Here is a 56,724-nt window from a genome sequence, read left to right as displayed (position 1 = left end):
AACTTCGCTCTTCTCCACTTCGGTGCCGCCGGCAGTGATCGCGTCAGCAATGTCGCGCACACCGATGGAACCGAACAGCTTGCCTTCCTCACCGGCCTTGGAGCTGATGGTGAAGGACGCACCTTCCAGGGCCTCGGCACGGGCCTGGGCAGCCGCCAGCTTCTCGGCAGCCGCTTTTTCAAGCTCGGCACGACGCTCTTCGAACGCCTTCAGGTTTGCTTCGGTGGCAGGCACAGCCTTGCCGTAGGGAAGCAGGAAATTACGACCGTAACCGGCCTTTACCTTTACCTTGTCACCCAGGGAGCCAAGGTTTGCAACTTTCTCGAGCAGAATAACTTCCATCTCGTTAACCTCTTCGTGCTTTATTCAGCCGGCCCGGCAGGTTTGATACGCCCCCGGATATCCAGCCAGCTATCCACAAAAGCCATAACCACTAACAGAATCATCAGGCTTGGGCCCAGCAGCAACAGCGCGATGTAGAACATCGCCAGCCAGTTACCACTCAGCTGTTTACGACCCACAACACCGTGAACCAGGGCGATACTCGCCAGGAACAGAGGCGTGCCTGCGGCCCAGACCAGTAACATCGAGTTCAGGCCCAGGAGGGGACCAACCAGCATGGTCACCGCACACAACACCGCCACCACAGGCGACAGCCGCAGGGCATGGAATTCCTTCCGGAAGCCACCGGGATTATAAAGCCCGGCCTGCCATGCCCTGGCCAGCATCGTCATACCTACGGCAGTTGCCAGGTAGGTACCCGCCATGCTCGCGTTCATCGTGTCCCGGATCACCTTCTCGAGATCGCCCCCGAGGGTGCGGGCCACTTCGGCATTGTACTGCTCGTAAAATTCCACCCCGGCCTGAACGAGATCGTCCAGCAGACCGGGATAGAGCACGGGCAACATCAGCCCCGTGACAATCGCCAGAAAACTCCCCCCGAGGAGGGATTTTTCCCAGGACAGCGTGGTTCTGAGGATATACGCCATCAGCATTGTCTGCAGCAATACCGCCAGAGCCGTGGGATCCTGCCCGAACCAGCTCCAGCCAAGCGCCGGAAGCAATGCCCAGAGGCCGATATTCAGCCCCTGCCCGATACCCAGCCTGAGAATCACCAGGCCGACCACCGCTGCGCCTATCCAGAACAACAGAGGTATCGCAGTCGTGACTGCTGCAACCCCGCCGGCCTGCAGGGGACCGCGCATTACAAACTGTGCGAGTGCACGCATGGCCCCAAATCCTGTTTATCTGTTCTTAGTGATCGTGGCTGTCCGTATACGGCAGCAGTGCCAGGTAGCGGGCACGCTTGATAGCGGTAGCCAGCTGACGCTGATAACGTGCTTTGGTGCCGGTGATGCGGCTGGGCACGATCTTGCCGGTTTCAGTGATGTAGCCTTTCAGGGTGTCCAGATCCTTGTAATCGATCTCTTTAACACCTTCTGCCGTGAAGCGGCAGAACTTACGACGTCTGAAAAAACGAGCCATAACTTAACTCCTCAACTCCGGTTAATTACTCTTCTTCGTCCTGGGACTCGGCCTTCTGACGGCTGTCAGAATCGGCAGAACGACGCGGACGGTCCTCACCGCCGGAACGACGGTCCTCACGGGACTCGGCGGCTTTCATCGGAGACATATCGGTCACGGCTTCATCGCGACGCAGGATCAGGTCACGGATGATGGCATCGTTGAACCGGAAGTTGTGAGTCAGCTCGTCCATAGCGGCCTGGGAACACTCGACGTTCATCAGGACGTAGTGAGCCTTGTGGATCTTGTTGATCGGGTAAGCCAGGTGACGACGGCCCCAATCTTCCAGGCGATGTACCTTGCCGCCATCTTCGGTGATGACGCCGGTATAACGCTCGATCATTGCGGGCACCTGCTCGCTCTGATCAGGGTGTACCATGAATACGATTTCGTAGTGACGCATGAGTTCTCCCTACGGTTTAAACAGCTTCCTTTTTCAACCGCGCGGCTGCTGGCCGCCCCGTTGAGCATGAAAGCAAGGAGGTGACAGCCTCGGGCTGCCGGTTTCTTTTGCTTTATCAATAAGGCTTTACAACGAAAGGCTTGATCAAAAGCGTGGCCTTATCGCCCGTTTGTTCAGGCAATAAAAAGCCACCCCTTAAAAAAGGGGTGACGTATTCTAGGCGTACAGCGCCATCTGTGCAAGGGTTAACCAAGACGCTGGCGCAGCGCCTCATAGAGGCAGACACCGGTGGCAACAGAAACGTTCAGACTGTCCACGTGCCCCAGCATGGGAATATTGATCAGCTGGTCACAGTGCTCTTTGGTCAGCCGCCGCATGCCCTTGCCTTCGGCCCCCATCACCAGGGCAACCGGGCCCTTGAAATCCGCCTGATAGAGCGTGGCCGTGGCCTCACCGGCGGTACCGATCAGCCAGACACCCTGCTCCTGGAGGGATCTGAGGAAACGCGCCAGGTTGGTCACGCGCACGAACGGGACGGTTTCGGCGGCACCACAGGCAACCTTGCGGGCGACCGGAGTCAGCGACGCGGACTTGTCCTTGGGGACAATGACGGCCTGGACACCCACCGCATCTGCCGTACGCATGCAGGCCCCCAGATTATGGGGATCGGTCACGCCATCAAGCACCAGCAGAAATGGCGACTTGTCGCTCTTTTCCAGCTCGGCCAACAAGTCGCCTTCGGTCCATTCACGACTCTCGGACACGGCCGCGACGACGCCCTGATGCACACCGGATACCCGCTCATCAAGCTCCCGGCGATGAACCACCTGCCAACGCACACCGAGACCATCCAGCGCATCGGTGATGGTTTTGACGCGTTTATCCTGGCGCCCGGTCTGGATCCAGACCTGCTGCAATCTTTCCGGCTCGCGCTTGAGGACAGCCTCAACCGCATGCCACCCGAATACATATTCCTGGGACACTGACTCTTGATCCTGTTTGCGGGTTACTGTTCAGAACCTACTTACGGGTTCTGCGCCGGGGCTTTTTGCCGGAACCGGCTTGTCCGGACTTGCCCTTGGCCTTGCCGGATTTTTTCTCTGCTTCGCGGGCGGCTTCGGCAACCAGCTTCTGCTTGGCACTGCCGGGCTTACCCTTGGCAGGCGCGGTCGACTCGGGCTTGGCCTTGCGGCCGCGCGCGGTCTTCTTGCGTCCCGCACCGCGGTCCTTGCCCTTGCCTTTACCGCGCTCCTCGCGACGGGAGACATCCAGCGCTTCCCTGTCAGCCTTGCGACGCCTGGGCTGGCTGACCAGCTCCAGATCGATCTTGCGATCTTCCAGATCCACCCGGGCAACACGAACCCGAACATCGTCACCGAGCCGGAAGCTCACGGCCGTGCGCTCACCGATCAGGCGATGCTTCGCGGAATCGTGATGGAAATAGTCACCGCTGAGCGTGGAAACATGAACCAGCCCCTCGATATAGATGTCCTCCAGGGCGACAAAAAAGCCGAAGGGCACCACTGCGGAAATCACGCCGTTGTACTCCTCGCCCACGTGATCCCGCAGGAATTCACACTTGAGCCAGGCCATGACATCCCGGGTCGCATCATCAGCGCGCCGCTCGGTCATGGAGGTATGCTCGCCCAGCTGTTCCAGGCGGGCATAATCGTAAGGATATTCCGCCAGTTCCGGATCGGTGACCGGTGGCGTAACCACGTCCTTTTCGACCTCTGGATTGTGGATCCGGGATTTGATGGCCCGGTGCACGACCAGATCCGGATAACGCCGGATCGGCGAGGTGAAATGGGCGTAGCTGGCAAAACCAAGGCCGAAGTGACCACTCTCCTCGGGACTGTATACGGCCTGACTGAGGGAGCGCAACATTACGGTCTGGATCACGTCGGCGTCCGGGCGATCGGCAATCTGGGACAACAGCTCCTGATAGTCCGCAGAGGTCGGCTTGTCGCCGCCACGCAGCTGCAACCCAAGTTCGCCCAGGAACAGCCTGAGTGCTGCCAGTCGCTCTTCCGACGGGCCTTCATGCACCCGGTACAGGGCGGGCGTCTTGTGCTTTTTCAGAAAACGCGCCGTCGCCACATTGGCGCACAGCATACATTCTTCGACAATCTTGTGGGCGTCGTTGCGGTGAACCGGAACGATCTCCTCGATCTTGCGGTTGGGATCGAAGATGATTCGGGTCTCGGTGGTCTCGAAATCGATAGCACCGCGTTCTGTCCGCGCCCAACGCAACAGCTTGTAGAGCTCGTAGAGATTATAGAGCTGCGGCAACACTTCAGAGTATTGCTGGCTCAAGCGGTAGCCCGGCTCGGAATCCGGGCGCTCCAGAATGTCACTGACCTTGTTGTAGGTCAGCCGGGCGTGGCTGTGCATCACCGCCTGGTAAAAGCTGTAACCACTGATGCGACCGTTGGCGCTGAGGGTCATGTCGGCGACCATGCACAGACGGTCGACGCCCGGATTCAGGGAACACAGGCCATTGGAGAGTTTCTCCGGCAGCATCGGAACCACGTGATCCGGGAAATAGACCGAGTTACCCCGGTTCAGCGCCTCTTCATCCAGTGGCGTGCCGGGACGGACATAGTGGGACACATCGGCAATCGCCACCAGCAGGCGGAAGCCCCCGCGCGGGCGTGGCTCGCAATAGATGGCATCATCAAAGTCCCGGGCATCCTCACCATCAATGGTGACCAGTGGCAAATGCCGGATATCCACCCGGTTCTGCTTGTCCTTCTCTTCGACTTCTGCAGAAATGGCGGCGGCCTGCTCACCCACGGCGGGCGGCCAGCTGTGGGGAATCTCATAGGAGCGGATGGCGACATCGATTTCCATGCCCGGCGCCATGTGCTCACCCAGGATTTCAATCACCTTGCCCATGGGCTGGGTGCGGACGGTGGGGTGACGCAGGATCTCCACCACGACATACTGGCCCTGGTAGGCCTCACCCACGTGCTCTTCCGGCACCAGAATCTCGTGATTGATGCGGGCATTCTCCGGTACCACGAAACTGATGCCGCTCTCCCGGAAAAACCGGCCAACAATCTGGCTGGTGTTGCGCTCAAGCACTTCGACGATCTTGCCCTCACGGCGGCCGCGGTCATCGACTCGATCCACGCGAGCCGCAACCCGATCGCCATGGAACACCTGGCGCATCTGCCGGGCCGTGAGGAACAGGTCGGAGCCGCCATCATCGGGAATCAGGAAACCGAAGCCATCCTTGTGGCCGGTCACCTTTCCGGTGACCAGGTCGGCCTCCTCGATGGGCAAATAGGCACCACGACGGTTACAGATCAGCTGCCCGTCCCGGCACATGGCAATCAGCCTGCGGCGTAAAGCCTCAATACCTTCCGGCGAGGTTTGCCCCAGCTCCTGACACAGGGTCTCGTGGGTGGCTGGCGCCCCCCGGTCTTTCAGGTGCTTGAGTATGAATTCCCGACTCTGGATAGGGTTTTCGTATTTCTGGGCCTCACGGTCGGCGTGAGGATCACCTTTGTCTTTCTTCCTGGAAACCATTCGGATCCTTGTTTTAAAGCCGCATCGGCGCGGCAGAATTAGTGTTTCGTTGCAGTATAACGTTGGTACGCCAATGCTGCCTAACAAGGGGGCATATGATAGGCACAAATACCACCGAAACTTTTTGGAAAAAAATGTTTGACAGCCTCTGAGGGAATCATTAAAGTACGCGCCATCGGTTGAGGGGCACACCTCAGCCAGCAACGAAAAGCTTGAATTCGGAAATGAATTCAGTAAGATAGCAAACGTTGCAAGTCATCTGCCGAGGTGGCGAAATTGGTAGACGCGCTAGCTTCAGGTGCTAGTGGGGGCAACCCCGTGGAGGTTCAAGTCCTCTCCTCGGCACCATTTCCTTCCCCAGGAAATGGCATAGAAATCCCCGAGACTTAGTAATCACAGCCAGACAGCATAACTTTTTTGTGCCTGGATTTTGTGTTTTGCGCACGGACCTGTCTGCGCTCCGGCTCACACAAGCCCGACGTCCATCCCTCTCAATCAAGCAGCCCCAGCAAGTATTCCGACAACACCTGATAGCTGTACTCCACTTTCGCGTAGGCGGAAGAAGGCGTCTCCTCGAATTCCCTTTTGCATTCCCGAGCACCGCTATAGCTGGTGAGGTAGGCCTCCCGGATCAGGTTCGGATTGGCCGGATCAAATGTGGTGGGGTAATACATCGCCCACTGAAAACCGGTCCCTGCATCCACATTGGCCAGACCGGAGAGATCCGGATCAAGGAATCCATAACGCAGCAATCGGCTGACCGGAGCCCCCGCTCCGTCGCCATCCAGATCCCGGGTATCATACTCCAGCGCCAGATTCACAAAATTCGCGGGCTGCGGATCGTAGCCGGTAAACGCATAGCCATATTGATCGGTAACAACGTGATCCAGGGCGGCGACCTCCGCTTCAGCTGCCAGCAGCTCGTCGCATGCAGCCTCCGTTCCGCCAAGCTCCAGTGAAGCAATCTGTGAACCATTCTCGACTAAAGTAAAGCCACCGAAGTCATCGGGGGCGACCTCAGGCTCAGGCTGCGGCTCCAGCCTCCGAATCAGGATCGAGCCATCCGACTGGGGAATCTCTGCCACCAGCTCCGCCACTGCGTCACCAACCTTCTGCCAGCGAAAGATCACCTCCGGATTCCCCGAAAGCTCCGTGGAACCCGCCAAAATACCTTCATGTTCATGGCAAGTTGTGGAAGTCTCGAAATAGATCCGCTGACCATTCCAATCGAAGATCAGGCGCTCGTCCACACCTTCCACTTCGTAGGCAATCCGACTCTGGGGCGACAGCGAGACCGATGGCCGCCACTGGCTGCCAAGCCGGTACATCAGACCGTTCACATTGATCAGCCGGACCAGTTCCGGCATGGATGGCGCGAGGCACCCTTCAGCGGATACCGACAACAATTGGCCTGCCTCGGAAAAATCAAAGAAAAGCTCGGCGGACGCCAACAGGCTCGAGGTACTGGCCGGCAGGTTCTGGTCGTTTTCGGGCTGGGCCAGAATACGCTGATGGGTGAGCAGAACCGGATCAGACAGCTCCAGCGGCACCACCGGCAAGGTCAGGGCGTCCGGGTCGACATTGGCATAGTCACCGCCGGCGGCCTCATCCACCAGGGCGATCACCGAGGGGGCGTTCTGTACCAGGGAGAGACCAAACAGGTAGGCAGCCTGCTCAGGATTCCGCAAAGAGCGCTCGGTGCCATCACTGTCAGGTCGACTCAAGGCCTCGTTGTAATCATCCGGAATCTGGCTGGCCATGAACCTGGCCAGGGCCCGGGCATAGGCATGGGCCCGCTCGTCGCCCGATAACACATAATCCGCCACCAGGTTGAGACCAGCCAGACTGCCGGAGAGATCTTCCGGAGTATCCAGATAGGAACCCAGACCAAACAGTCTGCGGTATCGGGCCAGCGTGGTAAGCGGAGTGATGTTCCGGACGCCGGGTGCTGCAGACATCAGGAATGCCCGGGCCACCGGTACGTCGCCTCGCCAGGTCTGTTCCAGGGTTTTACCCGGCAACGCTACCGCGTAGAAAGGGTAATTCCTCGGATCCAGGTCGGGCCCGATCGCCGGCGAAAGAGCCAGCTCTCCCACGTCAAGGGAAAACTCACCGCCTTGCCCGCTCATCGCGGTAGGCTCCCCGGATTCGAGCACCGCCACGTTGCCGTTCTCCAGCTCGATCTCCAGCGGGCCAGGGGTGTACTGGCTGTCGCCATCCATATCCAGCCACACCCGCGCATTTACCAGATAGCCATCGATCACCTTTCCGGTATAGGGGGCCGGTTCCGCATACGACACACCGTCGAAATCCCGCCCATCCAACGGCAGGGTATCGGACTCCTGACCACAACCGGCGAGAAAAAGGGTCAGCAGTGCAACGGGTATGTATTCCAGGCGTGTCATCGCGGCAACCGTTTATTGTTATCAGAGGTGTGCCGCTACTTTAGGGGATGTTGCCGGAGGAGACCTTGACAGGCTTGGCAATTTGTAAAGATTGGTAACTGAAGGCCTCGCCAGCCAAGGGCCAGCGAGGCCAGCGGCCATCAGAACGAGCGGGCGACGATTTCCTTCATGATCTCGTTGGTGCCGGCATAGATGCGCTGCACGCGGGAATCGGCCCAGGCACGGGCAATGGGATACTCCCACATATAACCATAGCCACCGTGCAGCTGGACACATTCATCCATAACCTTGCACTGCAGATCCGTGGTGTGCTGCTTGAGCATGGCCGCGGTGGGGATATCCAGTTTCTTCTCCAGGTGCAACTCCAGGCAGCGGTCGGTAAACACCCGGGCCGCGGTGATCTCGGCTTTCAGCTCCGCCAGCTTGAAGCGGGTGTTCTGGAAGGCAATCACCGGCTTGCCGAAGGCCTTGCGCTCTTTGACATAGTCCAGGGTCCACTGCCAGGCCGCCTCGGCAGCCGCGACCGCAGCCAGGGCCACTTGCAGGCGTTCGGCCGGCAACTCCTGCATCAACTGGAAGAAGCCCTGGCCCTCCATGGATCCGAGCAGATTACCGGCCGGCACCTTCACATCCTGGAAGAACAGCTCCGAGGTATCCTGGGCCTTCATGCCCACCTTGTTCAGGTTCTGCCCCTTCTCGAAACCTTCCCACGCGGTTTCCACCAGCAGCAGGCTGGTGCCCTTGGCGCCTTCCTTCGGATCGGTCTTGGCCACCACAACCACCAGATCCGCCAGTTGGCCGTTGGTGATAAAGGTCTTGGAGCCGTTCAGGAGATAGGTGTCACCATCCCGAATGGCCGTGGTTTTGACCCCCTGGAGATCGGAGCCAGCCCCCGGTTCGGTCATCGCAATGGCACCGATCATCTCACCGGAAACCAGCTTGGGCAGATACTTCTGCTTCTGTTCCTCTGAGCCGTAATTGAGGATATAGGGAGCGACGATGTCCGAGTGCAGCCCCCAGCCGATGCCGGACAGGCCGGCCCGGGAAATTTCCTCGATAACCACAGCACTGTAGCGGAAATCGGCCCCCACACCACCGTACTCCTCCGGCATGGTCGGGCACAGGAATCCCAGTTCCCCGGCCTTTCGCCAGAGTTCACGGCTGACCTGGCCGTCCTTTTCCCACTGGTCGTGATAGGGCGCTGCCTCCTGCTCCAGGAACTTGCGAACGGAGTCGCGGAAGCCTTCCAGGTCGGCATCGAAAACGGTACGTGGAATCATGGGAAACCTCGGTGAATGACGTGTGTTGTGATTGTCGTTCACCAAGTCTCGGCCGGCGGCCGGTTTCGCTCAATGATGAAAACCATCAATCGCGCTGACCAAAACCATCGGGTGCGCCAGGCTTCAGCGAGGCTGTTTCGCGTCTACCCGGGCTTCACCCCAGCGTGGCATCAGTTCTTGAGGCAGGTTCAGGTGGTCCAGCAGTCGGGCAACCACAAAGTCCACCAGATCTTCGATGGACTGGGGCTTGTGATAGAAGCCCGGGCTGGCCGGCATGACCACCGCACCCATGCGGGTCAGGCGCAGCATGTTCTCCAGATGCACTTCCGAGTACGGTGCCTCCCGGGGCACCAGAATGAGCTGGCGACGCTCCTTGAGGGCGACGTCCCCGGCCCGCTCGATCAGGTTGTTACTGGCCCCCGTGGCCAGCGCCGACAAGGTTCCGGTGCTGCAGGGACAAATCACCAGGGGGGCCTTTTCGCCGGAACCGGAGGCCGGCGGCGCAAACCATTCCTCCCGGCCAAATACCAGGACCTGTCCGGGCTTGGCGCTGGAAAACTCCGTCAGGCATTCCTGCATGGCCGAAGGCGACCCCGGCAGTTTCAGATCCGTCTCGGTGGCGATCACCACCTGGGCGGCCCGGCTGACCATCACATGCACACGGCAGCCGGCCGCCACCAGGCATTGCAGCAGCCGCAAGGCATATTGGGCGCCGGATGCGCCGGTAATCGCCAGGTTTACGGTTCGCTGTGCCGGTGCGGGCAAGGTCATTTGCGGTATTCCCCAGAGGTTTCAGTTCAGAATCATCAGCCCCGGATACGTTCGAGCTCTGCCACCAGTTTGCCGTGGATCCCGCCAAAACCGCCATTGCTCATGATGACAATGTGGCAGGGGCTTGGCAGATCGTCCAGCACACGCTCGATAAGGCCCTCAACGGATGACTCAACCCGGTGCAGGTCAGTATCCCCGTTATCCGCCTGCCAGGCACCGACCAGCTCCTGCAGCCAGTCCATGTCATTCAGGTTGGCCCACAGCACCCGATCAGCCTGGGCCGCACTGGCCAGCAGATTGTCACGGTGCACGCCTTGTTTCATGGTGTTGGAGCGGGGCTCAATCAGCGCCAGGATCGGCTCATCACCCACCTGGTTGCGCAAGCCCTCCAGGGTGGTGGCAATGGCAGTTGGGTGATGGGCAAAATCATCGTATACCCGCACACCTCCAACATCTGCCAGCAGCTCCATCCGGCGCTTGACCCCGGAGAACCGGCACAGTGCCGCCACGGCATGATCCGGGGTGATGCCCACGTGTCGGGCGGCGGCGATTGCGGCCAGTGCGTTACGCACATTATGCATACCGGTCTGGCCCCATTTGAGGGTCGCCACCGGCTGCTCGTGATGAATCACCATGAACCGGCTGCCGTCCTCTGACAGCAACTCTGCGCGCCAGTCCGCCGTGCGGGTAACCTCGCTGCCGATGGCGGTGTCCTGAACCGGGCTCCAGCAACCCATGGCCAGGGCGTTGTCCAGATGCGGATCCAACGCGGGGCGGACGATCAGGCCCTGGGAGGGCACGGTGCGCACCAGGTGATGGAACTGGCGTTCGATGGCCTCGACGTTCTCGAAGATATCGGCGTGGTCGAATTCCAGGTTATTAAGGATCAGGGTGTGTGGCCGGTAATGGATGAACTTCGAGCGTTTGTCGAAAAAGGCGCTGTCATATTCATCAGCCTCGATCACGAAAAAGTCGCTGCTCCCGAGCCGGGCGGAGACCGGAAAGTCCAGGGGAACACCTCCCACGAGATATCCGGGGTTGAAACCGGCCTGCTCGAGGATCCACAGCAGCATCGAGGTCGTGGTGGTCTTTCCGTGGGTTCCTGCAACCGCCATGACCCAGCGGTGACGCAGCACCTCGCGGGCCAGCCACTCGGGCCCGGACATATAATCAATGTTGAGGTTGAGCACCGCCTCGACCTCGGGATTGCCCCTCGACATGGCATTACCGATCAGCACCAGATCCGGCCTGGGCTCCAGGTGCCCGGCACTGTAGCCCTCCATCAGGCCGATACCCTGGCTTTCCAGCTGGGTGCTCATGGGCGGGTAGACGCCCTGATCCGAGCCGGTCACCGTGTGACCCAGTTCCCGCGCCAACACAGCCAGACTGCCCATGAAAGTGCCACAGATTCCTAGGATGTGGATATGCATTCGGTGTTCGACCTCTCCGTTGAAACCTGCCAAGCCTCCCCTATACGCCGCAGGGCGTCAAGGCCCGCGCTATCCGCAATCGTGCTCATGAAAATCCGGGGCATTTGGCGTATCATCTGCGCCATTGTCGAACCAGCAGGAGGCTTCAGCCCGAGATGGCTATCAAGAATGCTTTTTACGCCCAATCCGGCGGCGTCACCGCCGTCATTAATGCCAGCGCCTGTGGCGTCATCCAGACTGCCCGCAAGCACCCGGACAAGATCGGCAAGGTGTTTGCCGGTCGCAACGGCATTATCGGGGCGCTGAGGGAAGAACTGATTGATACCAGCCTCGAGAGTGACGAGGCGATCCAGGCCCTGATCCACACCCCGGGCGGCGCCTTTGGTTCCTGCCGTCACAAGCTCAAGAACATTTCCGAAAACCGGGCCGAGTACGAGCGGCTTATCGAAGTGTTCCGCGCCCACGACATCGGCTACTTTTTCTACAACGGCGGCGGGGACTCCCAGGATACTGCCTACAAGGTGTCCCAGATCGCCGACAAGATGGGCTACCCCATCACCTGCATCGGCGTGCCCAAGACCGTGGATAACGACCTGCCCTTTACCGACTGCTGCCCGGGCTTTGGCTCAGTCGCCAAATACATCGCCACGTCAACGCTGGAAGCGAGCCTCGACATCAAGTCCATGTGTGAAAGCTCCACCAAGGTGTTCATCCTTGAAGTAATGGGCCGCCATGCCGGCTGGATTGCCGCCGCGGGAGGCCTGGCCGGCCAGGGCGAGGGCGAGCCGCCGCACATCATCCTGTTCCCGGAGATTCCCTTCGATCGGGAAGCCTTCCTGGCACGCGTGGATCAGTGCGTGAAGGATTATGGCTATTGCGTCGTGGTTGCCTCCGAGGGTGCCCAGTACGAAGACGGCCGTTTCCTCGCCGACGCCGGCGCCAAGGATGCCTTTGGCCACACCCAGCTCGGCGGCGTGGCGCCGGCACTCGCCAATATGGTGAAGCAGGCCCTGGGCCACAAATACCACTGGGCGGTTGCGGACTACCTTCAGCGTAGCGCACGGCACATTGCCTCAGCCACGGACGTGGAACAGGCCTACGCGGTGGGCAAGGCTGCAGTGGAAATGGCGGTGGCCGGCAAACAGGCCCTCATGCCGACCATTGTTCGCGAACAGGCCCGCCCCTACCGCTGGAAGATTGGCGAAGCCAACCTGAGCGAAGTGGCCAACCAGGAAAAGAAAATGCCGATCCATTACATCACTGATGACGGTTTCGGCATTACCCAGGACTGCCGGGACTACCTTGAGCCCCTGATTGACGGGGAAAGCTTCCCGCCGTTTGAAAACGGCCTGCCCAGGGTTGCAAAGCTGAAGAACCAGCTGGTGGATAAGAAACTCAAGACCGAGTTCGATATCTGACCTGCGCCCGGAACCGAAAAAAGCCGCCCCGGCCTTTACCGGGGCGGCTTTTTTTGGCCGAAATGCTCTTTCAGCGGCTGGTTGCAGCCTCGTGTTCACGCACATAGGCGTAAAACTCGTCAAACCCGCCAATGTGCTGCTGTCCGACGAAAATCTGTGGCACAGTGTGTACCGGCTTGCCAATTTTGTCGGCAATATCAGCCTTGGAGATACCCTTTTCGATCATATCGATCCAGGTATAGGGCAGCTGCATGGATTCACACAGGCCTTTTGCCCGAACGCAAAATCCACAACTCGAACGGCCATAAATCGTGACCTGCTCCATAAAACCTCCTGCAACGGTGTCAGAAACTGGTGTATGAAAACCTGACGAAAGGATACTGGCAAGGCAACAGCGAGTAAAAATTAATGGTTTGCATGGCAACCATAGTACGTGACCATACCGACAGGACCGACAACCGGCGTTGAATTTAGTCAAGACGGGGAAACGATTTGGTCTACCTTACCCTTTTTTTGACGGCCTTTGCGGCAGCCACACTGTTACCGGCCTACTCCGAGGTGCTGCTGGGCACTCTGGTGGCCCAGGGTTACTCCCTGTGGTGGCTCTGGTTCTGGGCCACCGCGGGTAACACCCTCGGTTCCGTGGTCAACGGCGTCATCGGGCGCCAGGTGGATCGTTTCAGGCACAAACGCTGGTTTCCGATCAGCGAACTGCAGCTGCACAAGGCCCGAAACCGGTTCAACCGGTACGGCCAGTGGTCGCTGTTGCTGGGCTGGCTGCCCCTGGGGGGCGACGCACTGACGCTGGTAGGCGGGATCATGCGGGTACCCTGGCTGAACTTCGTGGTCCTGGTGGCAATCGGCAAGGGCGCCCGCTATGCCTTCGTGCTGTGGCTGGTGGCCGAGGCATCCGGGGTCCCTTCCCCCTCCCCTTCACCATAAAGGTACTTGCGCAACAGGGGTTCACCATTGAACTCCGAATGCAACACGGCAATAAACGTGTAAACGCCGATCAACTTACGGTTCAGGAACACAAATTCCTTGGGCGGCACCCGGAAATAGCGGCTGATCGCAGAACGCGCTGCCTGCCGGGCAACCCGGGATGGCAGGTCGCTCTGTTTCCAGCGATACTGGCCGTGCCTGTTGACTGCATACTCCGGCCACTCGAATTGATCCTTCGCGAGGGGCTCAAGTACGGACATGCAGATCCTGCCGAACTTCTCCAGCACTTCCCGGGGCCATTCCAGACTCATGAAGCGCAGTTTAACGCCACCATCAATCACTGCTTCCAGATCCTGCTCGTAGGACGCCCGGATCATCTGGATGACCGGAGCCAGGAATTCGTCCGAATAGGACTGTACCGCACCGAAGTCCAGCAGAACGATGCGGTCATAGCCCGGATCCTCGCCTTCCTCACCGGCAATACGGATTCGGTAATTGCCGAAATTGGGGTCGGTCTGGATCTCCCCCCAGACGAACAGTTCCCTGAAAAACAGCTCCAGCGCAGCCTCACCAAGAGCGCTGCGACGCTCAAGCGATAGCTCTCGAACCTCCCTGGAACCTACCGAATGGCCATGTTCGTAGGTAGAGGCAATCACATGGGCCGTGGAGAATTCCGGCAACACCCTTGGCACTATGAAGCGCGGATCGGACGCCAGCATGGAGCGGAATTTCTCGGTAGTCCGGGCTTCCAGGCGGTAATCCACCTCCCGGTGCATCATGTCCCTGACTTCCTCGAGCCAGTCATTGAATTCCGGCCCGAAACTGACCAGCCGCGCCACTTTCAGCAACTGCGCCACCGCATTCAGATCGCTGTCCACTGCGTCTGCAACGCCCGGGTACTGCACCTTCAGCACCAACTCCAGCCCGTCACTGCGCCGGACTGCCCGGTGCACCTGGCCCAGCGAGGCTGCGCCTATGGGCTCGGCGTCAACCTGCAGCTCCGCCAGTCGGTCACTCCCGAGCTCGTCCTTGAGTACCTTCTCGATCGCCGGCCATTCCAGCGAGGTGGTCTGATCCTCAAGGGTGTGCAGGGCCTCGGTAACCTCTTCCGGCAGGAAATGCTCGCCATACAGCGCCATCACCTGACCAATCTTCACCACGCTGCCCTTGAGACGCCCCAGTTCGTCAACCAGAAACCGGGCCTGATTGGACAACATGGCACGGTGCCGTTCTTCCCGCTTGTCCCGACTGCTGAACCAGTTGGTGGCCATGTGGGAGGCCATCCGGGTACCTGCGGTCAGCCCGGCCCGGGTCAGGCTCAGCCTGCGCTCGAAACTGCCGGTCTTGATACGGGAAACCTTTGCTCCTGGACGCTTGGAAGACATGGACAACCTGCGGGTTTCGGGAAATTTGAGCTGTAGGTCAGCGGTTCATTCCATTATACGGATACAGTGGAATCCTATCCTCACCGATTCGACTCCGTTTTCCCGGCCTGTCGGCCAATGCCGGACCGAGGATTCCGATTTCACTGCGCCTGCGGTCCCTGTTTACGTTTTTCTACAGTCCTGACCGTGAATACGGTCTAGTATGTCAGGCAGCATCAGGCTCAGTAAAACACAAGAACAAGACTCAAATGACGCAAACGGCTGCCAAGACCCCGGATACCGAGCTGTCCCAGTTTCGCGTGCAAGGTGAGATTCCGGTTCCGCTCCTGATCAACTGGCTCACCGCTGCTGCGGTACCCATCCTGCTGTTCTTTGCCGGAAGAGCCGCCAGCACGGCGGAGAATCCCCTCACCGCACCGCTTCTGGTGACCTTCGCAGCGCTATTGGGACTGAATTCCCTGGTCTATCTCGGAATCCGGCACCAGACCCTTCACCGCCGCGGCTTTATCAGCCTGATTACCGCATTGTTTACCTTTCTGGTGATCCAGGCAGTCGAGGATGGCTCGGCAATCATCTGGCTATTCGCCTATCCACCCGTGATTTTCTATATCAGCCAGGCCCGGGTGGGCATCATCGCCTGCGCCGGCGGTCTGGCCGCGCTCATCCTCCTTTTCAGCCCCGTAGGTGATCTGATCTTCGAGCCGCCCTACAGTGCAAGTTTCCGGATCTCGATGGTCATCGTACTCGGCTTTGAAATGGTTACCTGTTACATCCTTGACCAGAGCCGGCGTCGCAGCAAACTTCGCCTGCTCAAACTGGCGTCAGAGTTCGAATTCGCCGCCAAGCACGATGCGTTGACCGGTCTTGCCAACCGGCGGGAGGCGCTGGAGCAACTGGATGCCGAGTACCAGCGTTTCCTGCGCACGGGACGGCCATTCTCGGTGATGTTGATGGATATCGATCTGTTCAAGGCTATCAATGACCACTACGGTCACCATGCGGGCGATGAACTGATCAGAATGGTCGCCCGCATCCTGCGGGACCAATGCCGGAAAGTCGATACAGCGGCGAGGTGGGGCGGCGAGGAGTATCTTGTACTCTTACCCGAGACGGGGGCGGAAGAAGCCCTGAAGACCGCCCGGCGCATTCGTGCGGCTGTCGAGGCAGGCTCGGTCGACGTGGATAGACGACAACTCAGGGCAACGATCAGCATCGGTGCGGCCACCATTGCCGGCGCAGAATCTATTGACCGACTGTTGCAGCGCGCCGACGAGGCCCTCTATGCCGCAAAGAGTTCGGGCCGTAACCAGGCCTGTGCCGCGACGACCTGACGTCGGTCACCAGCCCTGGTGGTGATGTACCCGAGGGTAATCGAGGCCGGCAACAAGATGATCAACCAGGCGCTGCTGGATGTCGGCCACCGTGGCACCGGACACAAAATCCCCCACCTGGCACATGGGCATGCCGGCATATCCGCAGGGGTTGATACGGCTGAAAGGCTCCATGTCCATATCAACATTCAGGGCAAGGCCATGGAACGAGCACCCGCGCCGCACCCGGAGGCCCAGCGAGGCGATCTTGGCATCTCCGACGTACACGCCCGGCGCATCGGGGCGTGGTGCCGCTTCAACACCCAGATCTGCCAGGGTACGGACGATGCCCTGCTCGATCTGATCCACGAGGCCCCGGACACCCAGTTTTTTGCGCGGCAGATCAATCAGAAGGTAAATCACCAACTGGCCGGGCCCGTGATAGGTTACCTGGCCACCCCGGTCCACCTGTATGACCGGAATATCACCGGGCAAAAGGATATGCTCGGCCTTCCCCGCCTGCCCCTGGGTAAACACCCTGGGGTGCTCCAGGCACCACAGTTCATCCACAGTCGTCTCATCCCGATCCGCCGTGAAACGTTTCATGGCTTCCCAGGTTTCGAGGTAGGGCTGCTCCCCAAGGGAACGGACGATCAATTCGGCCATGGACGTCAGAGCACCATGTGAACCCGGCCGCTGGCCTTCAGTTCCTCGAACAACGCCTTGAGTTGTTCCTCACCGGTCGCCACTATTTTCAGCTGGACCGAGGAAAAACGACCTTTGCTGCTCTCGGTGACGGAAATGTCCGCCTCGGTGATCCCGGGCGCGTGGCACTCCACCACTTCCACGACGAAATCGGTGAAATCCGGTGCGGCGTTACCGATGACCTTGATCACGTAATCGCAGGGGAATTCGATTTTTGGTGCTTTCGGCTCACTCATGCCGCATTACTCCCGGGTACTGTCATCACCCTTACTGAAACAATTGGACGAAAAAGAGCTTGATCGCATCCCAGAGGCGCTTGAACAATCCACCCTCGGGCACCTCGTTCAGCGCCAGTACCGGCTCATCCACCAGCACTGTCCCGTTCAGACTGACCTTGACCCGACCCAGCTCGTCGCCAACATTAATGGGTGCTTTGATTACAGAATCAAGGTCTACGGTGGATTCCAGCTGGTTGCGTGATCCCCGTGGGATGGTCACGAACACATCTTCGGTCAGCCCGACCGAGACCTGATCGGCCTGCCCACCCCAGATACGGGCTTCCATGAGTTCCTGGCCGGTGCGGAACAACCGCTCGCTCTCATAGTAACGGAAGCCATAATTCAGCATCTTCTGAACTTCCTGGGCTCTGGCCTCGGCGCTCCTCGTTCCCATCACAACAGCAATAAACCGGGTGTCATCGCGCTTGGCGGAGGCAACGAGACAATAGCCGGCCTCTTCGGTATGGCCTGTTTTAAGGCCGTCGACACTGTCATCGCGCCACAGCAGGCTGTTTCGGTTCGGCTGCCGGATGTTGTTGTAGGTAAAATGCTTTTCGGCATACAGGGGATAGTTCTCGGGGTAATCATTGATGATCGCCCGCGCCAACAGCGCCAGGTCATACGCGGTGGAGTAATGGTCCTCCGCCGGCAGCCCGGTGGCATTGGCAAAGTTGGTATCCTTCATGCCGAGCAGCTGAGCTTGCTGATTCATGATATCCACGAACGCATCTTCGCTGCCGGCGATGAACTCGGCCAGCGCCACAGAGGCATCGTTGCCGGACTGGATGATCACGCCCTTGAGCAGGGTTTCGACGGAGACCGAGGTCCCCTCGCGCACGAAGGTGCGCGACCCTTCTGTTTTCCAGGCCTTCACACTGATGGGCACCATGTCGGACATGGAAAGCCTGCCCTCGTCGAGCTCACGCTCCACGATGTAGGCCGTCATCATCTTCGTCAGGCTGGCCGGCGGCAGGCGCTCGTGACTGTTCTCATCCATGATGATGCTCCCGCTCTTCGGGTCCATCAGCACATAGGAAGTGCCCGCAATCTGCGGCGGCGAGGGTATCAGCACCGACTGGGCCATTGCCTTTCCGGCCAGGGCCAGGGCAAGGACAAGGATGACAGCAAGGGAACGTAAAGCGGTTGTTATGGCCATGGGTCCATTCATTCGTCAGATGTGTTTCTGGTTTTGAAAATGCTCAGTGTGAATCGGTCAGCAGGACCGACTGCGAAAAGCCCCGCGCCTCCAACAGGCTCTGGGTACGCCGGGCGGTGGCCTCGTCCCGGAAAGGTCCGACCTGTACCCGGTGAAAGCGCCCCGACTGGGTATCAATAGCGCGAACCCGCATGGGGTTCTCCAGCACCGATCGGGCCCGGTTCAGCAGGGCCTCCGCCGGATCCCGGCTGCTGAAAGACCCCAACTGGACGAAGAGGCCACGGGCGCCGCTGCCAACGTCGGTATCCGCCGCCACGCCCGAAGCTACCAGGGTGCCCCGGTCACCAGGGACAAACGGCTCGCCGGCCAGGGTCATGGAGCCATCCGGTCTGACCGTAATCGCCGCCACCTCAACCCTTGCCGTGCCTCTGGCCTGATATCCAAGTTTCTTGGCGGCCGCGTAGGACAGATCGATGAGACGGTCGCCATGGAAAGGCCCACGATCATTCACCCGGACAATGACCGACCGGCCGTTGTCGAGATTCGTGACCCGGGCATAGCCGGGAATCCTCAGGGATTTGTGAGCCGCAGACATTTCGTACATGTCGAAGGTTTCACCATTGGAAGTCTTGTGGCCGTGAAACTTCTCGCCATACCAACTGGCGGTGCCGGTGGCGACATAACCTTCATTGCTTCCCAGAACCCGGTAGCTCTTGCCCCAGACCGTATAGGGCGATTTGTTGCCGGCGGCTCTGGGTGCTTCATACCGGGGCTGCGCATCTTCGAGCCCGGAGACATCAAAATCGCCGGCCGGGGCCCGGTCCTGACTCAGGGTATAGCGGGAAGAATGATCGGTCTCGGGTGACGAGGCACAGCCAGCCAGGATCAGCATGGCGGAGGCAGTGAGCCACCATGTAAACATAAACCTCGTCTTCACGGTCCAGACATCCTCTTTTCTTTACCCGCCCTGTTCAAACCCGACGGCTCTCAGTCATTGTAGCGGGTTATCCTGCGGATTCACCATTACCCGCTCTCAATGGTTGATCATGCACTGATCATCCTGCGGTGGGTGTGGATCGACATCAACACCCCGAACGCGGCCATCAGCGTTACGCTCGAGGTACCACCGTAACTGATCAGGGGCAGAGGCACACCCACCACCGGCAACAATCCGCTGACCATACCCACATTCACAAAAATGTAGATGAAGAAGGTCATGGTCAAGGCTCCTGCCAGCAGGCGGCTAAACGAATCCTGTGCCGTCGCAGCAATGTACAGGCAGCGCAAGATGATCAGAAAGTAGACCATCAACAGAACCAGCATTCCGACAAAGCCGAACTCCTCGGCCAGTACTGCCACGATAAAGTCGGTGTGGCTCTCCGGCAGGAATTCCAGGTGTGACTGGGTCCCCTGAAGCCACCCCTTGCCGTCGATGCCCCCTGAGCCGATGGCGGTCTTGGACTGGATGATGTTCCAGCCGGCCCCGAGAGGATCACTCTGCGGATCCAGCAAGGTAAGCACCCTTTGCTTCTGGTACTCCCGCATCACAAAAAACCACATCAGGGGCGCCGAAACGGAGGCCATGGCCACAAAGGCGGCGATCAACTTCCAGCTCATTCCGGCAAAGAAGACCACGAACAGGCCTGCCATCCCCACCAGAAGGGACGTCCCCAGATCCGGCTGCTGGATGATCATCACCATGGGAACCAGCACGATGGCCAGCCCCACGGCGACCTGAGACAGACGAGGCGGCAAAAAGTGCCGGGAAAGATACCAGGCAGCCATCATGGGGACGACCAGTTTCATGATTTCCGAGGGCTGAAACCTCGGCAGACCGGGCAGTGCCAGCCAGCGTTGGGCCCCTTTGGCACCGACCCCCACAACCAGAACCGCGGCCAGACCAACCAGCCCCACGGCATAGAGCCAGGGTGCCCAGCGGCGGAATACGGCAGGATCCAGCTGGGCGAAGACAAACATCACCACGAAGGCGACTCCCAGGCGGATACCCTGGGCCTTGACCACCTCAATGTTGCGGTCGGCACCGCTGTACAATACGAACAGACCGCCGGACACCAGAAGCAACAGCAACAAAAGAAGGACCGGGTCCAGGTGCAGGGCAGACCAGACGCCCCGGGAACGCGCGAACGGACCTGACGCAGCCGGGTCCACCAGATCCTTCAGGGCCATTACTCCACTCCTCCTGCAGACGACTGGCTTACCAGATCTCCTTCACGGCCGCCGGAAAACTCCAGCAACCAGGCATCGAAAAGCGCACGAGCGACCGGTGCCGCTGTGCCACTGCCGCTACCGCCATTCTCGACGATGACAGAAACCACGATCTTCGGATCTTCAACCGGCGCAAAACCGACGAACAATGCATGGTCCCTGAGACGCTCCCGGATTTCTTCGGCGTCGTACTCCTCGTCCTCCGCCAGACTGAATACCTGCGCAGTGCCGGTCTTGCCCGCCATCCGGTAGGGGGCGTTGCTGCCTGCCCGCCGGGCCGTTCCCTTTGCACCGTGCATGACTTCCGCCATGCTCTCGACCACGTACTCCCAATCAGAGGGGTTCTTCAGTTTGAGCGGCTCGTGGGTCTCTTCGGGGAGGACATCGTCAACCCTGTCATCACCGATCACGTCCCTCAGCAGGCGCGGCTCAACCCAGGTGCCCCGGTTGGCAATGAGGGCAGTGGCCGTGGCCAGTTGCAGAGGCGTTGCCAGCATGAACCCCTGACCGATGCCAAGGTTAACCGAGTCACCCGGATACCACGGCTGGTTGTGAATGCCACGCTTCCACTCCCTGGAGGGCAGCAATCCACTCAGTGCGCCGGACACGTCGAGAGCGGCGTCCTCGCCAAAACCGAAACTGGAAAGGTAGCTCGACATGGTGTCGACCCCCATCTCAACGGCCATCTCGTAGAAATAGATGTCGCAGGACTCGGCAACGGCGTCCTTGAGATCGACCCAACCATGGCCGGACCGTTTCCAGTCGCGCCACAACCGGCCACCTTCATTCAAGCGAAAATAGCCCGGATCCCAGATCGTGTAATCGCGGGTTGTAGCACCGCTGTCCAGCGCTGCTATGGCCAGCATCGGCTTGAGGGTGGAACCCGGCGGGTACTGTCCACGCAGGGCCCGGTTGAACAGGGGTTTGTCCTTGCTCTGGCTCAGGGCACGATAATCGTCCACGCTGATGCCGGTCACAAACTTGTTGGTATCGAAACCCGGCACACTGGCAAGGGCCAGGATACCCCCGCTTTTGGGCTCAATGGCGATCACTGCGCCCCGCCGGCCATCCAGCAGTTCGTGCGCCCGCTGCTGCAGCCGAAGATCCAGGTGCAATTTCAGGTCTTCTCCCGGTACCGGATTTTCACGCTCAAGCACGCGCAGTGTCCGGCCACGGGCATTGGTTTCCACATGTTGATAACCAACGGCGCCGTGCAGGGTTTCCTCATAGAAGCGCTCGACCCCGGACTTGCCGATATAGTTGGTTCCGGCGTAGTTGACCGGATCGATCCGCTGCAACTCCTCCCGGTTGATACGTCCGACGTAGCCAAGCACGTGGGCGGTGAGTTCACTATGCGGGTAGTAACGGACCAGTTCCGCCTTGACTTCAACACCGGGCAACTCATGGCGATGGACTGCCAGCCGGGCAATTTCCTGCTCGGTCAGATCGTACCGCAGCGGAATCTCCTGGAAAGGACGCCGGGGTTCTTGCAGGCGGCGGTGAAAACGTTCGAGATCCTGCTCGGAGATATCCAGGATGCCGCCCAGCTGGATGAGGGTCTCATCCATCCCGTCCACGCGCTCGGGGACCAGGGTGACACTGAACACCGGGCGGTTTTCGGCAAGCAGTTCGCCATTGCGGTCATAGATCAGCCCGCGGGGTGGCGGCACCGACTGCACCTGCACCCGGTTCTTGTCGGAGATCGTGGTGTAGGTCTCATGCTCGACCACCTGCAGCTGATACATACGGCCCAGCAGGCCCCCCAGCATCACGATGACGAACACCAGCATCACCACGGTGCGGCGCTGGAACAACCGACGTTCGGCGGCGGTATCCTTGAATTCACCCCACGGCATGACAGCCCCCTAGGCTCGGTGATACGGGTGGTTGCGGGTGATCGACCAGGCCCGGTAGAGCTGTTCCGCCAGCACAATTCGCACCAGCGGATGAGGAAGCGTCAGTGGCGACAGCGACCATTGCTGGTCCGCCCGCTGGCGACAGGCGTCCGCCAGGCCGTCCGGACCACCAACGAGGAAACTGACGTCACGACCGTCCTGCTGCCAGTTTTCAAGCTGGCTGGCAAGCTTCTCGGTAGACCAGGGCCGGCCGCCGACTTCCAGGGCAACAACACGATCCCTGGGGCCGGTCGCCGCCAGAATGGCGTCGCTTTCCTTCTGCATCAGCCGGGGAATATCGGGATTCTTGCCCCGGTGTGCCATGGGGATCTCGACCAGTTCCAGGGGAAGTTCCGGGGGCATCCGACGGGCATAGTCGCTGTAACCGGCACTGACCCAGTCGGGCATTTTTTGCCCCACACAGATCAGACGTAACCGCATGGTTATTCGCTGCCCGCGACACCCAGATTCGGTGCGTCGCGCCAGAATCGCTCCAGATCATAGAACTCGCGGGTAGCGGGCATCATGACATGAACCACAACATCGCCGAGGTCTACCAGTATCCAGTCACTGGCAGTGGCGCCCTCGACATTACTGGCGCGCACTCCCTGTTCCTTGGCTTCGATCACCACGGAATCAGCGAGGGACTTTACATGACGGTTTGATGTACCGGAGGCCAGTACCATGAAATCCGTAACGCTGGTACGGTCGCGCACGTCGATCACACTGACATCCTGTGCTTTTACCTCTTCAAGTGCTTTGACAACCAGATCTTTCAGTTCTTCAGCCTGCATAATTACCCTGTTGTACGGGCTTCAGCCGGATTGGCGGCCCGAATAGTCATACTCAGACGCGATTGTAGCACTAAAAGTTCCCGTCAGGGCAGGCACCATAAAGCCCCTGACGGCGTATTTCGTCCCAGACCGAATCGGGAATCAGGTAACGGGGGGATCGACCGTCGGCAATCCGGTCCCGGATTCCGGTGGCGGAGATATCCAGCAGCGGCGGATCCAGCTCCAGCACGCACCCGGCGGGCGAATGCCGCAGACTCGCGGCCTCCTCCACCCCCCTGCTCGCCAGCAGCATGGCGGGAGCGCTCCCGGGATCCAGTGCGGGGCCCGGACGGCGCACCACCACGATGTGGCCCAGTTCAGGTATGCGCTCCCACTCCCGCCAGCGATCGAAGCCGGCGAAGGCGTCGGTACCCACCACCATCACCAGGGGATGATCCGGCCCCAGCTCTTCCCGCAGCTGACGGAGAGTATCGGCGGTGTAGGAAGCCCCGGCACGACGCAGTTCCCGGTCGTCAATATGCAACCGGGGCTCGCCCCGCACTGCCAGCTCCATCAGCTTCAGCCGCTGTGACGCGCTGGCGCCTGTATCCCCCCGATGCGGGGGGATATGGCACGGCACCAGACTGACCCGAGCGACCTCAAGGCGATCGCACAACTCGACCGCCAGGCGCAGGTGGCCGTGATGGATGGGGTCGAAAGTGCCCCCGTAGATCACATGCATCGGCATCAGGTCCGGATGTGACCGTCGCCAAACACAACGTACTTCTGGGAGGTCAGCCCCTCCAGCCCCACCGGACCGCGGGCATGGATCTTGTCGGTGGAAATCCCGATCTCCGCACCGAGTCCGTACTCAAAACCGTCGGCAAAACGGGTGGATGCGTTCACCATCACCGAACTGGAGTCCACCTCGGTGATGAACCGGCGGGCCCGGGTATAGTTTTCCGTGATGATGCTGTCGGTATGCTGAGAGCTGTAGCGATTGATGTGCTCAATGGCCCCGTCGAGCCCTTCCACCACACGAACCGCCAGGATCGGCGCCAGGTACTCTTCCCCCCAGTCCGCTTCGGTAGCTTCACCCGCGCCGGGAACGATCTCGCGGGTTTCGGGACAGCCGCGCAGCTCCACACCCTTTTCCTCGAACGCAGACGCCAGCAGAGGCAGAATATCGGACGCCACCTCCCGGTCCACCAGCAGGGTTTCCATGGTGTTGCAGGTGCCGTAGCGCTGAGTCTTGGCGTTGACTGCCACTTTCAGCGCTTTTTCCGGGTCGGCATGGCTGTCGATGTAGACATGGCATACGCCGTCCAGATGCTTGATAACCGGTACCCGTGCATCCCGGCTGATGCGTTCGATCAGGCCCTTGCCACCCCGGGGCACGATCACGTCGACATAGCGGGGCATGGTGATCAACTCACCGACCGCCGCACGATCTGTGGTCCTGACTACCTGCACAGCGGCTTCAGGCAGGCCGGCAGCCGCCAGGCCCTGAGCCAGGCAGGCGGCAATAGCCTGATTGGAGTGAATCGCCTCGGAACCACCCCGAAGGATGGTGGCATTGCCCGATTTCAGGCAAAGGCTGGCTGCTTCCACGGTCACGTTGGGACGGGACTCGTAGATGATGCCAATAACGCCAAGCGGGACCCGCATCTTGCCAACCTGAATTCCGGACGGGCGATAGGTCATCCCGGTGATCTCACCGATCGGGTCCGGCAACGAAGCCACCTGCTTCAATCCCTCGATCATGGTATCGATTCGCTGGGGTGTCAGCTCCAGCCGGTCCAGCATGGCGGCATCCAGACCGTTCTCACGCCCTTTTTCCAGATCCTTGCTGTTGGCAACCGCCAGTTCATTGCGAGCGGCATCAAGGGCCTCCGCAGTGGCCAGCAAAGCCTGGTTGCGCGTGGCCGTGGTTGACCGGGCTACCTGCGTGGCAGCCGCTCGCGCCTGCTGGCCGACCTCGGCCATGTATGCTGCTATATCCATCCCGTTTCCTTGCACCTTGTCAGTCATTTTCAGGAATAAGGGCCTAACTTTACCTTTCCCGTTTCAAGTACGCATCCCAAACCGATATTATACCGCTGCGCTATGATTCATACTTAAGACGCCTCTGATTAATGGATGCCCGGGAGAGGAAGGACACACCATGGCCCAGACGGCCGATAGATTCCTGCTGACCAAACTGTCGCGAGCCGGGTTTGTGGCTTTTATTGCCATTACCCTGCTGGGCGCCCTGCTCGGGCAGCCCCTGTTAACGGCAGTTGCCGCTGCCGCCGCCGGCGTTGTGATCAGCGGCCGGACGTTCCACACGAACCGCGCCAGGCAACCCTGGCCCCTGATTCAGCGACTGTTTTTCCTTGCCCTTGTAATGCTGCTGCTCAGCGGCTTCGTATTGGGCCCGTGGGCCCTCACCCACTGGCTCTATGCCGTCCCGCTGGCCGCTTTCTCCCTTTTTCCGCCTGCAGCAGCCATGGCACTGGTGCTGGTTGTGACTGTTCTCGCCATGGCCGGTGTCTGGTGGGCAACAGGCCTGCCCGACCGGCACCAGATGATCAGTGCATTTTTGCTGACGCTGTTGCTGTCCGCACTGCTGGTATTTCTCCGTGAGTACAAGAGCCGCCAGCTTGCGCCCTTGCGACGCACGGATGAGCTGACCCAGGCCGCCAGTCGGGAATACCTTTCCGCCGATCTGCACAAGGAGATACAACGCAGCGAACGGGAAGGCACGGATATGTCCGTCATCATGATCGGACTGGACACTCACCTGAGTGACAACGAACGGGACGAGGATATCCGCTCGATCCTGCCCCGCATTGGCCGGTACCTGCATTCCCAGTTACGTGACTTCGACACCTATTACCGGGTGGCAGACCTGCAGTTTCTGGTCATCCTGCCCGGCATCGGCACCAATAATGCGCTTGGCCGGGCCGAAACCATCCGCACCGGCCTGCAAACCCTGCTCGAATCCCACGGAATGGGCCTGACCGTCAGCACCGGCATTGCCGGACTCAACATCGGAGACGACGCGGACAGCCTGCAGCAAAGTGCTGCGCACGCCCTGCGCAGGGCCCAACAGCAGGGCGGCAACCGAACCCAGGTCTATAGCGCCTGGTCACAGCAGGGCCAGGGCATGACCGGGCAGGAGCGTCCAGCGTCATGACCGAGACCCGCCTGAGGACCTGGACCCACAGTGCCGGCTATGTGCTGGCCACCGTGTTCATTACCAGCCTGGCAGGACAGAACCTGCGCTATGGTTTCTATGATCTGTTTTACCTGGCCGCCGGTATGGCCATTCTCACCACCACGGGGCTGGTCTACACGATCATCAATCGCAGACATCAGCTCTCTGCACCCGGCCACCTGATCATCCTGTCCGGGCTGAACAGCGGTCTGGTTGCGGCGCTGATTACAATGGAAGGGCCGGGCATCAGCCACTGGGCCATGCCGTTACTTGTCCTCAACCTGCTCATCCTGCCCCTCCGCCAGGGCATCGGGTTGTCACTGTTACTGCTGGTGCCACTCGGGATAACCCTGTTCCTGAAGCATCCGGCCAGTGAAGCCGTGACCATTACCACAGGGCTGCTGATCCTGCTTGCCGTTACCGCGCTCTACACCTGGCACTACGGCCATATGGCCCAGTCCGCAGAGGACCTGGCAATAACGGATCCCATTACCGGCGCCCACAATGCCCGCTTCCTGGACGAGACCCTGCAAAAGGAAATCAGCCGGGCAATCGCCACCGGCCACCCGCTGTCGGTTATCCATCTCGGACTCGACTACGTGGATGAGGCCAGGGACCTCCATGGCGAGGACGCGATCCAGACCGTATTCCGCGACATGACCCAGCATCTGTTTGGCGTCATCCGGGCCGGCGACACCCTTTATACACTTGATAATGCAGAGTTTTTCCTGGTACTTCCGTTCACGCCGGAGGAAGGTGTCCGGGTCATCGCGGAGCGCATCCGGAGGAATATTGCCGAGCACCACTGGCCGGTGGTCGGCAAGGCAACGGTCAGCCTTGGCTGCACTAACCGCGGCAACGGCGACACCCGAACCGACACGTTGCGCAAACGTGCCCGACAGGCCCTCGAAGAGGCGCGTAAACGGGGCGCCGATTCGGCGTGGTTCAGCCCGGGAGAGACCATCGAGGCATGAGTAGCGCCTGGCTAACGGAGCTGACGGCATGGCTATCAGCCAATCCCGGGCTGTTGGCCGCGGCACTGTTTCTGACCGCATTCATCGAATCCCTCGCGATCGCCGGCATCATTGTCCCCGGCGTTGCCATCCTGTTTGCCGTTGCCGCGCTGGCGGGCAAATCCGGCATGCCCCTGACCGAAGCCCTGGTCTGGGCGGGACTGGGAGCCGTGGCCGGTGACAGTGTCAGCTTTGCCCTTGGCCGCCAACTGCAGGGCCGGCTCACATCAGTATGGCCCCTGAGCCGATACCCGGTGCTGATTAACAAGGGAGAAGCCTTTTTCCACCGGCACGGCGGCAAGAGCGTTGTCATCGGGCGCTTTATCGGCCCTATCCGTCCTATCATTCCAATGATCGCCGGCGCCCTGTTGATGCCCTGGCGACGGTTCCTGGGTTTCAATATTGCCTCGGCCATCGGCTGGGCACCCGCCTATATTCTGCCGGGCTTTCTGGTCGGTAGCGCCCTGCAAAGTGAAATCCGGCCTCCTGCACACTTTTATGCAGTCACGGGAGTCAGCCTGGCGGCATTGTTCGTGGTCTATCTCATCATGGTTCGCTTCCAGATGGGATTGGGCGAGGGCAGCCGGACTTACCGATGGTTCGAACGCCGGATGCGGCAATACGAGCTCTCACATCGGTTCTGGCGCCTGTACACCAACGACCGACCCGCCAGGGAAGGCGAGTTTCCGCTTGCCTCCATGCTTATGGCTGTTGCCGCCTCCGGACTTCTGCTGATCTGGGGGCAACTGACCGTTCACGGTGTGCTGGAGCCCTTCAACCAGTTGACCCTCGAGTGGTTCCGCCAGCTTCGACAGCCCTTGCTCGATGGCCCGGCCACGGTCTTTACCCTGATCGGGGACCCCTGGGTATTGTTTACCGCTGCGCTCCTGGCGGTCCTCGCTCTCGCGTTCCGGGGCTACTACGCCGCGGCAATGCACATAGTGCTCGCTGCAGGCCTGACCCTGATCCTTGTCTGGCTACTGAAATCGACTCTTGCCATTCCGCGCCCGGATCAGGTCTTCCGGCCGCCTTCCTCCGGCGCCTTCCCCAGCGGCCACAGCGCGGGCATAACCGTGTTTGTCACCATGCTGGCCAGTTTCGTTGCTGGCGAAACCCGCCATCGAAAACGCTGGCAGGCCTATGTGCTGTTTTCACTGCCCCTGGTGCCGGTAGCGGTCAGCCGTCTTTACCTGGGAGTGCATTGGTTTACGGATATAATCGGGGGCATCCTGTTGGGATTGGCGATTACCGGCCTGGTGCGGGCCAGCTACAGCCGATACGACCGGGTCCCGATCCATACCGATGGCTTTACCCTGGCGGCCCTGCTGCTCTGGGCCCTGATTACGATCGGCTACCTATACGAACGCCTGCCCGGGGCCCTGGAGGCCTATGCCAGGGAGCCTGCGGCCACGGAACAGAAACAACCTAGCCTTCTTCCAGTGCCTCCAGCAGTCCCTGCAGTCGATTGAGCCGCTCCAGAGGATCCTGAAGCTCAACCAGTCGCTGTTTTTCCTGTTTATCCAGTGGCAGGAGTTCCGTCAACCGCCAGCCCACTTCGCGGGCGTCGCCGTAATCGACCTCCATCGCCAGGTCGCGGATGACAGGGTGCCTGAACAAAGCCTGCAGAACCGATGACAGCTCACCGTAACGATCCGGCAACTCGCTCCGGGCCTCCTCGAGCAGACACTCCACATCCCCCACATTCAACCCGTCATCCTGTTGCCAGCTACGAACCACGGACACTTTGGCTTCACCCTCAACAGTAATACCCAGCAGCCCGTTCTGGAGCTGCTGGAAATCGATGATCCGAACATAAGTACCGATATCGTAAAAACGCGCGACCGGGCTGGTTTCTTCGCCATCTCTCAGCAGCACCACAACAAAACCACGGTCCTCCTTGAGACAACGGGTGAGCATATCGATGTAGCGGGGCTCAAACAGCTGGAGCGGGATGCGTCCCCGGGGCAGGACAATGGAGTTGAGAGGGAAAAGGGGGACATGCATGATTGGATCGATCATCGAGTCGAGAGCAATTGTTCTGTTTGCCCTACCCTGGCCCTGGCTTCGGCAAGAAGCTCCTGGCTCCGGGAGGCACCGGGCTCCGGCCCACCCAGTCGCCACACAGCAGGCACCTGGTTCGGGGCGGAAAGCTCGCCATTCTGGCTTGAGCTGATCATTGAATGCAACCGGGCAGTGATCACCACATCCACCAGCTGCGGGCCTGTCTCGGGGCTCTCATAATGCCAGTCCCCGGCATGGCTCACAGCCTCGAGCAGATCTCGCGGACACGCCCAGCTTTCCAGCAGTGCGGCCCCGAACTCCGGCCGCAATGACCCGGCAACAGACCGGAGACTGGCTTCACTGGACCACAGGCCCGGGTGGTGCTCGGCCAGAACCAGTAAGGGCACAACTCCGATATTGTGCAGCAACCCGGCCAGCTCCGCCTCGTCAGGATCCACGCCACCGATCTGGCTGGCGATCAGCCAGGACAACGCCGCCACTTCCCGGGATTGCTGACAGGCTTTTACCATCTCTCTCTGCAAGCTCATCTGCCGGCTTCTGAACACCTCCCTGAGCGCAAACTCTGACACCAGTTGCCGTGTGGTGCCCGGTCCGAGCCGGTCGACCGCTTCATGGACACTACGAACGGCTCCCGGTTCGCGGTACAGAGGGCTGCTGCAGGCCCGCAGCAGCTTGCCAACCATCGCCGGGTCAGCGGTTATCGCCCGGGCCAATTTCTTTCCCGATAGCCCTTCCCTCGCGGCTGTGCGTCGAACTTTCCAGGCCATATCCGGCACGCTGGGCAACCGGATATGGTTGGACCGGAGCTCCGAATTGAACTCCATCCGGAGTCGGTGCTCGACGCTGTCCGAAGCCACCCACTCTCCCGACGGGTCCATTTCGACCTGACTGACCGGCGCCGAATTCAGAAAGTCGTTGAGTATGTCCTGTTCGACCACCAGGAATTCACTGGGCCTGACAGCAACCACCTCGTACATGCGCGGCTGCAGTCGCGCAATGGGATTCCTGGCCTGCTCCGTCTCAGCCTCTATGACGGACTTCCGGCCGTCCTTGGCGTGGAGCTCCACAGCGCCGCTGACCAGAAAAAAATCCAGACCATCCCGTGCCCCCTGTTCAATCACGGTTTGGCCCGGACTGTGGCAACGACGCTCAGCTCGGTTGACCAGCAGAACCAGCTGGTCCGCCGTCAGGCGGTTCAGGGGATCGAAGCTTCTCAGACGACGCAGAGGCAGGCGTTCCCGGCCAGCCATAGACGAACTCCTTCTCCGCTCAGCAGAACGCAACAAACTTCCGGTCCATGCCTTTCTTATAGTCATCGGGAGTGGCAAAAACAACCATGCGCCCCGGGCCTAATCTGGTATCCTCTGTTTTTTACCGAATTTGTCAGGCAACAAGAGAGAGATCAGAACACATGCCTCAGTATCGTTCGCGGACCTCCACAGCCGGCCGTAATATGGCCGGTGCCCGCGCCCTCTGGCGCGCTACCGGTATGAAAAACGAGGATTTCGGCAAACCCATCATCGCGGTGGCCAACTCCTTCACCCAGTTCGTACCCGGCCATGTGCACCTGAAAGATCTGGGGCAGCTGGTTTGCCGCGAGATCGAGGCGGCCGGCGGTGTCGCCAAGGAGTTCAACACGATTGCCGTGGACGACGGCATCGCCATGGGGCATGACGGCATGCTCTACTCCCTGCCTTCCCGGGAGATCATCGCCGATTCGGTGGAGTACATGGTCAATGCCCACTGCGCCGACGCCCTGGTGTGCATTTCCAACTGCGACAAGATCACCCCGGGCATGCTGATGGCCGCCATGCGTCTCAACATCCCGGCCATTTTTGTTTCCGGCGGGCCCATGGAGGCCGGCAAGACCAAGCTTTCCGAGCACAAGCTGGACCTGGTGGATGCCATGGTCATCGCCGCGGACCCGAACGCCAGCGACGAGCAGGTGGAAGAGTATGAGCGCAGTGCCTGTCCGACCTGCGGCTCCTGCTCCGGCATGTTCACCGCCAACTCCATGAACTGCCTGACCGAGGCCATCGGCCTGGCCCTGCCGGGCAACGGCTCACTGTTGGCCACCCATGCTGACCGCGAACAGCTGTTCCTGAAGGCCGGACGCCAGATCGTGGAAAATGCCCGGCGCTACTACGAGGACAACGACGCCAGCGTGCTGCCCCGCAGCATCGGCTCCCAGGCGGCCTTCGAGAATGCCATGACCATGGACATCGCCATGGGCGGGTCCACCAACACCATTCTGCACCTGCTGGCTGCAGCCCAGGAAGGCGGCGTGAATTTCACCATGGCCGACATCGACCGGCTGTCGCGTCACGTCCCCCAGCTGTGCAAGGTGGCGCCGAACTCACCTAAATACCATATGGAAGACGTCCACCGTGCCGGCGGCATCATGGGTATTCTCGGTGAGCTGGCACGGGGCAACCTGATCAACACCGAACTCCCCACTGTTCACAGCAAGACCATGAAAGAAGCCCTGGAAACCTGGGACATCATGCGCTCACCGACGCCGGAAGTGGTGGAGTTCTACAAGGCTGGTCCGGCTGGCATTCCCACCCAGACAGCCTTCAGCCAGAGCACCCGCTGGCCAAGCCTGGACGGCGACCGCGAGTCCGGTTGCATCCGCTCGGTCGCCAGCGCCTATTCTACCGAAGGCGGGCTGGCCGTACTCTACGGCAACATCGCCCGCGACGGCTGCGTGGTAAAGACCGCCGGGGTGGACGAGAGTATCTACGTGTTCGAAGGCAAGGCGCGAGTGTTCGAGAGTCAGGACTCCGCAGTGGCAGGCATCCTCGGTGACGAGGTCAAACCCGGTGAGGTCGTCATCATTCGTTACGAAGGTCCCCGGGGCGGACCGGGCATGCAGGAAATGCTCTACCCCACCAGTTACCTGAAGTCCAAAGGTCTGGGCAAGGACTGTGCCCTGCTGACGGACGGCCGTTTTTCCGGCGGTACGTCGGGCCTCTCGATCGGGCACGCCTCCCCGGAAGCGGCAGCCGGTGGCGAGATCGGCCTGATCGAGAATGGCGATACCATCCTGATCGACATTCCCAACCGCTCTATCAACGTCCAGCTGGACCAGCAGGAGCTTGACCGGCGCCGGGAAGCCCGTGATGCCAAGGGCTGGAAACCGGATCTGCCGCGTGACCGAAAGGTGTCGGCAGCGCTCAAGGCCTACGCCCTGCTGGCTACCAGTGCCGACAAGGGCGCGGTCCGGGATCTGGAAAAACTCGACTGACCTCTTCCGCCCAGAAACAGAAAAGCCCGTCAGGCATCAATCCGGCGGGCTTTTTTGTGGAACGGTGAAGCGGTAGCGCTACCAGAGTGACCAGCCGCCGTCGTCATCTTCCTCGATAGCGTCCTTGTCAGCGGACTCCCCGGCAGACTGGGTTGAAGCACCATTCTCCGGGGCTTCAGTCGTAGCCGGCGCCCCGCCCTGAGCAGGCGCCGCGGCGGCTGCCTGAACGGTTATCATGCCGAGTGCCTTTTTGGTTTCTTCATTCAGAGCACCGGTGGCCTGGAGACCATGATCTTTCTGGAACTTGGTCAATGCGGCGCGGGTCTCGTCGTCCATACCCGGTCTCACATTAGTGATGTTATATCCGGCACCGTACAGGGCGTTTTTCACTGCCACGGTTTCATCTGCGTGGGCCACCGGCGCAAGGCCCAGCGTAGCCGCCACACCGGCTGCAGCCAGAAGGCGACCAAGAGAACGGGTCGTTTTCTTCATGGTACTCACCTGCCATACTCCTGATGCCTTTGCGGCATCGGTCTTTTCTTGTTATGTGGTGCCAATCTCCACAGGCTGGGGCAAACACTGAATACCGTATCACAGTTTGCTTTCGGGGCGGTTGCCGCGGTTCTCATCTTCCGATTCCGGCCCGGTTCCCGGATGCCGGACTGTTTGCGCCTCGTGCCCGAATTCCCGGATAAAAATGCCCCAGAAGGCCATGAACAGGGCCGCGACCAGGGGCCCCATCACAAATCCGTTGATACCAAACATGACAATGCCGCCCAGGGTTGAAAGCAACACCACGTAATCCGGCAACTTGGTATCCCGACCGACCAGAAGTGGCCTCAACAGGTTATCGGCAAGACCAATCACCACTACGCCGAACACGGTCAGGACAATGGCCGGGACCACATCCCCGACTGCGGCCAGGTATATGGCCGCCGGTACCCATACGAGAGCAGCCCCCACCGCCGGCAGCAGGGACACAATTGCCATGACCACGCCCCACAGGAGCGCACCGGAAATCCCGAGAATCCAGAAGATCAACCCGCCGAGGGCACCCTGGATAATGGCAATCAGCAGGTTCCCCTTGACCGTTGCGCGGGTGACCTCGGCAAACTTGGCAAACAGCAGGCGCTCGCGTTCATCGCCCAACGGCAGCGCCCGGATAATCAGCTCAACCAGGGAGTGACCATCCCGGAGCAGGAAAAACGCCAGGTACACCATCAGCGCGAGGCCCATGAAGAACTGGAAGGTATTCTGGCCGATTCCCAGAGCTTGTTTGGCCAGGAACTGACTGCCACCGACGAACAGGCTGACGGCACGGTCCCGCAATTCGGTAAAGCTGATGTCAAACTGGGCGAGGAAGGCCTGAATCGCCGGAAACGACTTGTTGACCTGATCGATATATTCGCCCGGCCGGATCTCCCCGCGCTGGATCTGCTGGTAGAGATCCACGCCCTGGGCAACCAGAGACGTCACCAGTACCAGCACCGGAATGACCACGATCACCATGCAGAACACCAGAGTGATCAGGGCATTGGTGTTTGGTCGCTCTCCCAGCCAGCGGACCAGCAGGTTCTGGACCGGATGGAAGATGAGCGCGATCGCCACGGCCCAGAAAATGGGACCGAAGAAAGGCTTCATCAGAAACACGAACGCGAGGGAAACGCCAACCAGCAAGGCCAGAAAAGTCCGTGTTTCAAGTTTTGCGTACATAGGTCAGGTCTTCCCAAAGCTGTGAACGGTGACCGGGTGTCTGTCCGGCCACTCCGGCCCGATAGCCTACCACGATGACATGGCCACTGTAGCCTGCTTCAGGTTATAGTGATCGGTTATGGCTTAACCGACAAACGAGTCACATTATTGGAACTGGAAACCTTTACCACCGAAACGGCGCTTGAAGCTGCGACGGAACTCCAGCGTGTGCTGGCGACAAGGACTCATCGCCGTAAGGTGATGGGGCAGGAGGTGTTGGTACCCGGCCAGCTCGGGGAGGCTCTGCAGCTCCCGAAGATCATCAACCGACTGCAGAGCAAACAGCAGAAGCAGCGGGAACAGGGCCTGGACGACTTCCAGGAGCTTTGGCCCACGCTCTCCCCGCGTACCCGCCAGAAAGTACTCAATGCCATCGGCTGGTACGATCCGAAGGAGCTTGACTGGGAAGACAAGCGCTCCAATCGCCGGCCGGTGGTCGATCCGGATAAAGGATCCGTATAGAGACGGAAACCTCAGCGAAAGGCCGACGCTGTATTGTCACACTGCGGCCCTAGTCTGAACCTATCAGGAGGATATTTATGACTGAACAGACCCATTACAACGCCATTCTCGCCGTTGGCAGCGCTGTACCGACCCTGCTTTGCGGCCATTGTCGATCCATTCTTTCCCGTGCCCGGATGTTCCGCAACGAAGGCGAGAACCAGCAGGACATCCAGTGTCAGGTTCTGGCCTTGTGTCCGGCGGACGATTGCGGTGCCGTGAACTGCTGTGACGACGCCATGACAGAGATCGAAAACCCCGACCTCTTGCTGGACCTGGCCTGCTGAAGCAAACGGGATACGCACTGTTACGCAACTCAAACACATGAAACAGCCATCTGATTTATCCTGATTTGCGAGGATTGTCATAACGGCAATTACGCAACCTATCAGTCAGGACAGTCGATGGCATGCGTATTCTGAGAACCGACGAAGCCCGCTTTCAGGGTCTGCCGGATTACCCTTTTGCCCCCAATTACCTCGACGTAGAGCCCAACCTGAGAATGCACTACGTCGATGAAGGCCCCCGCGGCGCTTCACCGGTACTGATGCTGCACGGAGAGCCATCCTGGTCCTATCTGTACCGTCACATGATCCCGCCGATCGCCGCTGCCGGCCACCGGGCACTGGCCCCGGATCTTATCGGGTTTGGTAAATCGGACAAGCCGGCAGACATGGCGGACTACAGCTACGACCGGCACATGGCGTGGCTGACGGAATGGATCGAACAGCTGGACCTCAAGGACATCACCTTGGTGTGCCAGAACTGGGGGTCTTTGCTGGGACTCCGCCTGGCGGCCGAGCATTCCCATCGGATCCGCTGCATCATTGTCGGTAACGGCATGTTGCCGACCGGAAACACCCGTGCACCGGCCATGTTCTCCCTCTGGAAAACCTTTGTCACCCACAGCCCCTGGCTTCCTGTCGGGCGCATTGTACAGCTGGGCACGGAACGAACCCTGAGCAGAGCCGAACAAGCGGCCTACGAGGCACCTTTTCCCTCGACGAAGTACAAGGCCGGTGCCCGCGCGTTCCCCAGGCTGGTTCCGGTATCCCGGGATGACCCGGCCGGACTGGCCAACCGGGCGACCTGGAAAGTTCTGAAGAAATGGCGCAAACCGTTTATAACCTGCTTCAGCAGCGGAGACCCCATTACCCGCGGCGAGGACCGTTACATGCAGCGCAGGATCCCCGGCGCTCACGGCCAACCGCACATTACCCTGCGGGGCGGGCATTTCCTGCAGGAAGATTCCCCGGAGGATTTCGCACGCATCATTATTGATGCCCTGAAATCGGAAATGGCGGCCTGAGCCGCCATTTCGTTGCCTTACTCCGAAGCCCCCGGAGGCTCAGGGGTCAGGACTGGTGTTTCGGCTGGTACTGGCCGGCGTCTACCCGCGGACGGTCGGGCTCCCCCTCTTCCAGGGGCTGACATTCCACCAGACTGTCGAGTGAGCGGCGCGTCAGGCGCTGATACTCTTCGGTGCCCTTCTTCTTCCAGGCCACTTCCTTGTCGCTCAGGGTTCGCAGTACCTTCGCCGGCGATCCGACGATCAGGGATGCCGGCTCGCACTGGAATTTGGCCTTGACCAGGGCGCCGGCGCCGACAATCGAACGGGGCGCAATATGCGCCTCGTCCATGACCACCGCATTCATTCCAACCATCGCGTCTTCACCCACAATGCACCCGTGCAGGATCGCACCGTGCCCCACGTGGCCGTTCTTTTCGATCACCGTGTCCATGCCCGGGAAGGCGTGCATCACGCAGGTGTCCTGAATGTTGGAACCTTCCTTGAGGACAACACGGCCAAAATCCCCCCGCAGACAGGCCGCCGGCCCCACATAGCAATCCGGTCCGATCCAGACGTCACCAATCAGAACGGCGCTCGGGTGAACATAAGCGGTCGGGTGGACAACCGGGACAACACCTTCAATGCTGTATACGGGCATAACTTTCTCCTGTTGGCAGGGGGTTGCGGCACGAAGCCTTATGGAACCCAAAACGATTATTGTGATTCATTTTCCGTATCACATTATCCGTTTTTGTGTGGAATTTCATGTCCCCGGGAGGCTTAACAACGATCAATTGCCTTCTGAACGGCTATAAAAAACTCAATACTCGAATTTATTTTTCTTTATTTTCATCAAGATAAACAGGCAACAAACCCCCAGAATGCCAAAGTGATACAGAAGTCGATACCATGGATCCTTGACGGGTATCAATTCTGAGATATACTCATTCACGCATTCGACCCTGACAGACCAGAAAGACCAGGGTATGCAGCGCCCGGAATCTGATCGGCCAAGCCGGCAAATGATGAGACAAAAACAAAGTCGCACCGGATTGCTTATGCCAAACAACCTGCACATCACATCCGCAGGGGCGGTACCGGAAAACATCCATACCACCCCTGCCAATTTCCGCCCGGACACCCCTCGCGTGCTCCGGGGGCTATTCGCCATTCCTGTAACGGGACGCTGAGCGTCCCGAACCATTTCTTGCTACCAACAACGGGACAACACCATGACCCAGCCGAGCATCCTTCTTGAAATCGATCAGGGCGTCGCCCTGCTTACCCTGAACCGACCGGATAACCTCAATAGCTTCAATGTCGAAATGCATGAGCGCATGCGCGATGCCATCGACACCGTCCGCAAGGACGAAACGGTGCGGGTGCTGGTCATCACCGGTTCCGGCCGGGGATTCTGTGCCGGTCAGGACCTTTCGGATCGCAGCGTTTCCCCGGGCCAGGAAATGCCGGATCTGGGTGCCTCCCTGGAGAACTACTACAACCCGATGATGCGCAGCCTTCGCGACCTGCCCATGCCGGTGCTGTGCGCCGTGAACGGAGTAGCCGCCGGTGCCGGTGCCAACATCGCCCTGGCCTGCGACATTACTCTGGCCGCCCGCTCCGCCAGCTTCGTCCAGGCTTTCTGCAAGCTGGGCCTGGTGCCGGATTCCGGTGGTACCTGGACCCTGCCCCGGGTGGCAGGCATGGCCCGCGCCAAGGGCATGGCCCTGCTGGGCGGCAAGATTGGCGCGGAAAAGGCGGAAGACTGGGGCATGATCTGGCAGTGCGTGGACGACGACCAGCTGATGGAAGAAACCATGAAACTGGCCCGCCACTTCGCCACCCAGCCCACCAAGGGCCTGGCACTCATCAAGCAGGCCCTGCACGCCAGCGTCAACAACACCTTTGAAGAGCAGATCAACCTCGAACGGGATCTGCAGCGGGAAGCCGGTCGCACTGAAGACTACCGCGAGGGCGTGGCCGCCTTCATGGAAAAACGCACACCGTCTTTCAAGGGGAAATAAACCATGCCGGCACTGGATACCCAAACCAAAGTTGCAGTCATCGGCGCCGGCGCCATGGGCGCTGGCATCGCCCAGGTAGCGGCCCAGGCAGAGCACCACGTCTTCCTGCATGACCAGCGCGAAGGGGCCGCCGAGGCGGGGCGCGACGGCATTGCCAAGGTGCTGCAACGCCGTGTGGACAAGGGCAAGATGGAGCAGCAGGACCTGGACGCCCTCCTCGACCGCATCCAGCCGGTGGCCGATCTCTCGGAAGTAGCCGAAAGCGGGCTGGTGATCGAGGCGATCGTGGAGAACCTCGACATCAAACGCGGCCTGCTGGCTGACCTCGAGGCGCTGTGCCGCGAGGACGCCATCCTCGCCACCAACACCTCCTCCATTTCCGTCACCTCCCTGGGTGCCGGCATGAAGCATCCCGGTCGCCTGGTGGGCATGCACTTCTTCAACCCCGCTCCGCTGATGGCGCTGGTGGAAGTGGTGCTGGGCCTGGCCACCGACAAGGCCGTTGCCGAGACGGTGTACGACACCGCCGCCAACTGGGGCAAGAAACCCGTCTATGCGACGTCGACTCCCGGCTTCATCGTCAACCGGGTTGCACGACCGTTCTATGCCGAGAGCCTGCGCCTCGTCCAGGAACAGGCCGCGGACCCGGCTACCCTTGACGCCCTGATGCGCGAGGCCGGCAATTTCCGCATGGGCGCCTTCGAGCTCACCGACCTGATCGGCCATGACGTCAACTACGCGGTGACCAACTCGGTGTTCAACGCCTACTACCAGGACACCCGTTTCCTGCCCTCACTGGTTCAGCAGGAGCTGGTCTCCGCAGGCCATCTCGGTCGCAAGAGCGGCCAGGGCTTCTATAGTTACCAGGAGGGGGCAGAGCGCCCCGAGCCGCAGACCGAAGCTCCGCGCCAGAGCAATGAATCTGTAGTTATCGTCGAAGGCAGCCTGGGCCCTGCGTCGGCCCTGGTGGATCGTCTCCGCGATGCGGGTCTGAAGATCATCGAGCGGGCCGGCAACGGCCAACTGCGCTTTGGCCAGGCAGTGCTGGCATTGACCGACGGCCGTCTGGCCACCGAACGGGCCGCCGCGCAAGGCTGCGCCAACCTGGTGCTGTTCGACCTTGCCTTCGACTACGCCCAGGCCTCCCGTCTGGCGATTGCGGCGGCGGACCAGGCCTCCGGGCAGGCCATCGACGACGCCTGCGCCCTGCTGCAGACGGCCGGCCTTGCGGTCAGCCGCATTGCCGATCGCCCGGGCCTGGTGGTCATGCGCACCGTCGCCATGCTGGCGAACGAGGGTGCCGATGCCCACCTGCACGGAGTCGCCACGGTTGCCGATATCGATCTGGCCATGAAAGCCGGCCTGAATTACCCGGAAGGGCCTCTGAGCTGGAGTGACCGCCTCGGGGCCGGCCGCACCTTCACCGTGCTGACCAACATCCAGAACAGCTACGGCGAAGATCGCTACCGGCCGTCGCTGCTGCTGAGAAAGAACTGTTTTGCCAACAAGGGGTTTTACGCATGAGCGCTATCGATCCACAGAAACTGGCAGAAGAATGCGCCGAGTCCATGTTCGCCAGGGACCGTGCCAGCCAGAAACTGGGCATGAAAATCGAATCCGTAGCCCCCGGCAAGGCCATCCTGACCATGACCGTAGGCCCCGACATGATCCAGGGCCACGGCTCCTGCCATGGCGGCTACCTGTTCACCCTGGCCGATTCCGCCTTTGCCTTTGCCTGCAACAGCTATGACCGGGCCACCGTGGCTTCCGGCTGCAGCATTGACTACATGTCCGGCGCCAGAGAGGGCGACCTGCTGACCGCCACCGCGGAAGAACGTTCCCGGGGCGGCCGTACCGGCATTTACGACATTACCCTGACCAACCAGGACGGCCGCACCGTGGCACTGTTCCGCGGCCGCTCCTATGAAGTTCGCGGCACCGTCCGCAATTCGGAGGACAATTCATGAGCACTGACAACCGCCTGCTGGACGCTTACATCGTCGACGCCATCCGCACCCCCATCGGTCGCTACGGCGGCGCGCTTTCCCCGGTCCGGGCTGACGACCTCGGTGCGATTCCGATCAAGGCCCTGGTCGAGCGGCACCCGGACCTGGACTGGTCCAGGGTGGACGACGTGCTCTACGGCTGCGCCAACCAGGCCGGCGAGGACAACCGGGATGTAGCCCGCATGTCCCTGCTGCTGGCCGGTCTGCCGGTAGACGTTCCGGGCAGCACCATCAACCGGCTGTGCGGCTCCGGCATGGATGCGGTGGGCAGCGCCGCCCGCGCCATCCGCACCGGTGAAACCAGCCTGATGATTGCCGGCGGTGTCGAATCCATGTCCCGTGCACCTTTTGTCATGGGCAAGGCCGATAGCCCCTTCAGCCGCAAGGCGGAGATCTTTGATACCACCATCGGCTGGCGCTTCGTCAACCCGGTGCTGAAAAAGCAGTACGGCATCGATTCCATGCCGGAAACCGCCGAGAACGTGGCGGAGCAGTTCAATATCTCCCGGGAAGACCAGGATGCCTTCGCCCTGCGCAGCCAGCAGCGCACTGCTGCCGCCCAGGCCGCTGGCGTTTTTGCCGACGAGATCACGCCGGTCACCATCCCCCGCCGCAAGCAGGACCCGCTGGTGGTGGATACCGACGAGCATCCCCGGGAAACCAGCCTGGAGAAACTCGCCAAGCTACCCACCCCGTTCCGAGAGAACGGTACGGTCACGGCCGGCAACGCCTCCGGCGTCAATGACGGTGCCTGCGCCCTGCTGATGGCCGGCGCGGCTGCCCTGAAAGAATATGGCTTGAAGCCGCGGGCCCGGATCGTTGCCATGGCCACCGCCGGCGTTGAACCCCGGATCATGGGCTTCGGCCCGGCACCGGCCACGCGCAAGGTTCTCAAGACCGCCGGGCTGGAACTGGCGGACATGGACGTGATCGAGCTGAACGAAGCCTTTGCCGCCCAGGCCCTGGCGGTCACCCGCGATCTGGGACTGCCGGACGACGCCGAGCACGTGAACCCGAATGGCGGCGCCATCGCCCTGGGTCATCCGCTGGGCATGAGTGGCGCACGGCTGGTAACTACTGCCCTGAACGAACTGGAGCGTCGCCACAAGGCCGGCAAGAAAGCCCGTTACGCCCTGTGCACCATGTGCATCGGCGTCGGCCAGGGCATCGCATTGATCATCGAGCGCACCGACAGCGCCGAGTAATACCATCATCAACAATGACACGCTGACTCAAGGCACAAGAACAAGCAGGATTCGATTATGAGCTTACCTCTGCAGAAAATCGGGAAACTCGACCGCATGGAAACCGCCAGCATTGACGAACTTCGTCACGAGCAGCTCCAGCGCCTGCGCTGGAGTGTGGTCCATGCCTACACCAATGTTCCGTTCTACCGGAAGGCGTTTGATGACATCGGCCTGAAACCGATGGACATCAACTCCCTGGAAGACCTGGCCAAGATCCCGTTTACCACCAAGGCGAACCTGCGCGAGAACTACCCGTTCGGCATGTTCGCCACGCCGATGTCCGATGTGGTCCGGGTACACGCTTCCAGCGGCACCACCGGCCAGCCCACCGTGGTCGGCTACACCCAGAGTGACATCAACACCTGGGCCGATATCGTGGCCCGAAGCATCCGTGCCGGCGGTGGCTACCGCGGTGACAAGGTCCATGTTTCCTACGGTTACGGCCTGTTCACCGGCGGCCTGGGTGCCCACTACGGTGCCGAGCGTCTGGGTTGTACCGTAATCCCCATGTCCGGCGGCCAGACCGAGAAGCAGGTCCAGCTGATCAAGGATTTCCAGCCGGACATCATCATGGTGACGCCGTCCTACATGCTGAACATCGCGGACGAGATGGACCGCCAGGGCATTGACCCGCGCAAACTGCCCCTGCGCCTGGGCATCTTCGGCGCCGAGCCGTGGACCAACAGCATGCGCACGGAGCTGGAGGAGCGCCTGGGCATCCAGGCTCTGGACATCTATGGCCTGTCCGAAGTGATGGGGCCGGGTGTTGGTATGGAATGCATCGAAACCAAGGACGGCCCGACCATCTGGGAAGACCACTTCTATCCGGAAATCATCGATCCGAACACCGGCGAGGTGCTTCCGGACGGTGAATACGGCGAGCTGGTGTTCACCTCCCTGACCAAGGTCGCCCTGCCGATCCTGCGCTACCGTACCCGCGATCTGACCCGTCTGCTGCCCGGCACCGCCCGTCCGATGCGTCGTATCGACAAGATCACCGGGCGCAGCGATGACATGCTGATCATCCGTGGTGTGAACGTGTTCCCGAGCCAGATCGAAGAACAGGTCCTCAAGTGCGAGGCGCTGGCGCCGCACTACGAGATCGAGGTCTACAAGGAGGGCAACCTGGACTGCGTGGACATCCGTGCCGAACTCAAGCCGGAAGCCGGCATGGGCGACGAGGTACGCACCAAGGCAGCCAAGGAACTGGCTCACCACATCAAGTCCTACATCGGCATCAGCACCCGTGTCGAGGTGGTGGAACCCAACCGTCTGGCCCGCTCCGAGGGCAAGGCCAAGCGGGTTATCGACCGCCGGAAGTAAATCCCGGCAGTGCCCCGGCCGGTTCACGCGAACGGCCGGGGCCTTTCCATCCGGATTATCGGGATTTAATTTAACTTTCTCTCAATAGATCTCGATAGTTTTTCATTACGTATCACTTTTTTTAGGCAGCGTATCAAGCGCTTAAATAGCGATGGCGCAACCTTTTAACCTGACATGACACACAAAATCGTTCCTTGATTTTTATTCAGTATCATTTAATATTGACTAAAATCAGAGGAACATGAAGAGAGCATTCTTGCTCGCAGAACAACAAGCCGAACCGGAGGTATTGTATGTACGCCCAGCTCGTTGAAACCGGAGCCAAGCGCGTCAAGAGCCTGGATGAGATGTCGCCCGAAGAGCGCGCATTCCAGGAAAAAATCGACGCCGAAGTGAAGATCGAACCGAAGAACTGGATGCCCGAGGGCTACCGCAAGACCCTCGTCCGCCAGATTTCCCAGCACGCCCACTCCGAAGTGGTCGGCATGCTTCCGGAAGGCAACTGGGTAACCCGTGCGCCGACCCTCAAGCGCAAGCTGCAGCTGATGGCCAAGATCCAGGACGAGGCCGGTCACGGCCTGTACCTGTACAGCGCCATGGAAACCCTCGGCGCTGACCGTGATGAAGAAATCGAAAAGCTGCATGAAGGCAAGGCCAAGTACTCCAGCATCTTCAACTACCCGACCCTGAACTGGGCCGACATGGGTGCCGTTGGCTGGCTGGTGGATGGCGCCGCCATCGTCAACCAGGTTGTCCTGCAGCGTACCTCCTATGGTCCCTACTCCCGCGCCATGATCCGCATCTGTAAGGAAGAGAGCTTCCACCAGCGTCAGGGCTACCAGATCCTGCTGGACATGATGCGTGAAGGCACCGAGGAGCAGAAGCAGATGGTGCAGGACGCCATCAACCGTCTGTGGTGGCCGGCACTGATGATGTTCGGCCCGCACGACGACGAATCCCCGAACTCCCAGCAGTCCATGGCCTGGAAGATCAAGCGCAAGAGCAATGACGAACTGCGCCAGATGTTCATCGACCAGACCGTGCCCCAGCTCGAGTTCCTGGGCTGCACCGCACCGGATCCGGACCTGAAGTGGAACGAAGAGCGTGGCCACTATGATTTCGGTGAAATCAACTGGCAGGAGTTCTACGACGTTCTCAAGGGCAACGGCCCCTGTAACCGCGAGCGCATCAACACTCGCAAAAAAGCAATCGAGGAAGGCGCGTGGGTTCGTGAAGCCGCCGTCGCCTATGCCAAAAAACAAAAACAGCGCGCAGAAGCCGCCTGATACCGGAGGAAAGAATCATGGCTGAATGGAGCCTTTACGAAGTTTTCGTACGCAGCAAGCACGGTCTGAACCATAAGCACGTTGGCAGCGTTCACGCCGCCGATGCGGAAATGGCCATGGAGAACGCCCGTGACCTGTACACGCGCCGCAACGAAGGTGTAAGCATCTGGGTGGTTCCGTCCGACGCGATCACAGCCTCCGCCTCCGATGAGAAAGAGGTCCTGTTCGATCCTTCGGAAGACAAGGTCTACCGACACGCATCTTTCTACGAGCTGCCCGACGAAGTCGGACACATGTAAGGAGTGGTTCCATGACTCAGAAAGAAGCACTCACGGAATACCTGTTGCGCCTGGCGGACTCCGACATGATCCTGGGCCAGCGCCTGTGTGAGCTGTGCGGCAAGGCCCCGGCGCTGGAAGAAGAAATGGCGTTGATGAACGTCGCGCTGGACCTCGTCGGTCAGGCCCGGAACTGGTACGAGTATGCCGCCGAGCTGATCGATGACGGTCGGGATGCCGACAAACTCGCGTTCCGTCGCGACGCCCACGACTACCGCAACCTGCTCCTGACCGAGCAGCCGAATGAGGACTACGCGGTCACCATGGGTCGTCAGTTCTTCTACGACGCCTGGCACTACTTCACCCTGAAGAGCCTGGTCAACGCCAGCGACGAGCGGGTTGCCGCCATCGCTGCCAAGGCACTGAAAGAAGTGACCTACCACCTGCGCCGCTCGTCCGAGTGGGTCAAGCGCCTGGGTGACGGTACCGAGGAAAGCCACCGTCGTATGCAGGATGCGGTGGACATTCTCTGGCGCTTCACCGGCGAGCTGATCACGCCGGACAAGACCGACCAGCTGATGGCTGAGGCCGGAATCGGTCCGGATCCCGAGCAGCTGAAGGAAGACTGGCGCGGACTGGTCAAGGAAGTGCTCGAGGAAGCCACCCTGACGCCGCAGCCGGACGATGCCTGGATGTACCTGGGCGGCAAGCGTGGTGAGCACACCGAACATCTCGGTTTCATTCTGGCAGAAATGCAGTTTCTGCAGAGGGCCTATCCCGATGCCACAACATGGTGATACAGACCCGCGGTCAGCGGTAGACAAGCTGATAGCCAGTGATCGGGTGCCGGCAAATGCCAACACCGACCAACTGACTGAGGCGGATATCTGGGCGATCCTTGAAGACGTCAAGGACCCCGAAGTTCCGGCGGTAAGTGTCGTGGAGCTCGGCATTGTCCGGGCCGTGCACTGGGACGGGAAGGAACTTTCCGTCGATGTGACGCCGACCTACTCCGGCTGCCCCGCGACCGAGTTGATCGAGGAACTGATCGAGGAAGCCCTGCGCGCTGCGGGCTTCCGGAATGTCCGGATCAACCAGGTGCTGACCCCGGCCTGGACCACCGATTGGATTACAGACGAAGGCAAAGAGAAGCTCCGGGCGTTCGGTATTGCGCCGCCCCAGGGCAGTGCCAGCAAGCGAAGCCTGCTGGGCGACTCCGAAGTGATCACCTGCCCCCATTGCGGCAGCACCGAAACAGAGCGGGTCAGCGAGTTCGGATCCACCGCCTGCAAGGCCCTGTATCGCTGCAAGGACTGCCTCGAGCCCTTCGACTATTTCAAATGCATCTAGAGCCAAGACGACCATGAATAAATTCTACTCACTGGCCCTCAAAGAGGTCAGACCTGAAACAAGAAACGCAGTAACCCTGTCTTTCGACGTACCGGAGGACCTGGCCGACAAGTTCTCCTACAAGCAGGGCCAGCACCTGGTGGTGAGAACGAAGCTGGATGGCGAGGAAGTGCGCCGCTCCTATTCTATCTGCAACAGCGTCAATGACCACGAGCTGCGCATTGCAGTCAAGAGGATTCCCGGTGGCCGCTTCTCCACCTTTGCCAACGAGCAGCTCAAACCCGGCCAGACCCTGGAAGTCATGCCGCCCCAGGGCCATTTCTCCGTCGATCTGGATCCCGAGCGTGAAGGCAACTACCTGGCCGTCGCCGCCGGCAGTGGTATCACACCGATCCTGTCGATCGTGAAGACCACGCTGGAAACCGAGCCCAAGAGCGAGGTCACCCTGTTCTACGGCAACAAGGCCACCAGCAACACCATGTTCCGGGACGAACTCCAGGATCTGAAGAACGAGTACATGTCCCGCCTGAACCTGGTGTACATCTTCACCCGCGAAGAGCAGGACATCGATCTCTACAACGGTCGAATCGACCATGAGAAATGCGATGCCCTGTTCGATCACTGGATCAACGCCAAGGAACTCACCGCGGCCTTCATCTGTGGTCCCCAGGCGATGACCGAAACGGTTCGCGATTCTCTGGTTCGCCATGGCATGGACAAGAGCAAGGTTCACTATGAGCTGTTCACGCCTGCCGGTGGTGTGCCCCAGGCCAGGAAAGACAGGGATCCATCCCACGTGAACCCGGAGTCCATCAGTGAAGTGACCGTCATTGCCGACGGCCGCTCCCTGACCTTCCCGCTGGTTCGCGACACCAAGAGCATCCTGGATGCCGGTAACGAAGAAGGCGCAGACCTGCCCTATTCGTGCAAGGCGGGCGTCTGCTCCACCTGCCGCGCCAAGGTCGTCGAAGGTGAGGTGGAAATGGACCAGAACTTCGCACTCGAGGATTACGAGGTCGAAGCCGGCTACGTGCTTTCCTGCCAGTGCTATCCGATCAGCGACAAGGTGGTTCTGGACTACGACGAGATGTAAGTCCGGCCCCACCCGAACGATACGAACAAGGCAAGCCCCGGGAAGTCGGGGCTTGCCTTCGTGTTTCAGAAACGAATGGAGTTTCCCATGTCAGTCCTGAAAAGTTTCATTGCCGGCCAGTGGGTCGGTGAAAAGCCCGCCAAGGCGCTGCCCAGCGCCGTCAACGGCGAAATCGTGGCCCATACCCACGACGACACCCTCGACTTCAAGAAAGCCGTTGAATATGGTCGCAAGGTTGGCGGCAAGAACCTGATGGCCATGGATTTCCAGGAACGTGCCCTGGCCCTGAAAGCCATGGCCATGTACCTGCAGGAACACAAGAAAGAGCTGTATGCCCTGTCCATGCACACCGGTGCCAGCAAGGGTGACAATGGCATCGACATCGATGGCGGTTTCGGTACGCTGTTTTCGTACGCCAGCATGGGCCGCCGCGAGCTGCCGTCCGGCAACGTCGTGCACGAAGGTCCGGTAATGCCGCTGGGCAAGAACAACCACTTCGCGGGCACCCATATCCTGGTGCCCCGTGGCGGTGTGGCGGTCCACATTGACGCCTACAACTTCCCGGTCTGGGGCATGCTCGAGAAATTCGCGCCCACGTTCCTGGCAGGCATGCCCTGCATCGTGAAACCGGCCACCTCCACCTGCTACGTCACCGAACTGGCCGTTCGCCTGATGCAGGATTCCGGCGCCCTGCCTGAAGGCGCCCTGCAGCTGATCATCGGCAGCACCGGCGACCTGTTCGATCACCTGGAAGAACAGGACGTGGTTACCTTTACCGGCTCGGCAGCGACGGCACGCAAGCTGCGCAACCATCCGAACATCATCAACAAGTCCATTCCCTTCAACGCGGAAGCGGACTCGCTCAACAGCGCCATCCTCGCCCCGGACGTAACCCCCGAACACGAAGAGTTCGACGTGTTCGTGAAGGAAGTCGGCCGTGAGATGACCGCCAAGGCCGGCCAGAAGTGTACCGCGATCCGCCGGGTCCTGGTCCCGAAAGACCGGGTGGACGCCGTCTGCGAGAAGCTGAAAGAGCGACTGGCGAAAGTCACCGTCGGCGATCCTTCCGTGGAAGGCGTGCGCATGGGCGCCCTGGCCTCCATCGATCAGCTGGAAGACGTCAAGGCCAATATTCAGGAACTGCTGAAAACCAGTGAACTGGTCGTCGGTGGCGACGGCAGCTTCAAGCCTACTGGCGAAGGGACTGAGAAGGGTGCGTTCATCGAGCCGCACCTGCTGCTGTGCCGCAACCCGGAAAACGGCTGTGGCGCACACGATATCGAGGCGTTTGGTCCGGTGGCCACCGTGATTCCCTATGACACCATCGAAGATGCAGTGGAGCTGTGCTCCAAGGGCCGCGGCTCGCTGGTCACCACTCTGACCACCCGCGATCCGGCCACTGCCGGCAGGATTGCTCCGCTGCTTGCCGCGTTCCACGGCCGTCTGCACCTGCTGGATGCCGAAGCGGCGAAGGAATCCACCGGTCACGGCTCACCCCTGCCCATGCTCAAGCACGGCGGCCCCGGTCGCGCCGGTGGTGGCGAAGAGCTGGGCGGTATCCGCGCGGTCCATCACTACCTGCAGCGGACCTCCATCCAGGGCTCCCCGACCATGCTGGCAGCCGTGACCCGCGAGTATGTGCGCGGCGCCGATGTAATCGAGACCGAGGTGCACCCGTTCCGTCGTCACTTCGAAGATCTGCAGATCAACGAGTCCCTGCTGACGCATCGTCGGACCGTAACCGAGGCGGACATCGTCAACTTCGGCTGCCTGTCCGGCGACCACTTCTACATGCATTTCGATGAGCTGGCAGCGCGGGAATCCCAGTTCGGCAAGCGCATTGCCCATGGCTACTTCGTGCTGTCCGCAGCCGCAGGCCTGTTCGTTTCCCCGGGCGAGGGTCCGGTCCTGGCCAACTACGGCCTGGACACCCTGCGCTTCATCGAGCCGGTAGCCCCGGGCGACACCATCCGGGCCCGCCTGACCTGCAAGCGCAAGATCGATCAGGGTCGGACTTCTCCGGACGGCCACCCCCAGGGTGTGGTGGTCTGGGACGTCCAGGTTCACAACCAGAACGACGAGCTGGTGGCGAGCTACGACATCCTGACACTGGTTGCCAAACGTCCCCAGTAAGACTGGGGGCGTGTCCGGCCTGCCATCCGTTGGACCCGAACGGCAGGCCGGAGGCAAATAAAAAGGGGACAGGCCAAAAGCCTGTCCCCTTTTCTGTTTCCGCCCGGCTCAGGCTTTACATGCCCAGGTAAGCTTCCCGGACCTTCTCGTTGCTGAGCAGCTCCCGGCCGGTACCCTCGATGACCACCTTACCGGTTTCCAGCACGTAACCGCGGTCCGCCAGGGCCAGGGCCTGGGACGCGTTCTGCTCCACCAGGAAAATGGTGATGCCTTCTTTCTTCAACTCCTTGATGATGTCGAAGATCTCCTCGATGATCAGAGGCGCCAGGCCCATGCTCGGTTCATCGAGCAACAGCAGCTTCGGCCGGGCCATCAGCGCGCGCCCCATGGCCAGCATCTGCTGTTGACCGCCGGAGAGCTCCCCGGCCAGGTTGTGGCGCTTCTGGCGCAGTATCGGGAACTTGGTATACATCCGCTCCAGATCATCTTCCACTTCCTGGCTGCGCCCGCGGGTGTAGGCTCCCAGCAACAGGTTGTCATGGACCGACAGATCCTTGAACACCTGACGACCTTCCGGCACCTGGACAATACCGTCGCCGACCCGCTGGTCGGCAGAGACCTTCGCAAGGTCCTTGCCCTGGTACACCATGCTGCCGCGATCCATCGGCTGGAGGCCGGAGATGCTCATCAGCAGGGTGGACTTGCCGGCACCGTTGGCGCCCACCAGTGACACGATTTCGCCGCTGTTGATGCTGATGTCGATGTCATGCAGCACTTCGATCTGGCCATAGGAGGTTGCAAGGCCTTTGATTGCCAGCATTTCCTCCCGGGCGTGGGGTGCAGTGACCTGCTCCGCATGCTTGAGGCCAAGACCACCGAAGCGCTCCGGGGTATAGCTGATGATCTCGTGGCGCAGCTCCCGGAATTCCTCCCGGACCCGCTCGCCAAACAGGGGATCGTTCTCGATGTCCCGCGCTTCGATAATCTGCTCCCAGTCCTCATCGGAGAGCACCTTGCGGGCACGGGGAATCACCACCCCTTCTTCCTTGCGGATGTGCTTGCGCAGGGCTTCGGTGAACCGGGCCAGAGCGTGACTGAATTCTTCCCGACCCTCCGGCCAGTTTTCCATGCAGGCGGTCAGCAGCTGGCGAAGCTCCATCAGCTTCTCATGGCCGACGAGGTAGCCCTTGGAAAGCTTCTCCAGCAGTGGCAGCGACTCCGGGTGCTTGGCTCCCAGGCGCTTGTACAGCTCGATGTCCGTTGGTGTCGAGTGTACCCGCTCGGAAAAGTGTTCGATGTAATCGAAGATCTTGGTGAACAACCGCTCATCCGGCTGTTGCTCGTTGATGTTCATGTCGCTCAGCAGCTGGTCCAGCAGGTCCAGTATGCGCCACAGCGCCTGATGCTCGTGAACAATAATGCGTACTGCCTGCTCGCTGCGGGACTGGGCAGGCGCCATTTCGGTCTGTTGCTCGCTCATATGAAATGTCTCCTTGCTCAGCCGCCCAGGTAGGCAGCAATGACGTCCGGGTTGTTGCGGATTTCTTCCGGCGTACCTTCCGCCAGCACGCGCCCGTAGTTGAGCACCAGCAGGCGGTCGGAAATACCCATGACCAGCTTCATGTCGTGCTCAACCAGCATGACGGTGGTGCCCTGATCGGCAATCTTCCGGATCAGCTTCTCCAGAGCCGCGGTTTCCACGGCGTTCAGACCGGCGGCCGGCTCATCCAGCAGGATGACCTTGGGCTCTGCCGCCAGCGCCCGGGCGATTTCCAGCCGCTTCAGGGCGCCATAGGACATGGCCGACGCCTCGGTATCCAGGTAATCGCCGCAACCGACGAACTCCATCAGTTCCGCTGCCCGCTCCCGGCAGGATTTCTCGTCCCGAAGCAGGGACGGCAACCGGAACAGCGTGGTGAACAGATTGCTCCGGAGCTTGAGATGGCGCCCCAGCATCACGTTTTCGATGGCGGACATGTTCATGCAGATCTGCATCTGCTGGAACGTGCGGCACATGCCCCGCTCCGCCAGCTGGTTCGGTTCCAGCCTGGCAGTGCTCTCCCCTTTCAGGCTGATTTCGCCCTTGGTCGGGGTGTAGATACCTGAAATCAGGTTAAACAGGGTCGTCTTGCCTGCCCCGTTGGGGCCGATCACCGAATACACCTGGCCGGCTTCCACCGAGAAGGACACGCCTTCCACTGCATGGACGCCACCGAAAGCCTTGTCCAGGCCTTTTACTTCAATCAGTGCGCTCATGCCTGACCTCCCGCCTTTTTCTTCATCCGCTTACCGACAGCCATCTGGATAGTGGGCAGCAGGCCCTTGGGCATGAAGATCATGGTGAGCATCAGGATTGCACCGAACATGACGGTTTCCAGCTCCTGGAAATCCGCCAGCACCTGGGGCAGGAGCTTGAGCACCACGGCACCCAGGATGACGCCCATAGTGGAACCCATACCGCCGAGAACCACCATGGTGATAAACAGGATGGAGAAATCGAACCCGGCCACAGCCGGCGTAATGAAGCCCTGGAAATGGGCGTACAGACTGCCCATGGCACTGGCATAAATCGCTGAAACCACGAACACCAGGCTCTTGTATCGGGCCGTATCGACACCAACCACCCGCGCAGCCACTTCTGAACCGTGCACCGAACGCAGCGCCCGGCCGATGGGCGAGTCGATCAGGTTCTGGGCGAGCCAGACCGCAACCAGCAATACCAGTGCTGCAAACAGGTACCAGGCCTCACTGCCATTGAGCTCCATGCCGAGCAGGTTATAGCTGCCAAACGGGCTCAGCTCCCAGCCGAATACGGTAAAGGCCGGCACCGGCATACCATCCGGCCCGCCGGTCAACGCCCGTTCGTTGTTGAGGATGATTGCGATGATAAAACCGACGGCCAGGGTCGCCATGGACAGATAGTGCCCCTTCAGGCGCAGGATGGGACGACCGACAATCCAGGCGATGATACCCACCGCGATCGCGCCAACGACCAGTGCGGGCACCGAGGACCAGCCGTAACTGCTGGTCATGATGCCGGTGAAATAGGCGCCGAGACCGAAGAAACCGGCATGTCCCAGACTGATCTGGCCGGCAAACCCGACCAGCAGGTTCAGGCCTACCACCGTGGCCGCGATAATCGCCATCTGGGTGGCCAGGTCATAGTGAAACGGGTTGTTCAGGAACAACGGCAGGGCAAACAGGATGATCGCCAGAATGATCAGGTCCCGAAGCCGCATTTGCATGAATCTATTCAACATGGTTACACCCTCTCCACGACCTTGGCGCCAAACAGACCGCGCGGCATGAAGAACAGCACGACGAGAATCATGGAGAACGCCACGGCGTCCTTGTAGTCAGAGGAGATGTAGCCCGCAGCCATGGCCTCGACCACGCCCAGCAACAGGCCACCGACAACGGCACCGATACCGCTGCCCAACCCGCCGATGGCGGCGGCGACAAAGCCTTTGAGGCCGAGCATGATGCCGATGTCGTAGGAGGTGAAGGTAATCGGCGCAACCACGACACCGGCAACCGACCCCAGCACCGCCGACACCAGGAACGCCAGCATCAGAACCAGCTGGGTACGGATACCCACCAGACGCGCGGCTTCCTTGTTCATGGAGGTGGCGAGAATCGCCTTACCGATCAGTGTGCGGGTAAAGAACAGTACCAGTCCGACCACAAGGATCGCACCGATACCCAGAACCCAGAGGCTCTGGCTGTTGAGGACAGCACCGAAGATCCGGATCGGCTCGTCGCTGCTGAAATTCTGCATGACGTGGTATTCCTTGCCCCAGACCAGCTGGGCAAGACCACGGATGAAAATGGAGGCACCGATGGTGATGATGATCAGCGTCACCACATCGGCCTGTTTCGCAGGCGCAATAGCAAAGCGCTGCAGCAGGATACCGAGAACACCGGCAAGCAACACGGCCAGGATGATGGCAAGTACCATGGGCACGCCCATCGCCGTGAGAGAAACGGTCGCCATGCCGCCAATCATCAGGAATTCGCCCTGGGCAAAGTTGATGACGTGGCTGGCGTTATAAATGAGAGTAAACCCGAGGGCTATCAGAGCATAAGTAGCACCGATAGTGATCCCGGTGAAGAGATACTGGAGGAATTCTGCAAACATAGCCGTGGTTCCGGTCGGACAGCGTCTGCCCGCCCCGAACCGGGACGGGCAGACGGTTTACTGCTTGATGGACAGATCAGTTAATGAGCTTCCACTCGCCGTTCTGGACTTCCAGGATGCGGAAGGAGTCGGCTTCGAGGCCGTTGTGGTCTTCCGGTGACATGTTGAACACACCGGTTACGCCCACATAACCCTGGATATTTTCCAGAGCTTCACGTACGGCTTCCTTGTCGGTGGAGCCGGCGGCTTCGATGGCCTGGACTGCCAGCATCAGGCCGTCGTAGGCATAGGCACCGAAGGTGGACACCTTGGAATCCCAACGGGCTTCGTACTCGGCCTTGTAATCCTGCACGACCTGCTTCTGGGGGTCGTCATCCGGCAGGGAGTCCGGGACCAGCAGCGGGGAAGCCGGCAGGCGCACGCCTTCGGCAGCATCACCCGCCAGCTCCAGGAAGCTGTCAGACGCCACACCGTGGGACTGGTAGAAGGGAAGCTCCATGCCCAGCTGGGCATAGTTGCGGGTCACGATGGCCGGGCCCTGGCCGAAGCCGAAGTTCAGCACCGCCTCGACACCATCGGTATTACGGATGTTGGTAAGCTGGGCCGTCATGTCGGTATCGGAGCCGCTGTAGGTCACATCGGCCACGACTTCCATGCCCATCTGCTCAACCACATCCAGAGTCTGGGTGCGACCGGAACTGCCGAAACCACCGGTACCGGAAATCAGGCCGAAGCGGGTAATACCACGGTCTTTCATGTCGGTCAGGATGCGCTCTGCCGCCATGCGGTCAGTTTGCGGCGTTTTGAATACCCACTTCTTCACCGGGTTGGTAATTACCACGGCACCCGCCAGGGAAATGAAAGGAACCTTGGCCTGCTCCACCAGGGGCACAGCGGCCATGGTAGCACCGGTGGTACTACCACCGACGATGATATCGACACGATCGGAACGGATCAGCCGGCTGGCAAAGTTACGGGCGTTGGAGGCATTACCCACGTCATCGTAGTGAATAAGCTCGAGCGGACGGCCGAGAACCCCACCATCCTCGTTGATTTTCTCAACGTACATTTCCAGAGTTTTCAGTTCCGGATCCCCGAGGAAAGAGGCTGGGCCGGTAACTGACAGGAAAGAACCGATCTTGATCGGCTCTGCAGCCTGGGCACTCATAACCAGGCCTGCGGCGGCGATGGCCGCAACTTGTCCCGTGCGACGCAGAATTGTCTTAAGCATTGTTTTTGTTCTCCCGAATTGTGTGGGGCTTACTTGCCCCCCATCCATTGCTCAGAAGTAAAACAACGATCGAGAGCCTGGCTCTGACTTCTGTGTCATTTCAGTCACCCTTCGACCCGTTGTCAGCTTTATATTTGTGGTTTCATCCCTGATCTGTCAGCTCCCTGATCTTCATCAACAATAAAATTCGATACCGTTGACGAATATCAATGGACATTATTGTATCATAATATCCATGTCAACCGATTTGGGTGACAACCTGACAGGTTCTCTCAGTAAAGCCGACCATGGTCCAAGGCGCTAGTCGGTCGATACGGCATTGAATGCTTTACGTGACACACAGGAACCGCATAATACGTATCAGATCTGTCATTCTCGATAATTGATAACCGACAAGAATCCTATGTCTGCAAAAAACCAGCTTGAGCAGCTCGTCATCAACTTCCAGAAGAAACGACCGCTTCGCGCCGGCTCTCTGATTATCACCATCTACGGTGATGCCATCGTTCCCCGGGGAGGGACCGTATGGCTGGGCAGCCTGATGAAGCTGGTGGAACCCATGGGTATCAGTCAGCGGCTGGTTCGCACCTCGGTATACCGGCTGGTGCAGGAATCCTGGCTTCAAACAGAGAAGGTCGGCCGTTGCAGTTACTACAGCCTGACCGGCCCCGGTCTGCGCCGGTTCGAACAGGCATTCCAGCACGTCTACAGCCTGTCGACCCGCGAATGGAGCGGCAGCTGGTGCCTGGTCTATCTCAACCAGTTGCCCCCGGACCTGAAGCAGAAAGTTCGTGAAGAACTGAAATGGCTCAGTTTTGGCAGCATGGCGCCGGGCGTGATGGAACATCCCCGCTTTACCCGCAATGAACTGCTGCCCCTGTTGCAGGAATGGGGGGCCCTCGAAGACACCATCGTGATGGAAACCGTGCCGATGGAGCAGAAGGCGTCCAGGGCCCTGAGACTGCAGGTGCGCGAGAGCTGGAATCTGGACGAGCTGGGCGGACGCTACCGGCGATTCCTGGCACAGTTCCGCCCGGTCTGGCGGGAGCTGCAGAACGAGGATGACCTGACACCGGCCGAGTGCCTCACCCTGCGCATCCTGCTGATTCATGAGTACCGGAAGATCCTGTTGCGGGATCCCCTGCTGCCCGAGGAGTTACTGCCGGGGGACTGGGAAGGCCGAAGTGCCAAGCAGCTGTGCCGGAACCTGTACCGTCACATCTACGCCCGGGCTGAAAAGTGGCTGGACGAAAACCTCGAAAATGCCTCCGGTCCCCTACCCGGACCCAACGAGAAATTCTACCGCCGGTTCGGAGGCCTGCAGGACACCAGCGACGAATACGAAGAAAGGCCCACAACGGTCAGCGAACCGATATGAGCCCTTCGACGGGCCGGGGGCGCCAGGATGGTGCCCGGGCCCATGGGGACTAGACCAGATTGTAGAGAAACACCACCAGGATCCCGGCCGGCGTCAGGTAACGCAACACCGCCATGAACCCTCGATAGGCGCCGCCCTGCAGGCCGATATCCTCACCCAGACCTTCACGGCGCATGGCCCAGCCGGCAAACAGGGCAATCGCCAGGCCACCCAGGGGCATCATCAGGTTCGACACAAGGAAGTCCAGCAGATCGAACACCGTCTTGCCCTCGAAGAAGGCCAGGAAGCCCAGCGGATGAACATCGGACCACACGTTGAACGACAACACCGTGCCGATCCCCACGAACCAGATCGCCAGACCGCCGGTCAGAGCACTCTTGAAACGGTTGATGCCCTTGTGCTCTTCAAGCCACTCCACGACCGGCTCCAGCATGGAAATGGCCGAGGTCACCGCTGCCACCAGCAGCAATGTGAAGAAAATCACCCCGAACAGCACACCACCGGTCATCTTGCCGAAGGCCAGCGGCAGGGTGACAAAGATCAGCCCCGGCCCGGTGCCTGGTTCCAGGCCGTTGGCAAACACCAGCGGGAAGATCGCCAGGCCCGCCAGAAGTGCAACACTGGTATCCAGCACCGCGATGGTCATGGCAGTACGGGCAATGTTGATCCGTTTCGGGAGATAGGAGCCGTAAGCCATCAGTACACCAATACCGATACTCAGGGTAAAGGCTGCATGACCCAGCGCCACCAGCACGCCCTTGGTGGTGAGCTTGCTGA

At 60.2% G+C, this 56,724-nt stretch carries 55 protein-coding genes and 1 tRNA gene (2 of these 56 running past the window's edge); 23 read left to right on the top strand and 33 right to left on the bottom strand.

Features of this window, described 5'->3' with window-relative positions; all coding sequences use genetic code 11:
- The 6 genes from rplI to rnr all read right to left on the bottom strand — a co-directional run.
- Positions 1 to 342 carry the 5' portion of a 50S ribosomal protein L9 gene (gene rplI / locus MD273_RS14950; protein WP_239038602.1) on the bottom strand. The gene continues 105 nt to the left of window position 1, outside the view, so 342 of the gene's 447 nt are visible here — the first part of the coding sequence; its start codon is at positions 340 to 342; its stop codon lies off the left edge, out of view.
- A gap of 20 nt (positions 343 to 362) precedes the next feature.
- Entirely contained in the window at positions 363 to 1,229 is an 867-nt protein-coding gene (locus MD273_RS14945) for a hypothetical protein (protein WP_239038601.1), read from the bottom strand.
- A 25-nt stretch (positions 1,230 to 1,254) separates the two neighbouring features.
- On the bottom strand, positions 1,255 to 1,485 hold the full coding sequence (gene rpsR / locus MD273_RS14940; protein WP_008937282.1) for a 30S ribosomal protein S18: 231 nt from the start codon (positions 1,483 to 1,485) through the stop codon (positions 1,255 to 1,257).
- Positions 1,486 to 1,510: 25 nt separating this feature from the next.
- Complete coding sequence (gene rpsF, locus MD273_RS14935; protein WP_239038600.1) at positions 1,511 to 1,927, bottom strand: 30S ribosomal protein S6; 417 nt, start codon at positions 1,925 to 1,927, stop codon at positions 1,511 to 1,513.
- A gap of 245 nt (positions 1,928 to 2,172) precedes the next feature.
- On the bottom strand, positions 2,173 to 2,910 hold the full coding sequence (gene rlmB, locus MD273_RS14930; RefSeq protein ID WP_239038599.1) for a 23S rRNA (guanosine(2251)-2'-O)-methyltransferase RlmB: 738 nt from the start codon (positions 2,908 to 2,910) through the stop codon (positions 2,173 to 2,175).
- A 37-nt stretch (positions 2,911 to 2,947) separates the two neighbouring features.
- Positions 2,948 to 5,461 carry a ribonuclease R gene (gene rnr / locus MD273_RS14925; RefSeq protein WP_239038598.1) on the bottom strand — a complete coding sequence of 838 codons (2,514 nt, stop codon included), beginning with the start codon at positions 5,459 to 5,461 and terminating at the stop codon, positions 2,948 to 2,950.
- A 261-nt stretch (positions 5,462 to 5,722) separates the two neighbouring features.
- On the opposite strand from rnr, the gene MD273_RS14920 reads away from it, so the two are divergent.
- Positions 5,723 to 5,809: transfer RNA gene (locus tag MD273_RS14920), tRNA-Leu, on the top strand.
- A gap of 143 nt (positions 5,810 to 5,952) precedes the next feature.
- Here the strand turns inward: MD273_RS14920 and MD273_RS14915 are convergent.
- From MD273_RS14915 to mpl, 4 genes are all read right to left on the bottom strand, one after another.
- Positions 5,953 to 7,866, bottom strand: coding sequence for a hypothetical protein (locus tag MD273_RS14915; RefSeq protein ID WP_239038597.1), 1,914 nt, complete (start codon positions 7,864 to 7,866; stop codon positions 5,953 to 5,955).
- A gap of 140 nt (positions 7,867 to 8,006) precedes the next feature.
- Entirely contained in the window at positions 8,007 to 9,146 is a 1,140-nt protein-coding gene (locus MD273_RS14910; protein WP_239038596.1) for an acyl-CoA dehydrogenase family protein, read from the bottom strand.
- A gap of 123 nt (positions 9,147 to 9,269) precedes the next feature.
- Positions 9,270 to 9,917: a flavin prenyltransferase UbiX gene (locus MD273_RS14905; protein WP_239038595.1), complete on the bottom strand. Its 648-nt coding sequence runs from the start codon at positions 9,915 to 9,917 to the stop codon at positions 9,270 to 9,272.
- Positions 9,918 to 9,952: 35 nt separating this feature from the next.
- On the bottom strand, positions 9,953 to 11,347 hold the full coding sequence (gene mpl, locus MD273_RS14900) for a UDP-N-acetylmuramate:L-alanyl-gamma-D-glutamyl-meso-diaminopimelate ligase (protein WP_239038594.1): 1,395 nt from the start codon (positions 11,345 to 11,347) through the stop codon (positions 9,953 to 9,955).
- A 155-nt stretch (positions 11,348 to 11,502) separates the two neighbouring features.
- Between mpl and MD273_RS14895 the strand changes: the two genes are divergently transcribed.
- Positions 11,503 to 12,765, top strand: a complete 1,263-nt coding sequence (locus MD273_RS14895) for a 6-phosphofructokinase (protein WP_239038593.1) — start codon at positions 11,503 to 11,505, stop codon at positions 12,763 to 12,765.
- A 70-nt stretch (positions 12,766 to 12,835) separates the two neighbouring features.
- On the opposite strand, the gene MD273_RS14890 is transcribed toward MD273_RS14895, so the two are convergent.
- Positions 12,836 to 13,090 (bottom strand): GrxA family glutaredoxin, encoded by a 255-nt coding sequence (locus MD273_RS14890; protein ID WP_239038592.1) that lies wholly within the window; start codon positions 13,088 to 13,090, stop codon positions 12,836 to 12,838.
- 167 nt (positions 13,091 to 13,257) lie between these two features.
- Here MD273_RS14890 and MD273_RS14885 point away from each other — a divergent pair, with 167 nt between their 5' ends.
- On the top strand, positions 13,258 to 13,707 hold the full coding sequence (locus MD273_RS14885) for a YqaA family protein (protein WP_239038591.1): 450 nt from the start codon (positions 13,258 to 13,260) through the stop codon (positions 13,705 to 13,707).
- Here MD273_RS14885 and MD273_RS14880 read toward each other — a convergent pair.
- On the bottom strand, positions 13,641 to 15,092 hold the full coding sequence (locus tag MD273_RS14880) for an ABC1 kinase family protein (protein ID WP_239038590.1): 1,452 nt from the start codon (positions 15,090 to 15,092) through the stop codon (positions 13,641 to 13,643). The two genes, MD273_RS14885 and MD273_RS14880, sit on opposite strands and share 67 nt — an antisense overlap.
- Before the next feature lie 248 nt (positions 15,093 to 15,340).
- On the opposite strand from MD273_RS14880, the gene MD273_RS14875 reads away from it, so the two are divergent.
- Positions 15,341 to 16,423: a GGDEF domain-containing protein gene (locus MD273_RS14875; protein ID WP_239038589.1), complete on the top strand. Its 1,083-nt coding sequence runs from the start codon at positions 15,341 to 15,343 to the stop codon at positions 16,421 to 16,423.
- A 6-nt stretch (positions 16,424 to 16,429) separates the two neighbouring features.
- Here MD273_RS14875 and lipB read toward each other — a convergent pair whose 3' ends face one another.
- The 10 genes from lipB to MD273_RS14825 form a co-directional block, all read right to left on the bottom strand.
- The gene (lipB, locus tag MD273_RS14870; RefSeq protein WP_239038588.1) at positions 16,430 to 17,068 is read right to left on the bottom strand and encodes a lipoyl(octanoyl) transferase LipB; all 639 of its coding nucleotides are present in this window, start codon (positions 17,066 to 17,068) and stop codon (positions 16,430 to 16,432) included.
- A gap of 5 nt (positions 17,069 to 17,073) precedes the next feature.
- A complete protein-coding gene (locus MD273_RS14865) occupies positions 17,074 to 17,343 on the bottom strand; it encodes an HP0495 family protein (protein ID WP_239038587.1) in 270 nt (89 codons plus the stop codon).
- A 31-nt stretch (positions 17,344 to 17,374) separates the two neighbouring features.
- Complete coding sequence (locus tag MD273_RS14860) at positions 17,375 to 18,541, bottom strand: D-alanyl-D-alanine carboxypeptidase family protein (protein ID WP_239038586.1); 1,167 nt, start codon at positions 18,539 to 18,541, stop codon at positions 17,375 to 17,377.
- Positions 18,542 to 18,584: 43 nt separating this feature from the next.
- The gene (locus tag MD273_RS14855; RefSeq protein ID WP_239038832.1) at positions 18,585 to 19,463 is read right to left on the bottom strand and encodes a septal ring lytic transglycosylase RlpA family protein; all 879 of its coding nucleotides are present in this window, start codon (positions 19,461 to 19,463) and stop codon (positions 18,585 to 18,587) included.
- Positions 19,464 to 19,585: 122 nt separating this feature from the next.
- Positions 19,586 to 20,728, bottom strand: a complete 1,143-nt coding sequence (gene rodA, locus MD273_RS14850; protein WP_239038585.1) for a rod shape-determining protein RodA — start codon at positions 20,726 to 20,728, stop codon at positions 19,586 to 19,588.
- Positions 20,728 to 22,623: a penicillin-binding protein 2 gene (gene mrdA / locus MD273_RS14845; RefSeq protein WP_239038584.1), complete on the bottom strand. Its 1,896-nt coding sequence runs from the start codon at positions 22,621 to 22,623 to the stop codon at positions 20,728 to 20,730. The genes rodA and mrdA overlap by 1 nt, the downstream gene beginning before the upstream one ends.
- Before the next feature lie 9 nt (positions 22,624 to 22,632).
- Positions 22,633 to 23,103, bottom strand: a complete 471-nt coding sequence (gene rlmH / locus MD273_RS14840; RefSeq protein WP_239038583.1) for a 23S rRNA (pseudouridine(1915)-N(3))-methyltransferase RlmH — start codon at positions 23,101 to 23,103, stop codon at positions 22,633 to 22,635.
- Between the two features lie 2 nt (positions 23,104 to 23,105).
- Entirely contained in the window at positions 23,106 to 23,456 is a 351-nt protein-coding gene (gene rsfS, locus MD273_RS14835) for a ribosome silencing factor (protein WP_239038582.1), read from the bottom strand.
- A 70-nt stretch (positions 23,457 to 23,526) separates the two neighbouring features.
- Positions 23,527 to 24,177 (bottom strand): nicotinate-nucleotide adenylyltransferase, encoded by a 651-nt coding sequence (nadD, locus tag MD273_RS14830; protein ID WP_239038581.1) that lies wholly within the window; start codon positions 24,175 to 24,177, stop codon positions 23,527 to 23,529.
- 5 nt (positions 24,178 to 24,182) lie between these two features.
- Positions 24,183 to 25,439, bottom strand: a complete 1,257-nt coding sequence (locus MD273_RS14825) for a glutamate-5-semialdehyde dehydrogenase (RefSeq protein WP_502846065.1) — start codon at positions 25,437 to 25,439, stop codon at positions 24,183 to 24,185.
- Positions 25,440 to 25,599: 160 nt separating this feature from the next.
- Here MD273_RS14825 and MD273_RS14820 point away from each other — a divergent pair, with 160 nt between their 5' ends.
- The 3 genes from MD273_RS14820 to MD273_RS14810 are packed head-to-tail and all read left to right on the top strand — an operon-like array spanning position 25,600 to position 29,116.
- The gene (locus MD273_RS14820) at positions 25,600 to 26,613 is read left to right on the top strand and encodes a GGDEF domain-containing protein (RefSeq protein WP_239038579.1); all 1,014 of its coding nucleotides are present in this window, start codon (positions 25,600 to 25,602) and stop codon (positions 26,611 to 26,613) included.
- On the top strand, positions 26,610 to 27,608 hold the full coding sequence (locus MD273_RS14815; RefSeq protein ID WP_239038578.1) for a GGDEF domain-containing protein: 999 nt from the start codon (positions 26,610 to 26,612) through the stop codon (positions 27,606 to 27,608). Before MD273_RS14820 ends, MD273_RS14815 begins: the two co-directional genes overlap by 4 nt.
- On the top strand, positions 27,605 to 29,116 hold the full coding sequence (locus MD273_RS14810) for a bifunctional DedA family/phosphatase PAP2 family protein (protein WP_239038577.1): 1,512 nt from the start codon (positions 27,605 to 27,607) through the stop codon (positions 29,114 to 29,116). Before MD273_RS14815 ends, MD273_RS14810 begins: the two co-directional genes overlap by 4 nt.
- Here MD273_RS14810 and MD273_RS14805 read toward each other — a convergent pair.
- The gene (locus tag MD273_RS14805; protein ID WP_239038576.1) at positions 29,073 to 29,651 is read right to left on the bottom strand and encodes an LON peptidase substrate-binding domain-containing protein; all 579 of its coding nucleotides are present in this window, start codon (positions 29,649 to 29,651) and stop codon (positions 29,073 to 29,075) included. The two genes, MD273_RS14810 and MD273_RS14805, sit on opposite strands and share 44 nt — an antisense overlap.
- Before the next feature lie 11 nt (positions 29,652 to 29,662).
- A complete protein-coding gene (locus MD273_RS14800; RefSeq protein ID WP_239038575.1) occupies positions 29,663 to 30,919 on the bottom strand; it encodes an HDOD domain-containing protein in 1,257 nt (418 codons plus the stop codon).
- Positions 30,920 to 31,080: 161 nt separating this feature from the next.
- Between MD273_RS14800 and ilvD the strand changes: the two genes are divergently transcribed.
- On the top strand, positions 31,081 to 32,916 hold the full coding sequence (gene ilvD, locus MD273_RS14795) for a dihydroxy-acid dehydratase (protein ID WP_239038574.1): 1,836 nt from the start codon (positions 31,081 to 31,083) through the stop codon (positions 32,914 to 32,916).
- A gap of 78 nt (positions 32,917 to 32,994) precedes the next feature.
- On the opposite strand, the gene MD273_RS14790 is transcribed toward ilvD, so the two are convergent.
- Both MD273_RS14790 and MD273_RS14785 read right to left on the bottom strand, forming a co-directional pair.
- Positions 32,995 to 33,408, bottom strand: coding sequence for a peptidoglycan-binding domain-containing protein (locus tag MD273_RS14790; RefSeq protein ID WP_239038573.1), 414 nt, complete (start codon positions 33,406 to 33,408; stop codon positions 32,995 to 32,997).
- A gap of 99 nt (positions 33,409 to 33,507) precedes the next feature.
- A complete protein-coding gene (locus MD273_RS14785; protein WP_239038572.1) occupies positions 33,508 to 34,629 on the bottom strand; it encodes an AI-2E family transporter in 1,122 nt (373 codons plus the stop codon).
- Positions 34,630 to 34,776: 147 nt separating this feature from the next.
- Here MD273_RS14785 and MD273_RS14780 point away from each other — a divergent pair, with 147 nt between their 5' ends.
- The 3 genes from MD273_RS14780 to MD273_RS14770 all read left to right on the top strand — a co-directional run bounded on the left by MD273_RS14780 (position 34,777) and on the right by MD273_RS14770 (position 36,478).
- Positions 34,777 to 35,130 (top strand): hypothetical protein, encoded by a 354-nt coding sequence (locus MD273_RS14780; protein WP_239038571.1) that lies wholly within the window; start codon positions 34,777 to 34,779, stop codon positions 35,128 to 35,130.
- Between the two features lie 77 nt (positions 35,131 to 35,207).
- Positions 35,208 to 35,456, top strand: a complete 249-nt coding sequence (locus MD273_RS14775; RefSeq protein WP_239038570.1) for a hypothetical protein — start codon at positions 35,208 to 35,210, stop codon at positions 35,454 to 35,456.
- A gap of 122 nt (positions 35,457 to 35,578) precedes the next feature.
- A complete protein-coding gene (locus MD273_RS14770) occupies positions 35,579 to 36,478 on the top strand; it encodes a haloalkane dehalogenase (RefSeq protein ID WP_239038569.1) in 900 nt (299 codons plus the stop codon).
- Positions 36,479 to 36,524: 46 nt separating this feature from the next.
- Here the strand turns inward: MD273_RS14770 and MD273_RS14765 are convergent, their stop codons facing one another.
- A complete protein-coding gene (locus tag MD273_RS14765; RefSeq protein ID WP_239038568.1) occupies positions 36,525 to 37,118 on the bottom strand; it encodes a phenylacetic acid degradation protein PaaY in 594 nt (197 codons plus the stop codon).
- A 574-nt stretch (positions 37,119 to 37,692) separates the two neighbouring features.
- Here MD273_RS14765 and paaG point away from each other — a divergent pair.
- The 11 genes from paaG to paaZ all read left to right on the top strand — a co-directional run bounded on the left by paaG (position 37,693) and on the right by paaZ (position 49,200).
- Positions 37,693 to 38,484, top strand: a complete 792-nt coding sequence (gene paaG, locus MD273_RS14760) for a 2-(1,2-epoxy-1,2-dihydrophenyl)acetyl-CoA isomerase PaaG (RefSeq protein ID WP_092005186.1) — start codon at positions 37,693 to 37,695, stop codon at positions 38,482 to 38,484.
- A 3-nt stretch (positions 38,485 to 38,487) separates the two neighbouring features.
- The gene (gene paaH, locus MD273_RS14755) at positions 38,488 to 40,008 is read left to right on the top strand and encodes a 3-hydroxyacyl-CoA dehydrogenase PaaH (RefSeq protein ID WP_239038567.1); all 1,521 of its coding nucleotides are present in this window, start codon (positions 38,488 to 38,490) and stop codon (positions 40,006 to 40,008) included.
- Positions 40,005 to 40,451 (top strand): hydroxyphenylacetyl-CoA thioesterase PaaI, encoded by a 447-nt coding sequence (paaI, locus tag MD273_RS14750; RefSeq protein ID WP_239038566.1) that lies wholly within the window; start codon positions 40,005 to 40,007, stop codon positions 40,449 to 40,451. The genes paaH and paaI overlap by 4 nt, the downstream gene beginning before the upstream one ends.
- A complete protein-coding gene (gene pcaF, locus MD273_RS14745) occupies positions 40,448 to 41,695 on the top strand; it encodes a 3-oxoadipyl-CoA thiolase (protein WP_285229167.1) in 1,248 nt (415 codons plus the stop codon). The genes paaI and pcaF overlap by 4 nt, the downstream gene beginning before the upstream one ends.
- 57 nt (positions 41,696 to 41,752) lie before the next feature.
- Entirely contained in the window at positions 41,753 to 43,060 is a 1,308-nt protein-coding gene (gene paaK / locus MD273_RS14740; RefSeq protein WP_239038565.1) for a phenylacetate--CoA ligase PaaK, read from the top strand.
- A gap of 293 nt (positions 43,061 to 43,353) precedes the next feature.
- Positions 43,354 to 44,346: a 1,2-phenylacetyl-CoA epoxidase subunit PaaA gene (gene paaA, locus MD273_RS14735; RefSeq protein ID WP_239038564.1), complete on the top strand. Its 993-nt coding sequence runs from the start codon at positions 43,354 to 43,356 to the stop codon at positions 44,344 to 44,346.
- 17 nt (positions 44,347 to 44,363) lie between these two features.
- Complete coding sequence (gene paaB, locus MD273_RS14730; RefSeq protein ID WP_239038563.1) at positions 44,364 to 44,645, top strand: 1,2-phenylacetyl-CoA epoxidase subunit PaaB; 282 nt, start codon at positions 44,364 to 44,366, stop codon at positions 44,643 to 44,645.
- Positions 44,646 to 44,656: 11 nt separating this feature from the next.
- Positions 44,657 to 45,421, top strand: a complete 765-nt coding sequence (gene paaC, locus MD273_RS14725; protein ID WP_239038562.1) for a 1,2-phenylacetyl-CoA epoxidase subunit PaaC — start codon at positions 44,657 to 44,659, stop codon at positions 45,419 to 45,421.
- On the top strand, positions 45,405 to 45,974 hold the full coding sequence (paaD, locus tag MD273_RS14720) for a 1,2-phenylacetyl-CoA epoxidase subunit PaaD (protein ID WP_239038561.1): 570 nt from the start codon (positions 45,405 to 45,407) through the stop codon (positions 45,972 to 45,974). The genes paaC and paaD overlap by 17 nt, the downstream gene beginning before the upstream one ends.
- Before the next feature lie 13 nt (positions 45,975 to 45,987).
- Entirely contained in the window at positions 45,988 to 47,067 is a 1,080-nt protein-coding gene (gene paaE / locus MD273_RS14715) for a 1,2-phenylacetyl-CoA epoxidase subunit PaaE (protein WP_239038560.1), read from the top strand.
- 87 nt (positions 47,068 to 47,154) lie between these two features.
- Entirely contained in the window at positions 47,155 to 49,200 is a 2,046-nt protein-coding gene (paaZ, locus tag MD273_RS14710; protein ID WP_239038559.1) for a phenylacetic acid degradation bifunctional protein PaaZ, read from the top strand.
- A 115-nt stretch (positions 49,201 to 49,315) separates the two neighbouring features.
- On the opposite strand, the gene MD273_RS19215 is transcribed toward paaZ, so the two are convergent.
- From MD273_RS19215 to MD273_RS14680, 5 genes are all read right to left on the bottom strand, one after another.
- Positions 49,316 to 50,680 (bottom strand): ATP-binding cassette domain-containing protein, encoded by a 1,365-nt coding sequence (locus MD273_RS19215; RefSeq protein ID WP_502846064.1) that lies wholly within the window; start codon positions 50,678 to 50,680, stop codon positions 49,316 to 49,318.
- Between the two features lie 17 nt (positions 50,681 to 50,697).
- On the bottom strand, positions 50,698 to 51,456 hold the full coding sequence (locus MD273_RS14695) for an ABC transporter ATP-binding protein (RefSeq protein ID WP_239038558.1): 759 nt from the start codon (positions 51,454 to 51,456) through the stop codon (positions 50,698 to 50,700).
- Positions 51,453 to 52,460, bottom strand: coding sequence for a branched-chain amino acid ABC transporter permease (locus tag MD273_RS14690; protein ID WP_239038557.1), 1,008 nt, complete (start codon positions 52,458 to 52,460; stop codon positions 51,453 to 51,455). Before MD273_RS14690 ends, MD273_RS14695 begins: the two co-directional genes overlap by 4 nt.
- Before the next feature lie 2 nt (positions 52,461 to 52,462).
- Entirely contained in the window at positions 52,463 to 53,338 is an 876-nt protein-coding gene (locus MD273_RS14685) for a branched-chain amino acid ABC transporter permease (RefSeq protein WP_239038556.1), read from the bottom strand.
- Between the two features lie 76 nt (positions 53,339 to 53,414).
- Positions 53,415 to 54,569, bottom strand: a complete 1,155-nt coding sequence (locus tag MD273_RS14680) for an ABC transporter substrate-binding protein (protein ID WP_239038555.1) — start codon at positions 54,567 to 54,569, stop codon at positions 53,415 to 53,417.
- A gap of 403 nt (positions 54,570 to 54,972) precedes the next feature.
- Between MD273_RS14680 and paaX the strand changes: the two genes are divergently transcribed.
- Positions 54,973 to 55,947: a phenylacetic acid degradation operon negative regulatory protein PaaX gene (gene paaX, locus MD273_RS14675; protein WP_239038554.1), complete on the top strand. Its 975-nt coding sequence runs from the start codon at positions 54,973 to 54,975 to the stop codon at positions 55,945 to 55,947.
- A gap of 49 nt (positions 55,948 to 55,996) precedes the next feature.
- Here paaX and MD273_RS14670 read toward each other — a convergent pair whose 3' ends face one another.
- Positions 55,997 to 56,724: the 3' portion of a sodium-dependent transporter gene (locus MD273_RS14670; protein ID WP_239038553.1), read on the bottom strand. 655 nt of this gene lie beyond the right edge of the window; the window shows 728 of its 1,383 coding nt (coding positions 656-1,383); its start codon lies beyond the right edge, outside the window; its stop codon occupies positions 55,997 to 55,999.

The organism is Marinobacter sp. C7, from assembly GCF_022343555.1.
Taxonomy (GTDB): Bacteria; Pseudomonadota; Gammaproteobacteria; order Pseudomonadales; family Oleiphilaceae; genus Marinobacter.
Note: the sequence above shows the minus strand (reverse complement) of the source record. Positions and strands in the feature narration are given on the sequence as shown.

Bases quoted from the DNA above. Each gene is read 5' to 3' on its own strand.
- MD273_RS14945 (WP_239038601.1), bottom strand. From the start codon at position 1,229: ATGCGTGCACTCGCACAGTTTGTAATGCGCGGTCCCCTGCAGGCCGGC.
- rpsR (WP_008937282.1), bottom strand. From the start codon at position 1,485: ATGGCTCGTTTTTTCAGACGTCGTAAGTTCTGCCGCTTCACGGCAGAA.
- rpsF (WP_239038600.1), bottom strand. From the start codon at position 1,927: ATGCGTCACTACGAAATCGTATTCATGGTACACCCTGATCAGAGCGAG.
- rnr (WP_239038598.1), bottom strand. From the start codon at position 5,461: ATGGTTTCCAGGAAGAAAGACAAAGGTGATCCTCACGCCGACCGTGAG.
- MD273_RS14915 (WP_239038597.1), bottom strand. From the start codon at position 7,866: ATGACACGCCTGGAATACATACCCGTTGCACTGCTGACCCTTTTTCTC.
- MD273_RS14910 (WP_239038596.1), bottom strand. From the start codon at position 9,146: ATGATTCCACGTACCGTTTTCGATGCCGACCTGGAAGGCTTCCGCGAC.
- MD273_RS14905 (WP_239038595.1), bottom strand. From the start codon at position 9,917: ATGACCTTGCCCGCACCGGCACAGCGAACCGTAAACCTGGCGATTACC.
- mpl (WP_239038594.1), bottom strand. From the start codon at position 11,347: ATGCATATCCACATCCTAGGAATCTGTGGCACTTTCATGGGCAGTCTG.
- MD273_RS14895 (WP_239038593.1), top strand. From the start codon at position 11,503: ATGGCTATCAAGAATGCTTTTTACGCCCAATCCGGCGGCGTCACCGCC.
- MD273_RS14890 (WP_239038592.1), bottom strand. From the start codon at position 13,090: ATGGAGCAGGTCACGATTTATGGCCGTTCGAGTTGTGGATTTTGCGTT.
- MD273_RS14880 (WP_239038590.1), bottom strand. From the start codon at position 15,092: ATGTCTTCCAAGCGTCCAGGAGCAAAGGTTTCCCGTATCAAGACCGGC.
- MD273_RS14875 (WP_239038589.1), top strand. From the start codon at position 15,341: ATGACGCAAACGGCTGCCAAGACCCCGGATACCGAGCTGTCCCAGTTT.
- lipB (WP_239038588.1), bottom strand. From the start codon at position 17,068: ATGGCCGAATTGATCGTCCGTTCCCTTGGGGAGCAGCCCTACCTCGAA.
- MD273_RS14865 (WP_239038587.1), bottom strand. From the start codon at position 17,343: ATGAGTGAGCCGAAAGCACCAAAAATCGAATTCCCCTGCGATTACGTG.
- MD273_RS14860 (WP_239038586.1), bottom strand. From the start codon at position 18,541: ATGGCCATAACAACCGCTTTACGTTCCCTTGCTGTCATCCTTGTCCTT.
- MD273_RS14855 (WP_239038832.1), bottom strand. From the start codon at position 19,463: ATGTTTACATGGTGGCTCACTGCCTCCGCCATGCTGATCCTGGCTGGC.
- rodA (WP_239038585.1), bottom strand. From the start codon at position 20,728: ATGGCCCTGAAGGATCTGGTGGACCCGGCTGCGTCAGGTCCGTTCGCG.
- mrdA (WP_239038584.1), bottom strand. From the start codon at position 22,623: ATGCCGTGGGGTGAATTCAAGGATACCGCCGCCGAACGTCGGTTGTTC.
- rlmH (WP_239038583.1), bottom strand. From the start codon at position 23,103: ATGCGGTTACGTCTGATCTGTGTGGGGCAAAAAATGCCCGACTGGGTC.
- rsfS (WP_239038582.1), bottom strand. From the start codon at position 23,456: ATGCAGGCTGAAGAACTGAAAGATCTGGTTGTCAAAGCACTTGAAGAG.
- nadD (WP_239038581.1), bottom strand. From the start codon at position 24,177: ATGCATGTGATCTACGGGGGCACTTTCGACCCCATCCATCACGGCCAC.
- MD273_RS14825 (WP_502846065.1), bottom strand. From the start codon at position 25,439: ATGGATATAGCAGCATACATGGCCGAGGTCGGCCAGCAGGCGCGAGCG.
- MD273_RS14820 (WP_239038579.1), top strand. From the start codon at position 25,600: ATGGCCCAGACGGCCGATAGATTCCTGCTGACCAAACTGTCGCGAGCC.
- MD273_RS14815 (WP_239038578.1), top strand. From the start codon at position 26,610: ATGACCGAGACCCGCCTGAGGACCTGGACCCACAGTGCCGGCTATGTG.
- MD273_RS14810 (WP_239038577.1), top strand. From the start codon at position 27,605: ATGAGTAGCGCCTGGCTAACGGAGCTGACGGCATGGCTATCAGCCAAT.
- MD273_RS14805 (WP_239038576.1), bottom strand. From the start codon at position 29,651: ATGCATGTCCCCCTTTTCCCTCTCAACTCCATTGTCCTGCCCCGGGGA.
- MD273_RS14800 (WP_239038575.1), bottom strand. From the start codon at position 30,919: ATGGCTGGCCGGGAACGCCTGCCTCTGCGTCGTCTGAGAAGCTTCGAT.
- ilvD (WP_239038574.1), top strand. From the start codon at position 31,081: ATGCCTCAGTATCGTTCGCGGACCTCCACAGCCGGCCGTAATATGGCC.
- MD273_RS14790 (WP_239038573.1), bottom strand. From the start codon at position 33,408: ATGAAGAAAACGACCCGTTCTCTTGGTCGCCTTCTGGCTGCAGCCGGT.
- MD273_RS14785 (WP_239038572.1), bottom strand. From the start codon at position 34,629: ATGTACGCAAAACTTGAAACACGGACTTTTCTGGCCTTGCTGGTTGGC.
- MD273_RS14775 (WP_239038570.1), top strand. From the start codon at position 35,208: ATGACTGAACAGACCCATTACAACGCCATTCTCGCCGTTGGCAGCGCT.
- MD273_RS14770 (WP_239038569.1), top strand. From the start codon at position 35,579: ATGCGTATTCTGAGAACCGACGAAGCCCGCTTTCAGGGTCTGCCGGAT.
- MD273_RS14765 (WP_239038568.1), bottom strand. From the start codon at position 37,118: ATGCCCGTATACAGCATTGAAGGTGTTGTCCCGGTTGTCCACCCGACC.
- paaG (WP_092005186.1), top strand. From the start codon at position 37,693: ATGACCCAGCCGAGCATCCTTCTTGAAATCGATCAGGGCGTCGCCCTG.
- paaH (WP_239038567.1), top strand. From the start codon at position 38,488: ATGCCGGCACTGGATACCCAAACCAAAGTTGCAGTCATCGGCGCCGGC.
- paaI (WP_239038566.1), top strand. From the start codon at position 40,005: ATGAGCGCTATCGATCCACAGAAACTGGCAGAAGAATGCGCCGAGTCC.
- pcaF (WP_285229167.1), top strand. From the start codon at position 40,448: ATGAGCACTGACAACCGCCTGCTGGACGCTTACATCGTCGACGCCATC.
- paaK (WP_239038565.1), top strand. From the start codon at position 41,753: ATGAGCTTACCTCTGCAGAAAATCGGGAAACTCGACCGCATGGAAACC.
- paaA (WP_239038564.1), top strand. From the start codon at position 43,354: ATGTACGCCCAGCTCGTTGAAACCGGAGCCAAGCGCGTCAAGAGCCTG.
- paaB (WP_239038563.1), top strand. From the start codon at position 44,364: ATGGCTGAATGGAGCCTTTACGAAGTTTTCGTACGCAGCAAGCACGGT.
- paaC (WP_239038562.1), top strand. From the start codon at position 44,657: ATGACTCAGAAAGAAGCACTCACGGAATACCTGTTGCGCCTGGCGGAC.
- paaD (WP_239038561.1), top strand. From the start codon at position 45,405: ATGCCACAACATGGTGATACAGACCCGCGGTCAGCGGTAGACAAGCTG.
- paaE (WP_239038560.1), top strand. From the start codon at position 45,988: ATGAATAAATTCTACTCACTGGCCCTCAAAGAGGTCAGACCTGAAACA.
- paaZ (WP_239038559.1), top strand. From the start codon at position 47,155: ATGTCAGTCCTGAAAAGTTTCATTGCCGGCCAGTGGGTCGGTGAAAAG.
- MD273_RS19215 (WP_502846064.1), bottom strand. From the start codon at position 50,680: ATGAGCGAGCAACAGACCGAAATGGCGCCTGCCCAGTCCCGCAGCGAG.
- MD273_RS14695 (WP_239038558.1), bottom strand. From the start codon at position 51,456: ATGAGCGCACTGATTGAAGTAAAAGGCCTGGACAAGGCTTTCGGTGGC.
- MD273_RS14690 (WP_239038557.1), bottom strand. From the start codon at position 52,460: ATGTTGAATAGATTCATGCAAATGCGGCTTCGGGACCTGATCATTCTG.
- MD273_RS14685 (WP_239038556.1), bottom strand. From the start codon at position 53,338: ATGTTTGCAGAATTCCTCCAGTATCTCTTCACCGGGATCACTATCGGT.
- MD273_RS14680 (WP_239038555.1), bottom strand. From the start codon at position 54,569: ATGCTTAAGACAATTCTGCGTCGCACGGGACAAGTTGCGGCCATCGCC.
- paaX (WP_239038554.1), top strand. From the start codon at position 54,973: ATGTCTGCAAAAAACCAGCTTGAGCAGCTCGTCATCAACTTCCAGAAG.